The organism is Kitasatospora sp. NPDC059599, from assembly GCF_042735125.1.
Lineage (GTDB): Bacteria > Actinomycetota > Actinomycetes > Streptomycetales > Streptomycetaceae > Kitasatospora.
In genome coordinates, this window is sequence record NZ_JBHWCL010000061.1 from 1 (window position 1) to 49709 (window position 49709).

A 49709-nucleotide genomic window follows, 5' to 3' on the forward strand; every position below is an offset into this window, starting at 1 on the left:
GGCCCCCTGCGGCCGCCGGTGCCCCCGGCGCTCGCCCCCCGCCCCCACCTCCCCAGGGTCTGGCGTGCCTACGGGGCAGGGGGGGCCGGGCCGCGCCCGCGCGGCCGCGCGGCCGCCGCACTGTTCCGGCCGCCTCCGCGGTCCGCCCCGTCTGCCGGGGCCCGTCACCCCGGGTCGCCCTCACGGCGTCGGGCGGCCTGGGGTGAATGGGCGGCGCGGGGTCACTGGACGATGACCGCCATGTCCTGGTACGTCGCGTAGCCGGCGTCGAAGGTGGCCTCGCTGATCCAGGACTCCCCGCGGTTCGGGTCGTCGATCAGGAGCTGGCCGTCACGGACCGCGGAGACGACCACGGTGTGCTCCGCCGGCCCCGCGTAGAGCACCTGGCGGCCGTCGTAGGCGGTGTACGAGCCTGCCGCGACATCGCGCCAGCCGTAGTTGACCCAGACGATCGCCGGATGGCCCGCGGCCACCTGCGCGCGCACCTGGGACGGGCTGACGCCCTGCCCCGCCTGCACGACCGAGAGGCCGTAGGACCGCGCGGCCTGGGCGACCGGCGGGTAGTAGACGCCGTAGCCGGTACCGGCCGCCTCCGAGCCGTTGGGATCGCCGACGAAGGCACGGTACGGATCTCCGGAGAGCGGACCCGAGACGCCCACCTGGTAGTGCACCCGGTCGACGCCGATCCGAGCGAGCACGGCCTGGTCCCCGACCTGGACGCCGCGGGCCGCCAGCACCATGCGCAGCGATGCCGCCTCGCAGTCGTTGGCCAGCTGCTGGGAGTAGAACGGGACCCCGGTGGCGGCGGCGCTCGACGGTGTGGCACAGAGCAGTGTGGCCGCACCGGCCAGGGCGGCGGCCAGCGCCGTCAACCGCCCGCCGCGCGGTAACCGCCTGGCCCGGCGATGCGTGGGCTGCGGGTTGCGCGCGCGGTCGCGGACGTGGTCGCGGACGTGCTCGCTCCTCGTCATGGCGCTTCTCCTTCGCTGGATTCCCCCTTCCATGGCACCTCGTCCTCGCCCGTCCCGCAGCTGGGGAGACGGGGCGTGCCGGTGGGGGCCACGGTGCGCGACCTTCCGGAGTCGTTCCTGGCGGCACGGCGCCGGGGGGAGAACACGGCGGGAGGGGACCGGCGACAGCGCCTCCGCTGCCGCCGGCCGGGCGTGGTGCGGCAGGCTCCGAACCGACGCCCGGGAGCGTGCCGGTGCACCGGCCGCCGTGCCACCGTGCACCCCGGCCGGCCCGGGGTTCGCGCCGCCGGGGGGCCTGTGGGTCAGCCGACCCGGGTGAGGCGGGCGGGACGGGAGGTGGGTCCGTCGACCGGCGCGGGCGGCTGGTCCTGGTCGGGCCGTTCGGGGTTGGCGAGCAGGATGGAGCGCTGGAGGCGGCGCAGCGCGGAGGACGGCTCCATGCCCAACTCCCGTACCAGGGTGTTCCGCAGGCGCTGGTAGGCCTCCAACGCCTCGCCGCGCCGCCCGGAGCGGTGCAGGGCGACCATGTACTGCCCGTGCAGGCTCTCGTGGGTGCGGTAGCGGTCGACCAGGACGGTGAGTTCGGCGAGCAGGACGCGATGGCGGCCGAGCCTCAGGTCGGCCTCGATCCGCTGGTCCAGTGCGCAGAGCCTGGTCTCCTCCAACCGCTTGGCCTCGACGGCGAGTTGGCCCCCGACCGGGATGTCCGCGAAGGCCGGGCCGCGCCACAGGGCGAGCGCCTCGCCCAACTGGCGGGCGGCGAGCGGGAAGTCGCCGGCGTCCATGGCGCGGTAGCCGTGCCCGGCGAGGCGGTCGAACTCCTGGAGGTCTACCAGGCCGCCCCCGCTGTTCAGCATGTAACCGCCCGCCGAGGTGACCAGGACGTCCTTGGCGCAGGAGGCTCCGGGACCGTCCTCGCCCTGGGCGAGCGCGCGGTCGATGAGGTCGCGCAGTTGCAGGACGTAGGTCTGCACCGTGGTGCGCGCGCTGCGCGGCGGGCGGCCGCACCAGAGTTCCTCGGCGAGGACACCGGCCGGGACGACCTGGTCGGCCCGTAAGGCCAGCAGGGCGAGCACCTGCCGCGGTTTCGGGGCGGTCGGTACCACCGACGCCCCGCACAGTCGGACCCCCAAGGCCCCCAGCACCCGGATTTCCATGACGACCACCCCAAATCCAGACGGATCGGCGACCCCGACGGCCGCCGACCGGGCGGGTGCTCCGCTGCTCGGCGCTCCCGCGAGACAGTGCGGAGAGACCGGTTGAGCACCCGACGCCTATCCAAAAACAGGACGGACGGTTTGTCAATACAAAACCGAACGCGCTGTTTGTTTTTGGGCGGAGCAATCGCCCCTGGAGCGGGTCGACGGCTTCAACCGATCCGCGCCGGCCGCCCGCCCGACCCACCGGGACGAGACGAAACCGACCCCCGCACCCCCGCCGAGCGGAGCGCACGGAGCGGACAGAAACACATGGAACGGACAGAGCAGACGGAACAGACGGAGCGGAGCGAAACCGGGAGCGACCGGTACTGCCGGCCGAGCGGATCGGGGGCGGAGCGCCGACGGAGGAAACGGAGGAAGCGGAACCCGGCGTGTCAGACGGAGCCGATCCCGCCGGCGCCCGCCTCCGCCTCGACCTCGGCCTCCGCCTCGGCCTCGCCTCCGCCGGTCTCCACGGCCCGGGCCGCCTCCAGTTCGGCCACCACGCGGCCGCCGCGGTCCATCCCGAGGTCGAGGGTGGCGAGTACCCCGGGCACCGCGATGCTCGGCATCAGGTGCTGGTACAGCGCCGCGATGCGACGCTCCAGGTCGGCCCGGCCGGACAGCTTCTGGGACTGGATCTGCACGCCCGTCCAGGCCCCGGTCACCAGCCACGCCGTCTCGGCGGGAATCACCTGGGGCAGCAGTTCGCCCCGCTCGCCGGCCGACACCAGCACGCCCTCGGCCCGCTGGATCCACCCGGGCGCGGCGCCGCCGCTGAAGTCACCGAACACGTCCTGGCCGAGCGAGAGCCGCGCACCGGCGCTCAACAGCGGGTCGCGCGGCATGAGGTGGGCGACCACCATCCCGAGGTCCACGAACTCCTGGAGTTTGCAGTGCCGTTCGGGGAGGTCGTCCCGGCCGAACTGCTCCTCGACGACCCCCTGGGCGAGTTCCCGCTTCGACGCGAAGTGGAAGTACACCGCACCGCGGGTCACGCCCGCGCGGGCGACGACCTCGCCGATCGTGGCCCCCTCGTAGCCGTACTCGTCGAAGACCGACGCCGCCGCCTCCAGGATCAGTCGACGCGTCCGGACCGCCCGCTCCTGCCGCACCACCGCAACCACCCCGCCCGAAACGCTCGGCAAACAAAACCAAACACCCCGTATCTTACCCGTCGGGCCCGTGGACGATCCCTGCGTCCCAGGTCACATAGGGCCGTCCTTGAGCGATGAAAAACCGCGTGGACGGTATGGGTCGCCCAGGTGGCCGGGACCTCCACTGGAGGCCGCCGAACCGGAACAGCAGCTCCTACTTGTGGCCGCCACTCCCGCGCGGAGCCCCCTCGTGATAATGAACTCGTCAAGTCCGCGTCATGAAGTCGCCGCAGGTCAACCGGCCTTCACCAATCCGACACAGCCCATGGAAGGGGTCGAAGCCCCTACCCGGACGCTCGAACACCCATGCTCGGCCGCCGACGAACCTTCGTTCTGGCTCCTTGAAAAGCAAACCGGTAGGTACGTATCTTACGAGCCCTGAGCAGCCCACCCCGCCCGTCACGGCCTTTCGGAGCGCTCCCCATGACTCTGCTTGCCTTCCGCACGCCTGCCGCCGCCCTCACCACCGTCGAGGCCCCCGGGACCGTCCCCGGCCCGGGCCCGACCACCGGCCCGGCACCTCGCCTGACCAGCACCGTCGCCAAGGAGTACGTCCACCGGGCCTGCCACGCCGAGGTCTTCCTGACCGGCAGCCGGCAGCTGAACGAGACCACCTTCGCGGTCTCCGCGCAATGGCCCCGGGCGCACACCTTCTTCAGCACTCCGGACGGCACCCGGCACGACCCGATCCAGGCCGCTGAAACGATCCGCCAAGCCGGGCTCTACCTCGCCCACACCCAGTTCGGCGTCCCGCTCGACCACAAGTTCATGATGTGGAACCTCGACTACACCACCCGGCCGCGCCATCTGCTGATCGGAGCGGAGCCCACCGACCTCACCATCGAGGCGAAACTCCTCGCCCAGCCGCGCCGCAACCGCACCTCGGTCGACTTCACCCTGAGCACCGTCGTCCGGCGCGGCCCGCACCTGGCCGCCACCGGCTACGCCCGCTTCACCACCGTCCCGGGCTCGACCTACCAGCGGCTCCGCCGGGGACGCCACGACGTCGACGCCCTGCCCGTGCCCGGCACGACCGCCGAGCCGCTGGCGCCGGCCCGGGTCGGCCGGCTCCGCCCGTGCGACGTCGTCCTCGCCCCCGCCGACGCACCCGGCACCTGGCACCTCACCCCCGACTTCTGGCACCCCATCCTCTTCGACCACGCCAACGACCACATCCCCGGCATGGTCCTGCTGGAGGCGGCCCGCCAGGCCACCAACGCGCTCGCCAATCCGGCGACCGTCACGCCGACCGCCGCCGCCACCACGTTCCACCGCTACGCCGAACACGACGCACCGACCATCATCACCGCCCGGCACACCCCCGGCGGGGACCCGGACGCCCTCACCACCACCGTGACCGGCCACCAGCACGGCGAGCCCATCTTCACCACCGTCCTCACCGGACACCCGGACCACCGCTGACCCGACGCCCGCCGCCGCACCGCGCGGGCAGCCGGTACGGCCGGGACCGCCGCAGCGACCCGCACCACCCCGAACGGCCCACCCGACCTCCTCGACGCTCTCCCGTGGTCATCGCACCGCGTGGTCGGCTCGACCAGGCCGCCATGAGTTCAGGCAGACGCCCGACCGGGTTTCCCGGCCGGGCGTCCTGCGTGGTCGGCCGTCGAGCGCGGCGACCACGGCCGAAGTCCTCCGGAGACCGGGCGGTCAGGTCGGCGCCGTGGGGACAGCACTGCTGCAGCCGGTCGTTGGCGATCTCGTTCGAGGAGCGCTGCCGGGGCCGGCAGACGGCAGACGGCAGACGGCAGACGCGGACCGGAAGGTCGGCGGCGGGGGTGCACCACGCCGCGCGCCACCGTCTCGGCTCCCCGGCCGCGCACCGGTCCCGAGTCAGCGACCGCACCCGGTGGGCGGACAGGGTCGGGGCGTTGCGGCATCCTTCGGGACCCGAGCCTCGGCCCGGTGGGCAGTCCTCGTCCGGGCACCGAGGTCCGCAGGTCCTCAGGCCGACGGTGCTCGCACACCGGCGGTGCTCGGACACCGGTGGTGCTCGGACACCAGCGGAGCCGCACGGGGGTCGGAAGCGGACACGGACGGGAAAGGTCACCGCCGGCCCGGCGCCGAGCGCCCCGGACGGCGAGTGCCGACCGGAACGAACGTCACCGCGGCGGATCCCGGGCGAGAACGCACCACCCCCTCGGTCTGGCACCGGAACGAACACCTGCGCGAGGATGTCAGCCCTTGAATCCGCTGCCAACGGGAGCACGCCGTGAGTGAAGTCGCTTCGCACCAGCACGAGTTGATCAGACTGACGGACCGCCCCGGCACCGACGACGCCCCCGGCCGGGACGGGCGGACCGGTGGCCGCGCGGTCCGCGTACGGGTGCTCGGACGGCACGCGCCGGGCTCCCCGCTCGGGCACGACTGGCTGGACTGCGAGATCACCGTCACCGCCGACTCGGTGCGCGGACAGTTCGTCACCCTGGTGACCGATCGCCATCTGCAGCGCTGGGAGACCGCGTTGGACCGGCTGCGCCAGGGCTTCGCGGTCCGCTGGCTCGACGAGGAACACGGCCCGGAGCTGAGGATCGAACCCGGGCGGCCAGGCGGGCTCTGGGTGACCGTCTCGGACACCGAGGACTCGGGCGTCACCCTCCGGGTCGTCCTCTCCCCCGCTGCGGGCTGGCTGGACGAGCAGCACGCGCTGCTCGCGCTCGTCCGGGACGCCTACCCGCCCGGGGAGATCGCCCCCGGTGTCCCGGCCTGGCGCGGGACGCCCGCGGACGACGACTGACCACGATGACTGATCGATCGTCAATGTCCCTGTACAGCTCGCCCTGACATCCGTTCCGGCGAGCGGTCGGTAAGCGCGAGAAGGAACAGCAGGGTCGCGCCGCCGAGCATGAACAGCGTGAGGTGGTGCAACCCGTCCCTGGCGGCTCCGCGGGGAAGGAAGGCGGCGTTCACGGCGGAGGCGGCCAGCGCGCCGAGGCAGGTGAACGTGCGCAGCAGCCCGGCCGCGGAGGCCATGGCGGCCGGGTCGGCCTAGTGGTGGAGAGCGGTCCGGGTGCCGGGCCCGATCAGCCCCCGCGGGATGCCCGCCACCGCGCCCACCGCGCCCAGCACAGCGCCGCCGGACCGTCCGCGCGCGCCGCCAACAGTGCGGCGCAGCTGGGAAGCCGGCACACGGCGCCGACCAGGAGCTTGCCGCGGACTGCGGCCGGTGAGACCGGACACCGCGAGAGCGGTGGACGAGAGCGGCAGCAGGACCAGTCCGGCACCGCCGGCGGACAGGCCGCGCCCCTCCTCCAGCCGCTGGGTGCGGCCGTAGCGGCAGGCGAAGGCGACCGTGTAGCCGTGGAGTTGGCGTACGCAGGTGGCGAGTGGCGGCCGGTTGGGGCGAGCGCCCGCAGGTCGATGAAGGGGCTGCGGGCCCGTGCTTCTCGGACGGCGAAACCGACGGCGGCCGGGAGGGCCGACAACGGCAGGTACCAGCGGTCCGGACTCGGCTCCATCAGGAACAGCATCAGCGGGAGCAGCAGGGCGGCGAACAGCGAGATCCCGGCGAGGTCCAGGCGGTCGGGCCGGTCCGGCCGATCCGGCGGTCGACGGTCTGACGGCCTGACGGGCTCCGGAGATCGCGCCGGCCATCCGGGCCATGGGGCCGGCCCGGTCGCGGCGTTCGGCGGGCACGGGCAGGCGGGCCGGCCCGAGCGCCAGGCAGGCCGGGGACAGCGGGATGTTGACGGCGAGGACGGTCCGCCGGCCACCCGCGCCGATCAGCAGACCGCCGAGGGCCGGCCCGGCCACGGCGACGGCCCGGCCACGGCGACGGTCTGGACACGGCGACGGTCCGGTTCGCGACGGCGAGCACGGACGGCACCCCCGTGGGGCTGGACCGTCCGATGCGCTCGGCCTCGCCGCGGGTGAGGTGCATCGCGGCGGGATACGCCGGCGAGGTGCCCAGCCCGAGCAGCACCCGGGCGACGACCAGCAGTCCGAGCGAAGGGGCGAGTGCGCCGGCGGAGGCCGGGCCGTCGGTGACCAGTCGGCTGAGCACGGCGGTCCGGAAGGGGTGAGGTCGCCGGTGTCGCCGGCCTCCCGGAGCCTACGGCGCAGCCGGCTGAAGACGATGCGCAGCTCGCGGGCAGCCAGGGCGACGGGGGCGACGGGTTCTGCGACGGGAGCAGAGCCGGAAGCGACAGCGGGAGCCGCGGGAGCAGTCGCAGCAACGACGGCAGCGGGACGGGCGCTTCGCTTCTCGGCCTTCGCTTCTCGGTCATCGTTCCACGGCAATGTCACCGGTCTGGTGTCTCGTCTGGACTGAAGACCTCACCGGACTGCGGGGACGGCCCGCCTCGGTCGCCCGGAATAATGGCGGCATGACCGACAAGCAGCTCCGCATCGTCCTCGCCGAGGACTCGGTGATCCTCCGGGACGGGATGGTCGAACTCCTCACCGCGCGCGGCTGTGCCGTGGTCGCCACCGCCGGCACGGCGCCCGAGTTGGTCGCCGCCGTCACCGAACACCGGCCCGACGTGGCCGTGGTGGACATCCGGATGCCACCGACCCACACCGACGAGGGGATCCGGGCGGCCGTCGAGATCCGTGCCACGATGCCCCGGGTCGGGATCCTGGTCTTCTCCCAGCACGTCGAAACCGCCTGGGCCGCCCGGCTGCTGGCCGACGGCGCCGCCGGCGTCGGCTACCTGCTCAAGGAGCGGGTGGCCCGCACCTCCCAGTTCGTGGATGCCCTCCACCGGGTCGCCACCGGCGGCACGGCCCTCGACCCGGAGATCGTCAACGGGCTGATCCGGGGCCCGCGGCGCAACCGGGTGGACACGCTCACCCCGCGCGAACGGGAGGTGCTGGAGCTGATGGCACAGGGCCACTCCAACCGCTCGATCGCCGCGCAGCTCGTGGTGTCGGAACGGGCTGTGGAGAAGCACGTGGCCGCCGTGTTCACCAAGTTCGACCTGCCCGCGACCGATGCCGACAACCGACGGGTCAAGGCCGTGCTCACCTACCTCGCGGAGAACGGCGCGTCCTGAGGCAGGCCCGCAGATCATTCATGAGCACCGCGCATGGGTCGGCTCGTGACCTGAGGGGTGCTCACGGGCTCGGCACATGAGCGTTACTCATGGAGCAGTCATCAGCGTGACTCATGACCGGCTCATGAGCTTCACTCATGGGCCTGGCCCATGAAGGGGGCTCATGGACCGGTCCATGAGCCCCCTTCATGGCATGCCCCGCCCCGATCGGCCCCCGCCGACTGTCCGTCACAGCCCGACGGGGAGCTCGGCGCTGACCACCGTCGGTCCGCCGGGCGGGCTGTCCACCCGCAGTACCCCGTCGACTGCCGCGAGCCGCTCGGCCAGGCCCGCCAGTCCGCTGCCACTGCCACTGCCTGTACCGCTACCGCTACCGGTACCGCTACCGGTGCCGCTACCGGTGCCGATCGAGGCACCTCCACACCCGTCGTCGCGAACGGTCAGCCGGACCCTCCCGTCGACCGCGCTCGCGGTCAGCTCCGCCGACCGGGCTCCGCTGTGCTTGGCCACGTTGGTCAGCAGTTCGGCCGCACAGAAGTAGACGGCCTGCTCGATCGCCTCGTCCGGCCGCTCCCGCAGGTCCAGCCGGACCGTGACCGGCACCGGCGCGGTGGCGGTGAGGCCGGGCAGCGCCTCGGCCAGCCCGCCGTCCAGCGCCACCGGGTGGATGCCGCGGGTCAGCCGGCGCAGGCCCGTGATGGTGTCGTCGGTCTGCCCGCGGGCACGGTCGAGCAGGGTGCGCAGGCGCCCGAGGTCGGGTGCGGCCTGGTCGGTGAGGGCGTCGTCGGCCAGCGACAGGGTGATGGCGAGCGCGACCAGTTGCGCCTGGGTGCCGTCGTGCAGGTCGCGTTCGAGCCGCCGCAGCCGGCCGCTGTTCTCGGCCAGCAGGGTGACCCGGGCGCTCTCCAGCTCGCGCAGCCGCTGCTGCGAGCGCACCGGCCCGAGCAGGGTGCGGGCGAGCGCCCGGTTGGCGCGGCTCAGTGCCCGCAGCACGGCGGGGACCGCGGCCAGCAGCGCGAGGCCGACCGGTACCGCGAGCACGTCCGACCAGCCGATCGGTCGTGGGCCGGGTTCCAGCAGCCGCACCCAGGCGGGGAAGCCCACCAGCCACAGGGATCCGAGCGGCAGCCCGACCGCGGCCAGGAAGCCGAGCACTCCGACCGGCAGCCGCAGGAAGAGGTAGAGCAGCACCCGCCAGGCCACCGGATCGGTCAGCACCACCCGGCCCCGGGCGAGCACCCCGGACGGGCGCGGCAGCGGCGGCGGTTCGGGCACCGTCTCGTCGAGCAGCCACTCGACCAGCCGGCGGTGGAACCGACCGATCCACCGTGCCCCGATCAACGCGGCCACCACGAACGGCAACCCCAGCACGGTGAGCGAGAGCAACACCCCCGCGTAGAGGACGGCAACGGCGTAGACACCGCCGAGCACCCCGAGCGGCAGCCCGAGGACGGCGAACGCGACCTCGTCACCCCGCACCGCCGGCAACCGCCGCCGCTCAGCCGCCGTCCGCGTCACCACCGTCCACCGCACCGCCGTCCGCCGCACCATCCGCCTCCACACGTCCGTCCGTCGCACCGCCGTCTGCCTCACTGCTCACCCGCGGACCGGCCCCAGCATCCACCAGGCACCGTCGGAACCACCACATCCGCCCCGCTCTGCCGCCGTACCAGGCCCTGCCGCCGTACCGCGCCGTTCCACTGCCCGGGGCGGGGGCGCGAGGAGCCGCCTCGCCGTCCACGTCCGCCCCTGCCCGCACCCCCGCCCCCGCCCCCGCGCCCCACACCCGAACCTCACATCCGCGCCCCGCCCACCGACTCGACCGCCGATCCGCCGGTCGCCCACACTCCGGTGCCCACGATCCCCGGCACCGTCAGGACCACCGCCCCCAGCACCACCCACGCACACCCCGTGCCCGGCACCACCGGTACCGCCGACCCGCGCACCGCCCAGCTGAACGCCCCGGAGGCCGCGGCCGCCACCGCCGAGCCCAGCAGCACGCCGACCGCCGTGGTCAGCAGCGCCTCCACGGAGAGCATCCGCAGCAGTTGCCGCCGGGTGGCCCCGATCAGGCGCAGGAGCGCGAACTCGCGGCGCCGGTCGGCGGTCAGCGCGACCAGGGTGTTGACGGTGGAGACCGCCGCGAAGCAGACCAGCAGGCCGAGCTCCGCCTGGCGAAGCCAGATGTCGCTCGCCTTGGTGACGCTGGTCTCGGCGCCGGTCGCCCGGGCCACCCGCTCGGCGGTGCTGGTCATGATCAACATGGTGCCGGAGAGTCCGACCAGCAGCGCCACCGGGACCACCGCCGAGGAGAGCCGGGCCGCGTAGCCGCGCAGGTTGGCGTCGGCCAGCCAGCCCGCCCGCGGGACCAGCGCGCGCACCGGGAGGCCGAGCAGGGCGGCCGGCACCCGGGCCGCGAGCGGCCCGAGCAGGGCGACCGCGACCGACAGCACCAGCGAACCGAGCAGGGACGCCTGCCCCGCCTTGTCCAGTTCCCCGGCCGGCCTGGTCGCAGCCAGCCTCAGCAGCAGCACCCCACCCGCCAGCACCACCACCCCGGCCGACAGCCGCAGAACGCCCGTCCCCCGAGGCCCGCCGGTCCCCTCGGTCAGGGCGACGGCCGGCGCGGGCCGGGTGATCCGGCGGGTCACGGCGGCGGCGGCCGCCAGGGCGACCAGCAGCGCCACCACGAGCGCGATCAGCATCGGCACCGGCGTCCCGGGTACGTGCAGACCCGGCGCGGCCATCCCGCGCCGCTGCAGGGCGGCGAGGAAGGCACGGGCGGCGAGGGAGCCCGCTGCGCAGCCGGGGACGGCCGCCAGCAGGACGGTCGCGAGGACCTGGGCGCGGACCACCCGCCGCACCTGCCGGGGCGTCGCCGCGACCGTTCGCAGCAGGGCCAGGTCACGGTGCTGCTGGCGGAGGGTGAAGCCGAGCGCGTTGACCACGACGAACAGCGCCACCAGCACGGCGATCTCGCCGAACGCCGCGGCGATCACCAGCACGCCCGGCCCGGCCACCGGTGCCCGTGCCACTCCCCCGGGGGCCGTCACCTGTGCGGCAACCAGGGAGCCGAACAGCGTCACCGCCGCCATGGCCAGGAACAGCGCCGCCGCCAGCCCGGCGAAGGCCGCGGGCCGCCGCCGGATCTGTCCGACCGACAGGGCCGTCACGGGACCGCTCATCGCGTTCACCCGCCCAACCGGCTCAGCCGCTCGCCGACCTGCGCGGCGGTGGGCCCGACCAGTTCGTCGACCAGCAGGCCGTCCGCGAGCAGCAGCACCCGGTCCGCGTACCCGGCGGCCACCGGATCGTGGGTGACCATGACGCAGGTCTGTCCGTCGACGTCGACGCCCTCGCGCAGCAGGTCGAGGATGTCGTGCCCGGTCGCCCGGTCGAGCGCGCCCGTCGGCTCGTCGGCGAACAGCACCTCCGGTCGGGCGACCAGTGCCCGGGCGATCGCCACCCGCTGCTGCTGGCCACCCGACAGCTGCCCCGGGCGGTGCCGCTCGCGCCCGGCCAGCCCGACCCGGTCCAGTGCCTCCCGCACCCGGCCCCGCTCCGGTGGCCGCCCGGCCAGCCGGCCCGGCAGCTCGACGTTCTGGGCGACGGTCATCGCCGGCATCAGGTTGAAGGCCTGGAACACGAAACCCATCCGGGTGCGGCGCAGCTCCGCCAGCCGGCGCTCGGGGAGCCCGGACACCTCCGTCCCGCCCCACCGGACGGTGCCCCGCGTCGGCCGGTCCATCCCGGCCAGGCAGTGCAGCAGAGTGGTCTTGCCCGAGCCCGAGGGCCCCATCACCGCCGTGAACGTCCCCGGCGCGAAGGCCACGGACACCCCGCGCAGCGCGCGGACGCCCGCCGAGCCCCGCCCGTACTCCCGGTGCAGTCCCTCCCCGCTGAGGGCCGCGCCCGATACCCCGTCATGTGCCGCCGAGGCTGCGGCTGTCGTCATCCCGTTCATGCCTTCCATCGTGGGCGTCCGGGGCCGGGGGATCGATCGGGCTGGCCCCCGAATCCGGGGTTCGGAAAACCGAACCCCGCAGGTGGTGCCGCGTACCCGAGTCGGAGGTTCGACGTTGGTCGGGTGGAGCTCGCCGTGGTCCCGAACATCCCGCCACCGTCGGTCTCCGGTGTCCGCCGGGAGGCGCCGCAGCCCGTGGAGGGCCGGGCGCCGGGCGCCTGGCGCGTCGGCCACCGCCGGTGCCAAACGATCACCGCGTGGTGTGACGGCTGGGTGTCGGACGCGGCGGATGTCGCGGGGGTCGGCTGACGGTCGTGCCGTGCGCCGTCGGTTGCCTTTCACTAGGGTCACCCGCATGGCTGAGCCCTCCTTCCTGACCGCTGTGCGCGAGTCGTACGACACGGTCGCCGCCGACTACGTCGAACGCGTCCCGCCGCCATCCGAGATGGACCCGCTGTCACGCGCGATGCTGGCGGGCTTCGCCGAACTCGTTCGGACGGCCGATCCGGGGCCGGTCGCGGACCTGGGGTGCGGGCCCGGCCGCGTGACGGCGCACCTGGCCGGGCTGGGGGTGTCCGTCTTCGGCGTGGATCTGTCGCCGAAGATGGTCGCACTGGCCCGGCACGCCCATCCGAACCTGCGGTTCACTGAGGGCTCGATGACCGCGCTGGAGCTGACGGACGACGAGCTCGGCGGCATCCTGGCCTGGTACTCCACCCATCACACGCCCCCGCAGTGGCTGCCGGACGTCTTCGCCGAGTTCCACCGCACGCTCGCGCCCGGAGGCTACCTGCTCTGGGGAGACTACGTCGGCGATGAGCGGCTCCAGCCGACCCACGGCTACGGCCGTCCGGTGTCCTACGAGTCGTACCTCCTGCCCCTGGACCGCGTGGCCGACCTGCTGGACCAGGCCGGACTCGTCGTCACCGCGAGGCTGGAACAGCAGCCCGGCGGACGCGTGACCAGACCGCACGCCTGCCTCCTGGCCCGCAAGCCCGAGACGCCCTGAGGGCTCGTCCCCGGGTGAGGCCGCTCGACGGGGCCGCCGACGATCACGGGACGGGCGGTCGGACCGCCGGTCGAGAGGGCGGCCGCCCCGGCGGATGCGTTTCTCGCTGCAGACACGGGCACGTTCCCGGCACGGCGGGAGCCGGACGGACCCGCCGGTTTCCGCCCCGGGCTCCCCTCCGCCCGGCTCACGGGGGATCATGACCGGGTGACCATCGACCTGCTGCCCGGCTGCGGAGTCCGGCTGCCCGCACCGCTGCCCGTGGTGCGCTTCGGCCTCAACGAGGCCGCGGTGCGCGCGCTGCTGGCCCCGCACGGCGACCTGCTGCCCGGCGGCGTGCGGAACACCTTCGTCTGCGGCTGCCGGTGGGCGCTGGTCTTCGAGCTGCCCGGGGTCGGCGTCACCCTCTGCTCGGACGACCGCGACCGCCTCCGCAGCGTGACGGTCGGCCGCAACCCGGGCGACGACCGCCCGGCCTGCCCGGTCGGCTACCACGGGATCGACCTCCTCGGCTGGCCGGCCCACGAGCTGGTCGAGGCGCTGCGCGCCGAGGGCCTGCCGGTGCCCGATCCCGTCCGCGGCACGCTCCGCCACGGTCCGCTGTACCTCTCCCGCCACCCGGCGCCGCGCCGCCCGGCCACCCCCGACCGGAAGCCGCGCCACGAGGCGCCGTTCACCTTCGACTGCGTCTCCTACGACGACGGGCACGAGCACCACGACGGGCGCCACGACGCGCACGACGGCCTCACCGGACGCCACCCGCGCCCCGAGGCCGCCGTATGACCCCGCCGGCCCCGCACCCGACCGGCACCGCGACCGGCCCGCACGACGCCGCCTTCCTCCCGCGTCTGCAGTTCACCCTGCGGCCGGCCGAGCGGCCGATCACCTCGCCCGTCCCCAAGCTCGGCGGCGAGCCCTGCTGGCTCGCCGAACCCTCGTGGCCACTCTCCCCGACCACCGGTGAACCGCTGCTGTTCATAGGCCAGTTCGCCGTCCCCGGGGAGGAGGGCGCACGGGACTCGGTACGGCTGGCCTACCTCTTCCTGGAGGAGGGCGAGATCACGGGCGGGCTCGACCCGGAGGCGGGTGACGCCGTGCTGCTGGTGCAGCCGGGCGGGCGGATCCCGTCCTTCGCGGTCATCGGGCCGCCCGGTACCCGCGGTCGGACGCTGTGGCGCCGCGACCCCGACGGAGGCGGCACACCGGTCGAATTCCACCTCGACCTGCTGCCGCTGCCGGCCGACCTCGACCGGTCGATGGACGAACGGGCGGCCTTCCAGCGGTACTTGCGCGGCGAGGGCCCCGAGGTCCGGTTCCCGGACGGCGGCCACGTGCACGACCACGTCGGCGGTCTCCCGTCCTTCCCGAGCGGCCGGGCCGAGGTCCCCGCGCCGTGGCGGTACTTCTTCGCCCTCACGGACGCCTCGGACGAAGGCGAGCCGTACGTCCTCGACTTCGGCTACGGCGACGGTTTCGGCTTCCTCAGCCCGGACGGCTCGGAGGGCCGCTTCTACTGGGACATCCCGTAGCCGCCCGTCCCGTCCCGCCCCCTACTCACCCACGGGAGTCAGCATGACCACCAACCCCCTGACCGTCGCGGTCCTCGGACCGGGGGGCGTCGGCGGACTGCTCGGCGGTCTGCTCGCCCGCGACGGGCACCGCGTCGTCTGCCTGGCGGGCGAGGACACCGCCGCCGTCCTCGCCCGCGACGGACTGCACGTCCGCAGCGGGCAGTTCGGCGAGTTCACCGCCCGGGTCGAGGCCGCCACCGAGCTGCGCACGCCGGTCGACGCCGTCCTCGTGACCGTCAAGGCGACGGCGCTGTCGGCCGCGCTCGACCGGCTGCCGCCGCGGGCGCTCGGCTCCGCGCTCGTGGTCCCGCTGCTCAACGGCCTGGACCACATGGCGGTGCTGCGCCGGCGCTACCCGGCCGCGCGGGTGGTGGCCGGCACGATCCGGGTCGAGGCGACCCGTACGGCGCCCGGGCGGATCGAGCACACCAGTCCGTTCGCCGCCGTCGAACTCGCCGCGACCGGCGAACCTCTGTCGCCCGTCCCGGAGTTCGCCGAGCAGCTGCGGCGCTCCGGCCTGCCCGTGGCACTGTGCGAGGACGAGACCGCGATGCTGTGGAGCAAGCTCTCCTTCCTCGCCCCGTTCGCCCTGCTCACCACCCGCCACCCGGGCGGGATCCGCGCCGTACGCTCCGAGCACCGACCCGAACTCCTCACCGTCCTGGACGAGATCACCACCGTCACCCGCGCGGTCGGCGCTCCGGCCGACGCACAGGCACTGCTCACGATGTTCGACCGCATCCCCGGCACGATGAAGTCCTCGATGCAGCGCGACGTGGAGGCCGGCCGCCCGACCGAACTCGACGCGATCGGCGGTGCCGTCCTGCGCGCCGCCGAGGCGCACGGGGTGGCCGTCCCGGCCCTCACCCGGCTGGTGGACGAGCTGTCGGCGCCCACCGAGGGGTGACGGGGTGACCGGGCGTCCACGCCCCACCGGCGGGAGGGCGAAGGGAACGCGCACGAACAGGAGGAGAGGCGGGAAGCGGGGAGAAGCCGGCAGAAACGGGTAGGACCGGCGGGGTGACGCCTTCCGAGTCTCCGAGCGGCCCCGCCCGGCACCGCATCGAAGCCTTCCTCCGCGCCCACGAAGCCGATCGGATCCCCCATCCGGGCGGCACGCTGCTGGCCCATCTCCAGCGGGTGGCAGGCCTGTTGGCGGACTGGGGCTGCGACCCCGCCGTCCGGGCCGCCGGACTCTGCCACGCCGTGTACGGGACCGACGGCTTCGACCGTGCCCTGCTGGCGCCCGACCGGCGCGGCACCCTGGTCGACCTCGTCGGCGCCCGCGCCGAATCGCTGGTCCACCTCTACGCGAGCTGCGACCGGGCCGCCGTGTACCCACGCCTGGGCATCGACGAACCGGTGGTGTTCCGTGACCGGTTCACGGGGACCGACCGCACTCCGCCGGAGGAGGACCTGCGCGCCTTCCTCGCCATCACGGTCGCCAACGAACTCGACGTGCTCGCCCACGACACCGACCTGGCCGCCCGCTACGGACCGGGCCTGTACCAGCTCTTCGCCCGCACCCGCGACCGACTGCCGCCCGCCGCCTGGCGGGCCTGCACGGACCTCCTCCGGCCGGACTCCGGCGCCCCGGAGGAAGCGCACGGGCCACAGGAGAACAACAGCACGAAAGCCACCGGGCAGGGAATCTGACGGAACGTCATGTTCCGTAGTGAAATGAGACTTTGCCTACCGTTCACCCGCTCCGCCGGAACCACCGCACGGCAGGACGGCGTTGTCCACGGCGGGAGGGATACTGACATGACAAAGAAGCCGTACCGTCTGGCCGCCACCGCACTCGCGGTGCTCATCGCGGCCCCGCTGTTCACCGCGTGCAAGAACGCCGACCAGGCCATCGACTGCGGGAAACGCGCGATCAGCCTCACCGGCGACGTCCAGGACCTCGCGGACTCGGCGGTCAACGTCGGCCAGATCACCGACGACGAACGCCGCAAACGCACCGTCAACGCGTTGAAGAAGATCGTCGACGATGCCAAGAAGATCCGCCAGGACGGTGGGGACAAGCTCGACACCGCCGCCGACAAGCTCTCCAAGGCGGTCAACGACGCCATCGACAAGGTCTCCGACAACAAGCAGCCCGACCTCGGGGCGATCACCAGCGCCGCCGGCGACGTCACGAAGGCCTGCGCCGGAGCCTGACCGGAACGCACCGCGCGCCTCGCACCGCGACGGCCACCACCGCGATCCACCGCTCCCGGCCCCGCCCGGGCCGGGAGCACCACCACCGAACGGAGTGCCGCGACCGCTGGTCCCGTCCCGCCTCCGTCTGCGCGTTCGGACGACCGTGGTCATCATGGAACTGCGACCGGACCGGCAGGAGGGACACGCGATGGAGCTGTTCCCGGCGATACCGCTCGCCGAGTGGCGGGACACGAAGGAGACCGTGCACCGCTTCACGCAGGTGGTGGGCAAGATCCGCCTTGCGGCGAGCGTGCGGCGCAACCACTGGTGGAACGTCCCCTTCCACCTCACCGGGCGTGGGATCACCACGCGGCCCATGGGACAGGTCGACGGCAACCCGATCTTCACCATCGACTTCGACTTCGTCGACCACCGGCTGGTCGTCACTGCGGCGGACGGCGGGCGGGAGTCCTTCCCGCTCGTCGGCCAGTCCGTGGCCTCGTTCTACCGGCAGACCCTGGAGGCGCTGGCGGCGATGGGCGTCCGGGTGGAGCTCCAGCTCCCCCGGCCCTACCGGCTGGCCGACTCCGACCGGCCGTTCGCCGAGGACGTCGAGCACGCGACCTACGATCCCGCGTGGGCGAATCGCTACTGGCAGGTGCTCAGCCAGGTCGGGCTGGTGCTGGAGGAGTTCGCGGCGCGCTTCTCGGGCAAGGTCAGCCCGGTCCACCTGTTCTGGCACTCGTTCGACGTCGCCCACAGCCGGTTCTCCGGACGCGCCGTGGACCAGCCGGCGCAGGTGGACCCGGTGACCCGCGAGGCGTACTCCAGGGAGCTGATCAGCTTCGGGTTCTGGTTCGGGGACGACAACCTGGGCGAACCGGCCTTCTACTCGTACACGGCTCCCGAGCCGGCACACCTGGCCGAAGACCCGCTCGCACCCGCTTCCGCGAAGTGGACCGAGCTGGGCGGCAGCCACCTTGCGGTCCTGCCCTACGCGGCGGCGCGGAACGAGGCCGATCCGCGAGCGGCCGTGCTCGCCTTCTACGAGAGCGCGTACCGGGCCGGTGCCGTCCGGGCCGGCTGGGATGTCGGCGGCCTCGCCTGCCCCGGTGGAGTCACGGACCCGCGCCTGCCGGCCGCACCGCTCCGGGAGGACGGTCTGTGACGTCGGGCCGCATCCGGCAGGCGGCTGCCCCGGAGTGCCGGTGACAGGCCCTGATGGCGATCCTCCGGGCCTTCGTCGGCGCGGACCAGCAGGAAGAGGCCGGTGACGGCGTCCGTGCCGCACCGGAGCGTCACGGTGACGGTCGCGACACTGCCGTGGACGACGGAAGCCGAGCCTTCCCATCGACAGGTCCCACCTTGTGGCTCGCATGCTCAAGCAATGAGGACGATGGGCGTGCGCACCGTGAGCACCTTCGACATCGCCCACGACCGCCGTCGACCGGACGGTCGGGATGGTCGGGATGGTCCGAAGTCGAGCGGCACCGCTCGGATCCGCGGTTCAGGCTGTGCTCGGGGGCGGCGATCCGCTCGGCAACCCGAACGGAGTAGGCCAAGCCCGGCGGACCCCGGGGCCCCGGCACCGATCGGGTGCGGGAACGCCGAACCCCGGCAGAATCGATGTGGGGGGAGGCTGCCGCTGCTCTGCAGACGCACACGTGAGAGGAAAACCGTCATGCCCGACTTCCACCCGAAGCACGACCACCTGATCGTCAAGCCGATCGGCGAGGCGGCCCCGCAGGACCCGGACCGGTGGAAGGGCGAGGTGGTGGCGGTGGGGCCCGGCCGGCCGCTGGGAAGCGGCAAGCCGCACCCGGTGGACGTCAAGGTCGGCGAGCGGATCCTCTTCAATCTGCGCGCCGGGGCGCAGTTCGAGGCGGGCGGGGAACAGTACGTCGAGCTTCCCGAGGACGAGGTCCTCGCACTCTCCGCAGAGTAGGAGCACCGGACGAGCAGGCAGCGGGCGCACCCTGCGTCCTCGAACCCCGCGGCCCTGGCCGCAAGCCCCCGAAAGCCCTGGAGGTTCCCGCCATGACCGAACAGTCGTCGGCCCGGGTCGGCGTCACCGGCCTGGCCGTGATGGGCCGCAACCTGGCCAGGAACTTCGCCCGCCACGGACACCGTGTGGCTGTGCACAACAGGACATGGGCACGGACCGCGGCGCTGCTGGAGGAGTTCGGGCACGAGGGCGACTTCGTGGCCGCCGAGACCGCGCCGGCGTTCGTCGCGGCTCTGGAGCGCCCCCGGCTGATCGTCATGATGGTCAAGGCCGGGGCACCGACCGACGCGGTCATCGACGAGCTGGTGCCACTGCTCGACGCGGGTGACGTGGTGGTGGACGGCGGGAACGCGCACTTTCCCGACACCAGGAGGCGTGAGGCCGCCCTGCGGGAACGCGGACTGCACTTCGTGGGCTGCGGGATCTCCGGCGGCGAGCAGGGTGCACTGGAGGGGCCGAGCATCATGCCCGGCGGCACGCCGGAGGCCTACCGGGTCCTGGGCCCGCTGCTGGAGGACATCGCGGCCGAGGTCGACGGCACGCCCTGCTGCACCCACGTCGGGCCGGACGGCGCCGGCCACTTCGTCAAAATGGTCCACAACGGGATCGAGTATGCCGACATGCAGCTCATCGCCGAGGCGTACGACCTGCTGCGCCACGGAGGCGGGCTGCAGCCCGCCGCGATCGCCGAGGTCTTCCGGACGTGGAACGGCGGGCGCCTGGAGTCCTATCTGATCGAGATCACTGCCGAGATCCTGGCCCACACCGACGCGGCGACCGGCAGGCCCTTCGTGGACGTCGTACTGGACCGGGCCGAGCAGAAAGGCACCGGCCGCTGGACGGTCCAGAGCGCGCTGGACCTCGGCGTGCCCGTGAGCGGGATCGCCGAGGCGGTCTTCTCCCGCGCGTTGTCCGGCAGCGTGCCGCTGCGGCGGGCCGGCCGGGACCTGCCCGGTCCCACCGAGACCTGGCTCGACAGCGCGGCGGCGGACCGTTTCGCAGACGACGTCGAACAGGCCCTGTACGCCTCCAAGATGGTGGCCTACGCCCAGGGCTTCAACCAGATCCAGGCCGGGAGCGCGGAGCACTCCTGGGACATCGACCCCGGCGCGATGGCCACGATCTGGCGCGGCGGATGCATCATCAGGGCCCGCTTCCTGGAACGGATCAGGGCCGCGTACGAGGCGGACCGGGAGCGCCCCACGCTGCTGACCGACGCGCACTTCCGGGAGGCTCTGAACTCCGCGCAGTCGGCCTGGCGGCGGGTCGTCTCGGCGGCGGTCCAACTGGGCGTTCCCGCCCCCGGCTTCGCCACCGCGCTCGCCTACTACGACGGCCTTCGGGCAGGACGCCTGCCGGCCGCGCTGGTGCAGGGCCAGCGGGACTTCTTCGGTGCGCACACCTACCACCGCGTCGACCGGGACGGGATCTTCCACACCCGCTGGGAAGTCCCGGGCCGCCCGGAGGAGCAGCGCTGACGGGCCCCTCGACCGCCGGCGAGGGTTCGGCGTCGGCTCACGCCTCATCGTCCCGGCCCTCGACCACACGGTGCTCACCGGCCCGCGTCGACCTGCCGGAAGACCGGCCGGAAGACCGGCCGGAGCGACTGCGCGGACGCGGAACTCCAGGGCCTCGCGGAGTCCGGCGCTGCCGGGAGCGCGGCGGAACGAGGCGCGCGTCCTGCGCCGCTCCTCGCAGGACGCGCTGCCGGCCGGGACTGCCGTGGTCCAGGCGCCGCTCGGGCGGGCCTGCTCAGCCGCTCGCGCCCCCGGCGTGCACCAGGCGGGTGTACGCCTCCGACAGGGACCTGACCGTTTCGCCGATGCGGTACTCGTGCGTGTCGATCGAGCGCACCGGCTGGACCTCGTACGCCGTGCCGGTGAGGAAGCACTCGTCGAACGTGCCCAGTTCCTCGGGCAGGATGTGGCGTTCGACGACCTTGATGCCGAGGTCGTCGGCCAGGTCCAGGACGGTTCGGCGGGTGATGCCCGACAGGAAGCAGTCGGGGGTGGGGGTGTGCAGGGTCCCGTCGGAGACCAGGAAGAGATTGGCGCCGGTGGCCTCGGCGACGTACCCCCGGTAGTCGAGCAGCAGGGCGTCGTCGTAGCCGTGCCGGTCCGCCTCGTCGCGGGCCAGCGTGCAGATGTTGTACAGCGAGGCCGCCTTGGCGCGGACCGGGGCGGTGTCCGGGGCGGGGCGGCGCCAGCGGGAGGTGCCCAGCCGGATGCCGCGTGACGCGGCGTCCGCCGAGAAGACGTGCGGCCACTCCCAGGTGGCGATGGCGACGTGTACGGAGGCGAGCGTTCCGGCCACGCTGATCTGCTCGCTACCGCGCCAGGCGACCGGGCGTACATAGCCGTCGCGGACCTTCTGGCGGTCGACGAGTTCGCGGGTCGCGCGGTCGAGTTCGTCGACGGAGTACGGGATCTCGAAGCCCAGTTCACGGGCCGAGGCGTGCAACCGCTCGGTGTGCTCGGTGAGTTTGAAGATCTGCCCTTCGTAGACGCGTTCGCCCTCGAACACGCCCCCGCCGTAGTGCAGTCCGTGGGAGAGCACGTGCAGCCGGGCGTCACGCCAGGGCACGAAGCGGCCGTCGTACCAGATGACGCCGTCACGATCGTCCAGGGCGGGGGTGTTCACTGGGTGTCGCCTTCCGGGGCGTAGTCGATGCGGATGCTGTCGGCGAGGAACCGGTGGAACTCCTCGGCGTCCTCCGTGCTCGGGTGGTGGGACAGCACGAACGCCGGATAGCCCGTGAAGTGCGGGTAGGGGCGTACCACGTCGCCCGGGTGGAGCATCTGCACGACGTGGTCGACCCGGGGGTCCTTCGCCACCTCGTCGAGGCCGTGGAGGGCGACGATCCGGCCCGAACCCCCGCACGGCACGATGTAGTTGGCGGCCGCCCCGACCGCCGGTGCGAGCTGCCCCGGCGTGGGCGGCAGGACCGGGGCGAGGCGGACCGCGATGCGCAGCGCCTGGGCGGCCAGGTCGACACCGGTGACGTGGTGCGCGATGTAGTGGGAGACGCCGGAGCCGCCGACGCGGGCGCCCAGCTCCAGGAGGTAGGGGCGTTCGCCGCCGCGCAGCCGCAGTTCGGTGTGCGTGGGGCCGTCGGTGACGCCGAGGGCCGCGTGCGCGGCGACGACCTCGCGGACGACGGCCTCCCGGACGTGCGGCGGCAGGAGCGCGGGGGCGCGGTAGACGCCCTCCTCGAAGTAGGGGCCGACCGGTTCGCCCTTGTAGCCGATCGACAGGACGTGGACCCGGCCCTCGTGGGCGAGGGACTCCACGGCCAGCTCGGGCCCGTCCAGGTACTCCTCGACGACCAGCCCCGTCACGCGGCCCAGCTTGCTCGCGCAGACCTGCCAGACCTCGTCGACGACGGCGCCCAGCTCCTCGGGCGTATCGGCCTTGGTCACGCCCAGGCTGGAGAATCCGTTGGCGGGCTTGACCACGACGGGGAAGTCGAGGCGGGCGGCTTCGGCCCGGTCCTCCGGGGCGTCCACGGTCGCGAAGCCGGGGACGTTCAGGCCCGCGTCGGCCAGCCTGCGGCGCATCAGCCGCTTGTCCTGGACGGTCCGGGCGACGTCGCCGCCGAGTCCGGGCAGGCCGAGGGCATCGGCCACGTCCGCGACGAACGGCACGGCCGGGTCGTACAGCGTGACGATCCCGTCGAACGGCACGGCACGGTGTCGTTCGGTGAGCGCGGCCAGTGCCTCGGCGGGCGTGCCTTCCACGTCGAGGCGCAGCACCTCGACAACGGCGGGAGGCAGCCGTTCGGGGTCGACGTCCTCGTCCGGGCGAGGGACGAGGACGAGGTCCACACCGGCGCGCAGCGCGCTGTCGAAGATCCAGGGCAGCGAGGTGCGTTGGTAGACCAGGACGACGGTGGGGCGGTCGGTGGGTGCGTGGTTCACAGGGTGCTTCTTTCGGACGGGTCGGGGCTCGGGGACGGGACGCCCGTCGCCGAGGCGCCGGCGGCCTGTTCGGACGGGTCGGGGTCCCGCTGCTGTTCGTCCGCCGTGGCTGCGGCGGCCGGTTGCGCGGCCACCGTCATCCAGACGCCCGCCGCGCACAGCGCGAGGAACAGCAGGGCGAGCGGGCCGGGCGCGTCCGCCTCTCCGGTCGCCCACTCGCCGAGCCGGATGAGGAACGGCACGGTGAGGGCGACGGCGGAGGTGAACAGCGGCCCCTTGCGCAGGATCAGCTCGTGCGAGATGAGGAAGACGGGCGCGGTCAGCACCGCGCCGAGCAGCGCCACCCCGGCCCACTGGGCGGCGGAGACGCCGCCCAGTGGGCAGTAGAGGGCGGTGGCGACGCCGAGCATCACGGTGCCCGCGCCGGTGACCGCGGGCAGTGCGGCCATCGGCGGCACGTCCGCCATGTGGCGGCGGTAGACGTATCCGTACAGCGCGTACGTGAACGTCCCGGCCAGGGCGAGCAGGACGCCCGTCGTCAGTGACCCGGTGGCGTCGCCGCTCGCCGGGCCGTCACCGAGCGCGTAGCCCAGGGCTGCGCCCACGGCGAGGACGGCGCCCGCGGCCTTGCGCACGGTGGCGTGCTCGCGGAAGGCGACGGCGCCGATGGCGAAGGTGATGCACGGCAGCAGGGACACGACGAGGCCGACCCGGGACGCGCCGATCTGCTCGACCCCGAGGAGGGTCCCCGTGTAGTACGCGAAGAAGCCCAGGAACGCCAGGAGGACGACGGCGCCGTAACGGCGGGAGCTCGCGCGGATGGCGCTCCAGGTGCGGGGGCGCAGCACGGCGACGGCCGTGATGGTCACGAAGCTCGCCGCGGTGCGGCCCGCGGCGACTGCCAACGGCGGTGTGCCACTGACCAGTTTCCCGGACGCGACCCACCCCGCCGCCAGCAGGAGCACCATCAGGCAGGACAGTGCGGGGACGACCAGCCGTCCGTCTCCGCGCACCGTCGTCCGCGGACCGTCCTCCGTCACCATTCCGCTTCCGCGAAGCGCAGTGGCGGCAGGCCGGCCAGCGGGAGCTTCGCCCTCAGCAGGACGCTCTGGTCGTCGGTGAACCGGTAGCGCTGCTTGGGCTCCCCCTCGGGCAGGTAGGTGCGGACGAGGGCCTTGGCGGCCGCCCGGTACTCGTCGTCCGTCCGTACCTGCTCCTCCAACTCCTCGACGGTCGAGACGAACACGCGCAGTGCGTCCAGCGCCTTGTCGCGGTCGAGGTGCAGCAGGGCGCCGTTCTCGGGCGAGCCGGTGAGCGCGCCGTGCTCGCGCAGCCAGGAGTAGAGGAAGACGCCCGTGCCCGAGTCGAAGTTGCGGGTGGCGTCGTCGGCCTGCGGGTAGCGGAAGATGCGTTCGAGCAGGATCATGTCGATCTGCTCGCGGGCGAACGGCACGTCGCCGTCCGCGCAGGCCAGGACGGTCTTCGCGTCGACCTTGATTTCTTCGAGAAGCCCGACGAACCAGTTCATCTTCAGGGAGATGTGCTGGTCGAACGGCCAGCGCCCCTGGTAGTGCATCGAGTCGTGCAGGTAGCCCCAGATCGCGCGGGCCTCGAAGCACACCTCGGGTGCGAGCCCGGACGAGGCGCGGGGCACCGAGTCCGCGGTGAGCACGGCTTCGGCGCCGGGCAGGGCGTACGTCTCGTGGATCTTCCGCATCTTGTTGTAGAAGAACATCGCGTAAGCCTGGTCGACGACCTTGTCCCGCGCGGCGACGTTCTCGGGGAAGAAGACGATGCAGTTGCCGTGCGTGAAGCCGTCGCTGCCCGCGATCAGCACCAGCGACTGGCAGTTGTTCTTCGGGTGGGGGTACGTCTCGGCGAGGCTCCTCAGTGCGTCGGGCTCCTTGCGCACCGCGAAGAAGCAGTCGAGCCGCTTGCCCACCGGGGGAACCGAGTTGGTGCTCTGGGCGGGGGCGAGGAAGAAGACCGGGGCGCCGTCCTCGGGGGCGTGCAGCGCGTCCCTGGAGCGTGCGAAGTGCGGCGCGCTGTCGAGGCCTTCGGCGATCCAGTCGTCCACGTCGGCGGCGAGCGCGTCGGCCTGGTGGCCGAGGCCGCCGCGCGCGTACCAGGCGGTGGCCTCGTCGCGGATCGCGGTGAGCAGGTCGCGGTCCTCGACCGTCGGTGCGGCGACGGTGCCGTCGTCGGCCTGGCGGGCCCGGAAGCGGTTGACGCGTGGGATGAGCGAACCGGTGAGCTCGGCGGCCCGGGCGCGCAGTTCCTCGCTGAGGGGTGCGTTCGTCGTCACAGCAGGACCCCCGCGTCCTCGGTGCGGTCGGCCGGCTCGTCCACGGCCAGGACCTGGTGGATGGTGAACACCATGGGCACCGGGCCGAAGTCCCGCAGTACGCGCAGGCCGTGGCGCTCGGCGGCCACGATGGTGGTGATGCAGCCCTCGGTCACCCCGGCGGCGCAGTCGATGGCGGCCTGGGAGTTGCTCAGGACGATGCGCGTCTCGGCTGTCGGCGCGATCAGGCCGGCGGGCGCGGGGTGTGAGGACACGGTCCTCGGGGTGTCCGGGCCGGCCGTGGCCAGGACCATGTTGTGGGTCGGCATGATGAAGCTGTCGACCATGTGCAGGCGGTGCAGGTTCCCGAAGGTCAGGGTGTGCAGCGCCGGGTAGACGGCGCAGGCGGCCAGGGCGTGCCGCCCGTCGGCGGGAACGGATTCGAGGGCGCTTTCCAGTGAGGCGTGGAGTTCGACGCTTCCGTCGATGCCCCTGCGCCGGAGCCACTCGTGGGCTGCCGTCTCCAGGTTGGTCCCGTGCGGGCCCAGGGTGTGCAGATATCGGATGCTGTCCACGCCGATGCCCGTACGGGGACGGGTTCCGGTGGCGATGCTCAAGACTCCCCCATGCGTACGCGGTCCCGGTCGGTCTCGGAACCGGGTTCTTCGGTGGGGCCGGTGGGGTGCACCGACCCGCGCGCACCGGCGTCGTGGCACGGCTGCGCGTCTTCCCGTTGCGGCGGTGTCGCCGCGTCCAACTGCTGTGGCCTGTCTGCGGTCTCCCCCCGGCGACCTTCTGTCTCGGACCCTCTCACGTGCCATTGGGCAGGTCCTTGAACGAGTGTAAGACTTATTGATCAAACACGGCGCCGTCGGCCCAGGCAAGGGCGGTTCCGTGAAGTCTCGAATCCCAAGATCGCGACGGATCCGCGTCGTACGCCGACGCGCGCTCGACGAACGGGTGCCGGTCCTCCGGCCCCGTCCGCGCCGCGGGTGCCCTGGGTCAGTCGGCGTGCCGGGCGGCGGCCGGCAGGGGTTCGACCCCCACGACGCGGCGGATCCGGGTGGGCTCGACGAAGACCGTGACCCGCCGCTCGCCGGGGATGCGCCAGCCGTACTCCTCGACGCCGAGGTACGTGCGGGCGAGGCGGTCCATCTGCCGGTCGGCCCGCTCCCCGGTCACGAACTCGACGGCCCGGCCGTGGATCTGGATCCGGTCGTAGGGATCGGCCGCGTCGGAGCTGGAGAGGCAGACCCGGGGGTCGTGACGCAGGTTGCGCTCCTTGATCCGGCCGATGGAGGTGTTGAAGTACACCCGGTCGCCGTCGATGCCCAGCCACATCGGGGTGACGTGCGGGGCGCCGTCCTCCCCGGTGGTCGCCACGAACCAGATCCGCGGCTCCGCCACCCTGACCCGGATGTCCTCTGTCCAGATGCCCACCGGCCGGCCCTCCGTCTCGCCGTCGCGGCGGCCCTCGCCGCGACTGGTCACTGATGGTGCCTCAGTCCGGCGTCATGGGTGGGGAGGCGCGGTGGCCGGCGGCGGACCGGCTCCGACCACCGAACGGGAACACACCACCGGGCCGGGAGCACCACCGGACCGCGACCGCTCAGCGCCACCCCGCCGCCCTTCGGCCTGTCGGCGCCGCCCGGATGCCACCAGCCGATAGGAATGAGCACCGGACCGAACCGCACCCCGGAGGCACCGGTGAACCACCCGATCCTCGACCAGATCCAGCAGCTGCGCGCCGAGTCGGCGCCCGGCGACGCCCCGCCCTTCGTGGTCACGGCGCTCGCCGACGGCACCGCCCCGCGCCGGCTGCTGGCCGAACTCGCCGCCCAGCAGCACCGGATCATCCGCTCCGACCGCCGCAGTCTGCTCGCGCTCGCCACCCGTTGCGCGGACCGCCCGGTCGGTGCCTGGTTCGCCACTCTGGCCGAGGGCGAGAGCGCCGCGCTGCGCACCCTGCCCGCGCTCGCCGCCGCCTGCGGTCCGGGCGGCACCGCGCCGCAGGCCCGGCCCCCGCTGCCCGGCTGCCAGGCCTACCCCGGCTACCTGGCCTGGCTCGCCCTGAACGGCCGGCCCGATGCCACGGCCGCCGCCCTGGTCGCCAACTTCGCGGCCTGGGGGAGCTACTGCGCCGCCATCGCGCAGGCGCTGCGCCGGCACTACGGCTTCGCCGACGAGGCGTGCGCCTTCTTCGACTTCTTCGCCCGGCCGGCGACGGAACTGGAGCAGCAGGCCGCCGACGCGCTCGGGCCGGACCGGCTCGACGAGTCGGCCCTGGCCGCCGCCCGGGAGTACGGGTCGATGCTCCAGTCCTACGAGCACCTGTTCTGGGACACCCTGGGCGTGCTCGACGTCTGAGCGGCGACGGCCCCGCTCGGCCCATCGTCGGCAGGCGGCCTCCGCCTCGCCCCACAGGCTGCGCGGCCCGGACCGGTACTCCGCCGAGCGGGCGAGGGCGTGACGCGAAGGCCGCACCGCGGGATCGCGCCCTTCTCGTTCCCGGCGGCGTCGTAGTCGGCCACGATCCACGGTGCGGACTCGGGAGCCGAACCTGCGGTGCTCCGGCCTCGGGGCCGGGCCGGACCCGGGCGGCTCGGTCACTGGTCATGGGGGTGGAACTGCCCCTCGTGTCCTTGCGGGCCGCCCCGGCCGGCGGGACGGTCCCGCCCGGGGCCGTCCCGCGGGGGCCGGTGGGTCCGGGGCCGGGGCCCGGTCGCCCGACGATCACCGACTCCGCCGCTGCCACGAACGACACCGGGGTGACGGGTCCAAACATGCGGAACAGCGGCGCCCCGATTCTGGCTCGTTTCCCGCACTCGGCCGCCCCGTGGCCCCGGGTCGTGCTTGTGGCGGGAGGGATGCGCACCTAGATTCACGACGTGTCGATCCAGTAACTGAGAGTGGCAACGGCGTCCCGCCGTGAACTCGGTGCCCGACGGTCCGATCGTGGTGGCCAACGCCCTCTTCCCCGGTCGGGTGGAGATCCCGCCGCCGGCGATGACCGACGGCGTCACCCCGGCCTGGAAGAAGCCCCGATCCGTTCCCCGTCCTCTCGACTCCCTCGTGGAAAGGCTCACGCATGACCGCCCTCACCGGACAGCACGAGAACGGCCGGCACGTGAACAGCCCGTCGGACCACGACTCGGACCCGCACGAGACCGACCTGCGCCGGATCCGCGCCCTGATCCTGGCGGCGGACGGGCCCGAGGAGCAGCTTGCGGCGGTGATCAGGTCGGCGGGCGCCGAGCAGACGGCCGCCGACCTCGTGGACGAACTGGTCAGCCGGGCCGACCTGAGCGAGCAACTCGCCGCCGCGGCGGTGGTGGTGCAGTTCGAGCTCGCCTTCGACGGCCAGGTGCTCCGGCACCACCTGCTGGCCGGCCCCAAGGCCGAGCACCGCACCGGGCCGGCCGACGAGCCCAGCGCCACCGTCCAGCTGGACCTGCTCGACCTGGCCCGCGCCGTCTTCGGCGCCCGGCACACCGCAGGCCACCGCACGCCCGGGATCACCTGGCACGGCATCGAGGACCCGGCTCGGCTGATGCCCGTACTGGCGGCCTTCCCGGTCGTCCAGCAGCTGCTCCGCGGCTTGGTGGAACAGCCGCTCGACCTGGGCGAGTTGTCGCTGCGCCACGGTTCGGACAAGTGGGGGCTGCACTACTACACCGAGCACTACGCCCGGCACTTCGCCCCGCTGCGGGACCGGCCACTCACCGTCCTGGAGCTGGGGATCGGCGGCTACGCCGACCCGGCGGCGGGCGGTGGCTCGCTGCGGATGTGGAAGCGCTTCTTCCGGCGGGGCCTCGTCTACGGGGTCGACGTCTACGACAAGACGGCGCTGCGCGAGCAGCGGATCCACACCGTCCAGGGCGACCAGGCGGACCCGGCCTTCCTCACCGCGCTGGCCGAGCGGATCGGGCCGATCGACATCGTCATCGACGACGGCAGCCACTACTGCCCGGACGTCATCGCCGCCTTCGGCGCGCTCTTCCCGCACGTGGTCCCGGGCGGGCTCTATGTGATCGAGGACCTGCAGACCTCCTACTGGCCGGGCTACGGCGGCAGTTCGGAGCGGCTCGGCGACCCGACCACCAGCATGGGCTTCCTCAAGCAGCTGCTCGACGGCCTCAACCACGAGGAGCACGAGCCGCCGACCGCGCACCGCCCGAGCGGGACCGACCGGACGCTGGCCGGCGCGCACTTCTACCACAACCTGGCGATCCTCGACAAAGGCCGCAACGAGGAAGGCACCGTCCCCGCCTGGATCCCGCGCCGGCAGCTGAGCGCCGAGGAGATCGCGAGCGCCCGGTGGGCCGCCGAGCAGCAGTCCGAGCCGCAGCCCGAGGCCGGCCCGGACCAGGACCCCAGCTGAGCCGCGCGGTCTGCCGCGCCCCTTCTCCCGTCCCGAATCGCGCTTCCCGCTTCCCGCTTCCCTCGTTCCTCTTCCCGATACCGACGGAGTAGCAGTGAGCCACATCCTGATGGTCAACATCCCGGCCCACGGCCATGTCTTCCCCACTCTGGCGGTCGCCGGTGAACTGGTACGCCGCGGGCACCGGGTCACCTACGCGGCCGTCGACGACTTCGCCCAGGCCCTGGCCGAGGTCGGCGCCGAGCACCTGCGCTACGACTCCACCCAACCGCTGGACAGCGTGGGCGGTCCCGAGAACGGGCGCACCCCGCTGATATTCCTGGACGAGAACATCGCCATCCTGCGCGCGGTCCAGGAGTGGTTCGGCGACGCCAGGCCCGACGCGGTGGTCTACGACGCCGTGGCCTTCCAGGCCGGCCGGATACTGGCCCACACCTGGGGGCTCCCGGCCGTCCAGTCGACGCCGTTCTTCGCCTCCAACGACACCTACTCCTTCGTGCAGCAGATGATGGAGGCGGACGGCGCGGTCCCGCTCACCGAGGAGGTGGTGGTCGAATTCGGCGTCCGGATGGCCGAGTTGCTGGCCTCGCACGGCATCGACGAGCCGGCGCACGAGTTCATGATGCGCACCGAGGGCCTCAACATCGTCCACGTGCCGCGGTTCTTCCAGCCGCACGGCGAGAGCTTCGACGAGCGCTTCGCCTTCGTCGGGCCGTGCCTCGCGGACCGCTCCTTCCTGGGGGAGTGGCAGCCCCCGGCGAGCGGCCTGCCGGTGGCGCTGGTCTCGATGGGGACCGTACACAACAAGCATCCGGAGTTCTTCCGGCTGTGCGTGGACGCCTTCGCCGAACTGCCCTGGCACGCCGTCATCTCGGTCGGCGGGGGGATGGACCCGGCCGACCTCGGTCCGCTGCCGGACAACGTCGAGGTCCACCACTGGGTCTCGCACCTGGCGGTGCTCCGGCACGCCCGGCTGGTGATCACCCACGGCGGCATGGGCGGCGTGCTGGAGTCCCTGGACGCCGGCTGCCCGATACTCGGAGTGCCGTCCTGGCCGGACGTCGCGGCCAACACCGCGCGGGTGGCCGAGCTGGGCCTCGGCCGGGTACTGCTGCCGGCGGAGGCCGACGTGAGCCTGCTGCGGGCCGCGATCACCGAGGTGGCCGCCGACGCGGCCGTGCAGGAGCGGGGCACCGAGGCGCAGCGGCTCACCCGGGAAGCGGGCGGTGCCACCCGCGCCGCCGACGAGATCGAGGCCTACCTGAAGCGCACGACCTGATCCCACCACAGGGCCCGGCGTCCCCGACGAGAAGCGGAACGATCAACGGACGCCAAGGCGGCCCACCATGGGGGCGGTGCGCGCCACTGTGGTGGGCCGATGTCAACGATCAAGCAATTCCCGGTCACCTTCGACGGTGCGGAACCCGAGCGCCTCGCGCGTTTCCGGTGCAACGTTTCCGGTGCAACGTTTCCGGTGCGAGGTGTCGGGGTACGTCGTGCCGCCGCCACCGGAGGGGTTCGCCACGTGGGAGGACGACAAGAGCGCGCAGCCGGCCGAGCGGCGGGACGCGTGGCTCGCCTGCGTCGATCCGTCAGGCGTGGGGCCGCGGTTGTTGTACTCCCAGCACGTTCCCGAGGGCAAGGCCGCCAAGAACCGTTGAACGAGACGAGTACGTCGTGCACGCCGATCGCGAGGGCGGCTTCGCGGACTGTGCCGACACTCTGGCGCTCCTCCTGGGCGGTCGGGAGGTCTTCCTCCAGGATCTCTCCGACCGTCAGCCCGGTGCCCCGGAGCCCTGCTCGTACCGGCCCTGCCCGACCTCGTAGGTCCGGTAGGGCTCCAGGCCGTGCGGCTCGGTCCCGACGCCGCCGAACAGGCACCCCGGACTCATGACAGCTCCTGTGAATCGGTGCGACAGGAGGGGTGCCAGTGCCGCCCGAGCATAGTGCAGCAGAAGTGGGCCTGACAGCAGAATGCCGCAGAATCCGACGTTCGACCGGACACCGGGGAACCCGTCTCGTGGCGCGCTATCGATGCGATATCCGGGTCTGGGAAAATATCCGACAGCATGCCGGCGGAGTGAATTTTCCGCTTTCGGAAAGGATTTTCTCGACCCGCCCTCCGGCAGGAAGCTCACGGGGGGAGATCAGGGAGCGGTGCGCCCCGCCCTTCTAGGGCTCAAGGAATTCCGGGAGAACGCGAGGTGGCCATGTCCCGACGCTCAACACGCCGAGGGAGTGCGCCCGGGAGACCAGAGCGGGCCGGTTCGCGGCCTGGAAATGGCGCATCATCAGCCCGATGCGGTACTCGATGCCCTGCGGGCTCAGATAGAGCGATGCCGCCAGCCGGACGGTCGGGGTGCCGACCGCGACGCCTTCCAGGATGCGGGCGTCCACGGCGGTCAGCCGACGGACGCCCGCGCCGCCGGCAGGGCCCCCGGCTGCCGGACGGGCGTCGCCGGCGGGCCCGGACCGCGGCGGCCGCGGCGCGGGCTTGATCTCCTCAGAGGTCGCTGACGGTGTCACTCCTCGGTCCCCCTTCCCTGTCGTCCGCGGTCTCAGGCGCGCAGCGTGCCGGCGAGGTGGTCGCGGAGCATGCCGGTCACCTCGTCCGCCCGGGTGCTGAGGTAGAAGTGCCCGCCGGGGAAGACCTTGAGGTCGAACGCGGCCGTCGTGCGGTCGCGCCAGTGCCCGGCCTCGGGGACCGGTGTCCAGGCGTCCTGGTCCCCCACCACGGCGGTGACCGGGCAGGTGACCGCGGCGTCACGGTCGGTCCGGTAGGCCCCCAGGGCCCGGTAGTCGCCGCGCAGCACGGGCATCACCATCCCCAGCAGTTCCTCGTCCTCCAGGAGCCGGGCGTCGGTGCCGCTCATGGCCCTGACCTCGGCCACGATGCCCGCGTCGTCGAGTGGGTGGGAGGGCCCGGGCCGGTCTGCGGACGGCCCCTTGCGGCCGGAGACGAAGAGGTGGTCGATCCGACCGCCCGCGCGCTCGATCCGCCGGGCCACCTCGAAGGCGACGAGCGCGCCCATGCTGTGCCCGAAGAAGGTCAGGGGGAGGTCGTCCCAGCGGCGCAGCGCTTCGGACACGTCGTCGGCCAACCGGTGCAGGTCATGGACGCCGGGTTCCTCCCGGCGGTCCTGCCTGCCGGGGTACTGCACGGCCAGGAGGTCGACCGGACCGCACAGTGCGGCGGATACCGGGAAGTAGAAACTCGCCGAGCCGCCTGCGTGCGGAAAGCAGACCAGTCGGCGCGTGGCCGTCGGCGAGGGATGGAAGCGACGGCACCACAGGTCGCTGTCCAAGGAGAGGGAGGTCATGTCGGCCTTTCATTCCTTTCGCGAAATCCGCGCGGTGCCGGCGGACGGGGTGTGGTGATCACGTCGGACACCCGCCGCACCGGTGGGCCGGCTGGTACGAACTAATACGGGGATCCCCGATCGGCGACGATCGGCGGGTCACGGGCACCGCATATGACAGCCTGCCATGCCTCCGGGAATGTCAGCAAGTACGCATCGGAGCGCATCCGGAACTCGTGTTCGGGTTCAAAACCGGCCGTTTCTTCGGCGAATGGCAAGAGCGTTGCCGTGCGGAGCAATCCTGTGGGATTTACTTGGCTCCGACTCGGCATGAACGGTCCGGCCGGACCGCGCACCGCGGATCCGGGCGAGGAGGCGAGGGCACCTCATGGCAAGGTTGTACGCCGTCAGCGACCTCCATGTCGCCCACCCGGAGAACAGGGCGATCGTCGAGGGGCTGTTCCCGGTGGACGAGGAGGACTGGCTGCTGCTGGCCGGGGACGTGGGCGAGCTGGCCGCGGACGTGGAGTGGGTGCTGCGGCTGCTGGCCGACCGGTTCTCGACCGTGGTGTGGGTGCCGGGCAACCACGAGCTGTGGACCCATCCGTCCGACCCGGTGCGGCTGCGCGGCGAGTACCGGTACCGGTATCTGGTGGAGCTGTGCCGACGCCTGGGCGTCATCACGCCCGAGGACCCGTATCCGGTCTGGACGGGGCCGGGCGGACCCGTGACGGTGGCTCCGCTGTTCCTCCTGTACGACTACAGTTTCCGGCCGCCCGGGGTGGCGGACGCGGGGACCGCGCTGGCCCTGGCGGAGGCCGCCGGCGTGGTGTGCAGCGACGAGTTCCTGCTGCACCCGGACCCGTATCCGACGCGGGCCGACTGGTGCCGCGCGCGGGTCGCCCGTACCCGGGCGCGCCTGGCTGCCTGCGATCCGGCGTTGCCGACGCTGCTGGTGAACCACTTCCCCTTGATCAAGGAGCCGACGGAGGTGCTGCGTCATCCGGAGTTCGCGCTGTGGTGCGGGACCACGGCGAGCGCGGACTGGCCGGTGCGCTACCGGGCGTCCGCCGTGGTCTACGGGCACCTGCACATTCCGCGGACCATCCACGCGGACGGGGTGCGGCATCAGGAGGTGTCCCTCGGGTATCCGCGCGAGTGGCAGCGGTGGGGCAAGCCGGATCCGCTGCTGCGTGAGGTCTTCCCGTCCGGTGCGGAGCGGTGACGGGCTCCGGCCGGTGGGCCGTGGTGGGCAGGCCTGGTCCTGACCACCGTGACGGTGCCGCGCAGCGTAAACCCGGCATGCGCGCAAGGCCTGTGCTCTAGGAATACCTCTAGACAGGACAGGACCGCGTTGACCCGCACAAGGTCACCCAAGACGCTGGAGGCAGTCTTGCCCACCGGTCGTGCGATGAAGAGGACTCCCCCTTGAACTTCCTGTTGCTGGGCCCGCTTTCCGTCCGGTTGAACGCGCGTGAGGTGCACGTGTCGGCGCCGAGGCAACGCGTGGTCATGGCAGCCCTCCTCCTCAACGCCAACCGGGTGATCTCGGTCGACCGGATCGCCGAGTACGTCTGGGACGGCGCCCCGCCGCCGAGTGCCGCCGCGACCGTCCGCACCTATGTGATGCGCCTGCGGCAGTCGCTGGGCGAGCACGCCTCCGCCCGGATCCTCACCCGGGCGCCCGGCTACCTCCTCGAACTCGGCGAGCACGAGAGCGATCTCGGGCAGTTCACGGCCCACCGCCGGCGCGCGGCGGAGCTGGCCGAGCGCGGAGACCTGGAGGGTTCCTCCGCCGAGCTGGCCGAGGCGCTCGCCCTGTGGCGCGAGGAGCCGCTGGCGGACATCCCGTCGCAGACGCTGCGGGATGTGGAGGGCCGCTACCTCCAGGAGCTTCGCCTGCAGACCATGGAGATGCGGTTCGACGCGGAGCTGGCGCTGCTGCGGCACGCCGAGGTCGTGCCGGAGCTGGTACGGCTGGTGCGGAAGCACCCCTTACGGGAGGCCCTGGTGGGCAAGCTGATGCTGGCACTGGGCCGCTCGGGACGGCAGTCGGAGGCCCTGGACCTCTACCAGCGCACCCGGGCGCTGCTCGTCGAGCAGCTCGGCGCCGAGCCGAGCACCGATCTGCGCGAGGTCCACCGGCACATCCTCTCGGCCCACGACCGGCCCCGCGCGCCCGACCCGCTGGGGCAGCCCGCAAAGGCCCCGGAGGCGGCCGTCGCGCCGGCGTCGGCCACCGCCTGGGAAAGGTCCTGCTGGCCGAGCCCGGCGCAGCTGCCCTCGGTGCCGCTGCCACTGTCGGCCCGCTCCGGTGCACTGGCGCGGCTGCAGCACTTCCTCACGACCGGCACGATGCCCGCGGGCATGGTGGCGACGGCGGTGGTGACCGGCCGGGGCGGTGTCGGCAAGAGCGCGCTGGCCCTGCAAGCGGCGCACGCCGTGCGCGGTTCCTCGGTGCACGGCCAGCTCTACGCGGATCTCGGCGGAGCCGCGCGGCCGCTGACCGCCCGGGCGGTGCTGCCGCGGTTCCTGGCGGACCTCGGTGTGCCCCGGGACGAGATACCCGAGGAGGAGTCGGAACGGGAGAGCCTCTACCGCTCGCTCACCGCGGGCCGCCGTCTGCTGGTGGTCCTCGACAACGCCTCCAGCACCGCGCAGGTGCGGCCGCTGATACCGGGTAGCGGGGGCAGCAGGCTGCTGGTGACCAGCCGACGGCGGCTCGCCGATCTGGAGGGGGCGTCCCCCCTCGTACTCGGCCCGCTGGACGAGGCCGGGTCGCTGGAGCTGCTGGGCAGCATCGTCGGCCCGGCCAGGGTCGGTGCCGAACCGCGGTCGGCCCGTTCGGTGCTGACGGTCTGCGCGGGCCTGCCGCTGGCGATCCGGATCGCGGGGACCCGGCTGCTGGAGCGCCCGCACTGGACCATCGGGCACTTCGCCCGGCGGCTCACGGACGCCCCGCAGCTGCTGGACGAACTGTGCGCGGGCGACCTCGGTGTCCGGCCCTGCCTCGACGCCGAGCACGCCGGGCTCCGGCGGACGGCTCCGGCCGGGGTCGACCCGGCCGAGGTGTTCACCGCGCTGGGGGCCGCCGGATCGCGTTCGGTCTCCAGCAGTAGGGTCGCGGTGATGTTCGGCTGCTCCGAGGCGCAGGCCGAGGAGGCCTTGGACGCCCTGGTCGAGGCAAATCTGCTGGGTGAGCCGGCGGGGGGCCGCTACCGGCTGGACGCGCTGCTGCGGGCGTACGCCCGCGAGCGGGCGCAGGCGGTCGCCGTACGGCAGCACGGTCACCCGTACATGCGCGCCGGGTGACCGTCCCGGCGGCCCGGCGACGGGCACCCGGCGGCCCGGTTCCCCTTCCCCCGATGCTTTTCGACTCGATCTCCTTCGACCCGATCTCCTTCGAGAGGACCCCCGCGCCATGGCCCACCAGACAGAAGCCACCCACGACCTGCTCGCCTACGTCCGGGAGGTCTCCCTCCGTGACGACGATCTGCTCAGGGAGCTGCGGGAGGCCACCGCGGACCTGCCGGGCGGGACCGCCCTGCAGGTGATGGCGGAGGAGGGCCAACTGCTCTCCCTGCTGGTCGGGTTGACGGGGGCGCGGGCGGTGCTGGAGATCGGCACCTTCACCGGCTACAGCACCCTGTGCATGGCCCGCGCGCTCCCGGCCGACGGGGTGCTGGTGTCCTGCGACATCGACGACCGGTGGCCGGCCATCGGCGCCGACTTCTGGAAGCGGGACGGGGTCGACTCGCGGATCGACCTGCGGATCGGCGATGCCACCGCGACCCTGGACGCGCTGCTGGCGGAGCGCGGGCCGGAGAGCTTCGACCTGGTGTTCATCGACGCGGACAAGAGCAACTACGTCCGCTACTACGAGACTTCGCTGGCGCTGCTGCGCGCCGGCGGTCTGATCGTGGTCGACAACACCCTCTTCTTCGGCCGGGTCGCCGATCCGGCCGCCGCGGACCCGGAGACCGCCGGGGTCCGGGCTTTGAACCGGCTGCTGCACGAGGACCCCCGGGTGGAGCTGTCGCTGCTGGTGATGGCCGACGGGATCACACTGGTCCGCAAGCGCTGAGGGCGGGGGGCCGGAGCCCGGGAGCGCCGGCCCGCCGCCGCGGTCACGACGTTCCCGGGCCCCCTTCCGGCACGTTCAGGTCGGGTGCGTCCACGCTGATGACCGTGGACACCACGCGCGGGCCGGGGACCAGGTGGAGGCGCTGGAGTCCGGTGTCCTCCGGAACCGGCGCGAGGACGGCGGCGCACGGGCACGGGGCTTCGTCCAGGCCCTCGAAGCCCGCGAACCGGTAGGCGATCTCCATCATCCGGTTGCGTTCGGTCGCCCGGAAGTCCGCGACCAGGTGGACTCCGGACCGGGCGGCGGCGTCGGCCAGCCAGTTCAGCAGGGTCGCGCCGGCGCCGTAGGCGACGACCCGGCAGGAGGTGGCGAGCAGCTTGAGGTGCCACAGGCCCGGGTGCCGTTCGAGCAGCAGGACGCCGACCGCGCCGTGCGGGCCGAACCGGTCGGTGAGGGTGACCACCAGGACCTCGTGCCGGGGGTCGGTGATCAGGCCGCGCAGCACCGCGTCCGGGTAGTGGACCCCGGTCGCGTTCATCTGGCTGGTGCGCAGGGTGAGTTCCTCGACCCGGGACAGCTCCTCGCCGGTGGCCCGGCCGATGCGCATCCGCAGGTCCAGGGAGCGCAGGAACTCCTCGTCGGAGCCGGGGGCGGCCGCCCGCTCGGCCTCGCGGCGGAAGCCCGCCTGGTACATCTGGCGGCGGCGCCGGGAGTCGACGGTGTCGGCCGCGGGGGTGAACTCGGCGAGTTCGGGGAGTGCGAGGACCTGCTCGGCCGGGTAGCACCGTACGTCGGGCAGGTGGAAGGCCACTTCGGCGCGTTCGGCGGGCCGGTCGTCGACGAAGGCGATGGTCGTGAGCGCGAAGTTCAGCCGGTCGGCGATCCGGCGCACCGACTCGGACTTGGCGCCCCACCCGATCTCCGGCAGGACGAAGTACTCGGCCACGCCGAACGCCTCCAGCCGGGCCCAGGCGTGCTCGTGGTCGTTACGGCTGGCGACGGACTGGAGGATGCCGCGGGAGTCGAGCTCGATCACCACCTTGCGCACCTCGTCCGGCAGGTGCACCTCGCCGTCCTCCAGCAGGGTGCCCTGCCAGAGGGTGTCGTCCAGGTCCCAGACCAGGCACTTGACGATCTCGGCCATGCCGTCCTTCCTCGTCCCGTCGGCCGTGGGCCCGCTCACCGTGCCCCCGGAGCGGAGAGGGCGTGCTGTGCCAGCATCAGCCGGCACAGCTCGTTGCTGCCCTCGATGATCTCCATCAACTTGGCGTCCCGGTACGCCCGGGCCACCGCGTGCCCGTCCCGGGACCCGGCCGAGGCCAGTACCTGGACGGCCGTCGCCGCTCCCCGGGCGGCCTGCGTCGCGCTGACGTGCTTGGCCAGTACGGTCGCCACCACCTGGTCCGGCGACCCTTCGTCCCAGCAGCGGCCGGCGTGCTCGCAGACCCGCGCGGCCACCTGCTCGGCCGTGTAGAGGTCGGCGAGGTGCCCGGCGACGAGCTGGTGCTCTGCGAGCGGCCTGCCGAACTGCTCCCGCCCGGCGGCGTGTGCGGTGGCCGCCGCCAGACAGGCCCGCAGGATGCCCACGCACCCCCAGGCGACGGACATCCGCCCGTAGGCCAGCGCGGTCGTCACCAGCAGGGCGGGCGGCAGTCCGTGACCGCCCAGGACGCTGTCGGCCGGCAGCCGCACCCCGTCGAGGTGTACGTCCGCGTGTCCGGCCGCGCGGCAGCCGAGCGGGTCGGCGATCCGCTCGATCCGGACGCCGGGCGTGTCGGCGGGCACCACGACGGCCACCGCGCCGTCCTCGTAGCGGCCGACGACGACCAGCAGGTCGGCGTAGTGGGCGGCGGTCACCCACTTCTTGTGTCCGTCGACGACGACCGCGTCGCCGTCGCGGCGGACGGTCGTCGTCATCGCCGCGAGGTCACTGCCGGCGCCGGGCTCGCTGAAGCCGACCGCCGCCAGTCCACCGCCGGTCAGCCGGGGGAGGTGGGCGGCCGACTGCTCGGCGGTGCCGAAGCGCTGGATGGTCCATGCCGCCATGCCCTGGGAGGTCATCACGCTGCGCAGCGAGCTGCAGAGGCCGCCCACGTGGGCGGTGTACGCGCCGCTGCGCATGCTGCTGAGCCCCCAGCCGCCGTACTGCTCCGGGACTTCGGCGCACAGTCGGCCCTCGGCGCCCAGTTCGCGGAGCAGGTCCAGCGGGATGAGGCCGGTCCGGTCCCACTCCCCCGCCTGGTCGCCGACCCGCAGGGTGACGGAGGTCATGGCGCTGTTCAGGTCCTCACTCATGCCGGCCCCCGGCGGCGGGCACCCGGAGCCGGTCCACCAGCTCCGCCATCCGCCGTACGGTGCGGAAGTTGTCCAGCCGCAGGTTCGCGCCGCGGACGGCGATGGCATAGGTCTTCTCCAGGTGCACCACCACCTGCATGGCGAACAGGGACGACAGGCCGCCGGCGTCGAACAGGTCGGTGTCTGCGTCCCAGGCGGTTCCGGTGTGTCCCTCCAGGAATCCCAGCAGTTCCTTCTCCAGGTCGTGGGTGTCGGGCGTGTTCGCTGTGGTCATGGCCGTCTCCTTGTCGGGGTGATCAGGTGTAGTCGTAGAAGCCGCGCCCGGACTTGCGGCCCAGCCGGCCCTCGCGGACCAGCCGGAGCAGCAGTTCGGCGGGGCGGCAGCCGTCGTCGCCGGTGCGTTCGTGGAGCACGGTGAGGGAGTCGACGAGGTTGTCGATGCCGATCAGGTCCGCGGTGCGCAGCGGGCCGGTGGGGTGTCCCAGGCAGCCCTGCATCAGGGCGTCGACGTCCTCCGCGGTCGCCGTGCCCTCCTCCACGACCCGGGCCGCGTCGTTGATCATCGGGTGCAGGATGCGGCTGGTCACGAAGCCGGGTGCGTCCCGGACGACCACCGCCCGCCGCCGCAGCGCCGTGAGCAGGGCCGCCACGGCGGCCATCGCCGGGTCCCCGGTCTTGGCGCCTCGGACCACTTCGGCGGTGCCGATCAGGTAGGGCGGGTTCATGAAGTGGGTGCCGACCAGATCCTCCGGCCGCTCCACGGCCCCGGCCAGTTCGTCGACGGGGATCGAGGAGGTGTTGGTGATCAGCAGGGTTCCGGGCCGGACCAGCCCGGAGACCTCGGACAGGACGGCGGCCTTGGTCGCGGCGTTCTCGGTGACCGCCTCGACGACGGCGGTGGCTCCGGCGGCGGCCTTGAGCGAGGTGCCGGTGGCCAGGGCGCCGAGGGGCGTCCCGGCGGGCAGGGCGCCCATCAGCTCGGCCAGCCGGAGGTCGCCGTCGATCAGGTCCGTGGCCCGGTCGAGCCGTTCCCGGTCGATGTCGACCAAGTGGACCGGCAGGCCGTGTCCGAGGGCGAGGACGGTGATGCCGACGCCCATCACCCCGGCTCCCAGCACGGTGAGGGCGTGTCGCGGAGGGGAATCGTCGTACGGGGCCGTGGTCAACGGGCTCTCCTTCGGTTTCACAGGTCTTCGGGGGTGCGGAGGGTGGTGCCGAGCCAGTCGGCGACGGCGTCGCCGGTGGTCGCGACATGCTGTTCCATGATCGAGAAGTGGTCTCCGGGAACGTCGACGACGGTGTCGGCACCGGCCCAGGACGAGCGCCAGTCACCGGCTTCGGCGGACGGGCGGCCGAGCGGGGTGGAGGCGCGGACCAGCAGCAGCGGGGCGCGGACCGCCGGGGGTTTCCAGTCGTCGAGCAGACGGAAGTAGCCGCCCATCGCGGTCAGCCTGGTCCCGTCCATCGGGGCCGCCCGGTCCTCGCGGTCGAACATGCCGCCCAGCAGGACGTCGTTGAACTGGGTGATGCCCTCGTTGTCGGAGAGGTAGGTGTCCAGCAGCACCACGGCCGCCGGGCCCTCGCCGCGCTGCTCCAGCGCGGCGGCCACTCCGTGGGCGAGCGTGCCGCCGGAGGAGGAGCCGGCCAGGACGAGCGTCCGTCCGGGCAGTTCCCGGAGCAGTGTCGTCGCCTGGAAGTCCAGCAGGGCCGACATGTCGGCGGGCAGTTCCTCCTCGGGGGTGAATCCGGGGGCGTCCAGGGCGGCGACGGCGTAGCGGTCCCGGAAGCGGGCGGCGAAGCGGGCGTACTGGTGGGCACCGCCGAGGGCGACGATGGAGCCGAAGCAGACGAGTACGGGGGCGTCGGCGCGCTCGTTCAGGCGCAGCAGCCGCGGGCCGGTGCCGGCGGCCGCGAGGTCGCTGCCGCTGGGGAAGGCCGGGCGCAGGGCGGAGGCGTGCTTGAGCAGGGCGATGCCCTCGTCGATCCGGCCGAGTGCGCAGGCCCGGCGGAACAGCACGCTCACCGGGTCGGTGTCGGCGGTGTCGGTTCCGGTCGTGGCGGTTCCGGTTGCGGCGGTTCCGGCTGCGGGTGCCGTTTCGGGCCGGGGGGTGTCGTCCGTCCGGGCCTCGGCGGCGAGACGCGCCGCGAGCGCGGCGGGGGTGCCGCTGTCGAAGACGGCGGAGGGCCGTAGCCGCAGTCCGGTGGCAGCGGCCAGCCGGTTGCGGAGCTCGACCGCGGTCAACGAGTCGAATCCGACGGAGAGGAAGGGCACCGTCGCGGACAGCGCCCCGGAGTCGCTGTGGCCGAGGACGTCGGCGGCCTCGGCGAGGACGATGTCAAGCAGGACCAGCTCGCGTCCCTGTTCGTCGGCGGCGGCGTCGAGCCGGTGCCGCAGCGCTGCGGCGGCGGTCGGCGTCCCCTTCGCTCCGGTCGTCGCGGTCGGGCTGCGCCGGACCAGGGAGCGCAGCATCGGGTGCACCGGGCCGTCGCCGCGCACGGTGAGGTCGAGGTGGGCCAGGACGACGGGGCTCCCGTCTCCCGGCGGGGCGGCGTCCGCGGCGCACACCGTGTCCAGCAGGGCCATGGCCTCCTCGTCGGAGAGGCCGCGGGCGCCGCGCCGGTCGATGCGCCGCCGGTCGGCCCCGCCGAGCTCCGCCGTCATCCCGCTCACCCGCTCCCAGGGCCCCCAGGCCAGGGACAGGCCGGGGAGCCCGAGCCGTCGGCGTTCCGCGATGAGGGCGTCGAGCGCGGCGTTGGCGGCCGAGTAGGACGCCTGGCCGGGGCTGCCCAGCACGCCCGCGGCGGAGGAGAAGACGACGAACGCGGACAGGTCCGCTCCGCGCGTCAGCTGGTCGAGGTACCGGGCGGCGTCGAACTTGGGCCGCAGGACGGCGGTCATCCGCTCACCCGTCAGCCCGTCCAGCAGACCGTCGTCGAGCACTCCGGCGGTGTGGACCACGGCGCACAGCGGATGGCGTTCGGGGATGGCCGCCAGGGCGGCGGCCAGTGCCTGACGGTCGGACACATCACAGCTGACGGCGGCCAGTTCGGCTCCGGCCTCGGCCAGCTCCGCCGTCAGCTCCGGCATGCCGGGGGCGTCGGCGCCGCGGCGGCTCAGCACGAGGAGGTGGCGTACCCCGTGCGCGACGACCAGATGGCGCGCCAGGACGGCCGCGAGAGCGCCGCCCCCGCTCACCAGTACCGTCCCTTCGGACGGCCCGAACGGGCCGGCCGGCCGGGTCGCGGTGGCCGTGGCGGTGGTGACCGTGGCGGTGGCCGTGGCGGTGGTGACCGGGGGCCGTATCAGTCGGGGCGCGTACAGGACGCCACCGCGCAGGGCCGCCTGTGGTTCGCCCGTGGCGAGGAGTTCGGCGAGCGCGTCGCCGAGACCGTCCGGGTCCGGCCCTTCGGTGTCCAGCAGCACGAACCGGTCGGGGTGTTCGAGCTGAGCGGCTCGGAGCATGCCCCAGACGGCCGCCGCACCGAGGTCCGCCGGCTGCGGCTGCGCGCCGAGCGGGCCGGTCGCGCCCCGGGTGAGCACCACCAGGGGCGTACGGGCGGTGGTGTCGTCGGCCAGGTGGGCCCGGAGGCGGTCCAGGACCCCGGACGCGACCGCGTGCACCGCCGCGGGGTCCGCGTCCCGGGCGGGGGCGTCCGCGGTCACGGTGTCGGCGGACGGGGGGCAGGTCAGCAGCATCGCGTCGGGTGTCGCGGACGGGGGTTCGGTGGGGAAGGCGGCCGGCAGCAGCCGCTCGTCCTGCGGGCCGAGGAGGCCCCAGCGGGTGACCGGGCGCGGGCCGGGCCCGGCAGTGACCGGCGTCCAGCCGACGTGGAAGACGGAGCCGGAGGACGCCCGCAGTGCGGCGGTGGACGCCGTGCGCAGGGTGAGCGAGCCGACCGTCGCCACCGTGCGCCCCGAGGGATCGGTGATCCGCGCGGTGACGGCGTCCGGGCCGTCGGGGCGCAGCCGGACGCGCAGGACCGGCGCGTCGGAGGTTTCGATCGCGACGCGCTGCCAGGAGAACGGCAGGGGGACGCCGTCGGCGGGCTCCGCGGTCGCGGCGCCTTCGCGCAGACCGGTCGTCTGGAGGGCCGCGTCCAGGAGGGCCGGGTGCACGCCGAAGCCGCCCGCTCCGCCGGCGGGGAGTCCGTCGGGCAGGGCCACTTCGGCGTGGATCGCGTCTGCGGTGCGCCATGCGGCGCGCAGGCCCCGGAACGCCGGGCCGTAGGCGACGCCCCGGGTTTCGAGCAGCCCGTACAGTTCGTCCACGTCGAGGGGGACCGCGTCGGGCGGGGGCCACGTGCCGGCCGGTTCGGTCGTGTCGTCCCGGTCGGCCGAGGGGTCCCGGGGGCCGACCGCGCCGGTCGCGTGCCGGGTCCAGGGCCGGTCGGCGGAGCCGGGGGCGGCCTCGGGCCGGGAGTGGAACTCCACCGGGCGCCGTCCTGTGCCGTCTTCGGCGCCCACCCGGACGCGCAGTTGCACGGCCTGATCGTCGGGCAGCAGCAGCGGGGCGGCGAGGGTCAGCTCCTCCACGAGGGCGCAGCCGAGGCGGCGGCCCACGTGCGCGGCCAGCTCCACGAGGGCCGCGCCGGGCAGGATCACGGCTCCGGCCACGGCGTGGTCGGCGAGCCAGGGGTGGGTGGCCGAGGAGAGCCGGCCGGTGAAGAGGGTGCCTGCGTCGTCGGGCAGTTCGACCGCGGCGCCGAGCAGCGGGTGGTCCGCGGCGGACTGGCCGGTGGCCGTCCGGTCCCGGTCGGCCGGCAGGGCGTCCAGCCAGTAGCGGCGTCGTTGGAAGGCGTAGGTGGGCAGGTCCACCCGCTGGGCACCGGTTCCCGCGAACAGTCGCTCCCAGTCGACGCGCAGGCCCCGGACGTGTGCCTCGGCGAGCGCGAGCTGGAGTCGGCGGAGCCCTCCGGCCCCGCGCCGCAGGGTGTCGAGCACCAGCGTCTCCGGGGCGCCCGCGTCGGCGGCCGTGTCCTCGATCGCGTACATCAGGGCGGGCTGGGGGCCGGCCTCGATGAAGACGCGGTGCCCGGCCGCGAGGAGCGAGCGGGTCGCCCGCTCGAACTCGACGGTCTGCCGGAGGTTGCGGTACCAGTACTCGGTACCCAGGGACTTCGTGTCCAGCAGGCCGCCGGTCACGCTGGAGTAGTACGGCACCGCACCCGCGAGGGGGGTGATCCCGTCCAGGTCGGAGAGCAGGCGCTCGCGGATCCGCTCCACGTGCGAGGAGTGCGACGCGAACTCGGCTTCGATCCGGGTCGCCCACACCCCTTCCTCCAGGAGTTCCTCCACCAGGGCCGTGACCGCGTCGGCGTCGCCCGACACCGCCACCGACGACGGGCCGTTCACCGCCGCCACCGAGAGCCGGCCCGCCCACGGGGCGATGCGCTCCCGTGCCACGTCCACCGGCAGCGGCACCGACGCCATCCCGCCACGGCCCGCCAACGCCCCCACCGCACGGGAACGCAGCGCGACCACCCGCGCCCCGTCGTCGATGCTCAGGCCACCCGCCACCACCGCGGCGGCGATCTCGCCCTGGGAGTGGCCCACCACCGCGTCCGGAACGACGCCGAACGAGCGCCACACCTCCGCCAGCGACACCATCACCGACCACAGCACCGGCTGCACCACGTCGACCCGGGCGAGCAACCGCTCCGAGCCCAGCGCCTCCGCCGACGACCAGTCCACATAAGGCGCCAGCGCACGCTCGCACTCCGCCATCCGCCCCGCGAACACAGCCGATTCGGCCAACAGCTCCGCAGCCATCCCCACCCACTGCGAACCCTGACCCGGGAACACCAACACCGAACGACCCGGGGGCAGCCCGCTGCCGACCGTCACGCCCGCCGCACGCACGCCCCGCGACAGGGCGGCGACACCGGCCAGCAGTTCGCCCCGGTCCGCCCCCACCACCACCGCGCGCTCCGCGAACCGCGAACGCCCCGCCGCCAGCGAATGGCCGACGTCCGTCACGCTCAGGCCCGGTTCCGCCACCACCCGCTCGTACAGCGCCGTCGCCTGGGCGCGCAGCGCATCCGGAGTACGCGCCGACAGGATCCAGGGGACGACGGCGGGCACCGGTTCCGGCGTGGCGGGCCCGTCGGAAGCTGCCGGGTCGGCCGGGGCCTGTTCGAGGATGACGTGGGCGTTGGTGCCGCTGGCGCCGAAGGAGGACACCCCGGCCCGGCGCGGACGTCCCGTCTCCGGCCAGGGTGCGGCCTCGGTGAGCAGGGAGACGGCTCCCTCGGTCCAGTCGATCCGGGCCGAGGGACGGTCGACGTGCAGGGTGCGCGGCATCACGCCGTGCCGCATCGCGAGCACCGACTTGATCACCCCGCCGACGCCCGCGGCGGCCTGGGTGTGGGACAGGTTGGACTTCAGTGAGCCCAGCCGCAACGGCCGCCCGGCGGGCCGGTCCTGCCCGTACGTGGCCATGAGCGCCTGCGCCTCGATGGGGTCGCCGAGGACGGTGCCGGTGCCGTGCGCCTCCACCATGTCGACCTCGGACGGGTCGAGACCGGCACGGGCGAGCGCCCCGTTGATGACGCGCTGCTGCGCGGGCCCGTTCGGGGCGGTCAGCCCGTTGCTGGCGCCGTCCTGGTTGACGGCCGAGCCGCGGATGACGGCCAGGACGGGGTGCTCCGCGCGCCGGGCGTCCGAGAGCCGTTCCAGCAGGAGCAGGCCCAGGCCCTCCCCGAACCCGGCTCCGTCCGCCGCGGACGAGAAGGACTTGCTGCGTCCGTCGGGTGCCAGGCCGCGCTGGCGGCTGAATCCGACGTACAGGCCGGGGGTGGACATCACGGTCACCCCACCGGCCAGGGCGAGGGTGGTGTCGCCGGAGCGCAGCCCCTGGCAGGCGAGGTGGACGGCGACCAGGGAGGACGAGCAGGCGGTGTCCAGGGTGACCGCCGGGCCTTCCAGGCCCAGGGTGTAGGCGATCCGGCCCGAGGCGACGCTGGGGATGGTGCCGGTGCCGAGGAAGCCTTCCACTTCGTCGGGCACCCGGCCGAGCCGGGACCCGTATTCGCTGTAGATCACTCCGGTGTAGACGCCGGTGCGGCTGCCGCGCAGGGTCGCCGGGTCGATGCCCGCGCGTTCCACCGCTTCCCAGGACGCTTCCAGCAGCAGCCGCTGCTGCGGGTCCATGGCCAGGGCCTCGCGCGGCGAGATGCCGAAGAAGCCGGGGTCGAAGCCGGTCGCGTCGTGGAGGAAGCCGCCTTCCCGGACGTAGAAGGTACCGGGGGCGTCGGGGTCGGCGTCGAAGCCGCCCTCGACGTCCCAGCCGCGGTCGGTGGGGAACGGCGAGACCGCGTCGCGTTCCTTGACCAGCAGCTCCCACAGGTCTTCCGGGGTGCGTACGCCGCCGGGGTAGCGGCAGCTCATCGCCACGATGGCGATGGGCTCGGCGGAGTCGTCGCGGAGCCGTCGGTTCTCCTGCCGCAGGCGCTGGTTGTCCACCAGCGAGGCGCGCAGGGCGGCGACCACCTGGTCCGTGTCGGTGGGCATGGGGTCGGGCTTCTCCTTCTGCGGCTGTCGGTCAGTCACGTGCGCCGCCCAGGGCCATCCGGACGAGTTCGTCGACGGCCATGGCGTCGATGTCGGCGGCGGGAACCGGCGTGTCCGGTGTCTCCGGCCGGTCGGCGAGGTGCGCCCCGGCGGCCTTCCCGGTGCCGGCGGGGTCGCCCGGCCCGTCGGGTACCAGGCGCCCGGTGAGGTGGGCGGCGACGGCGGCCGGGGTGGGGTGGTCGAAGACCAGGGTGGCGGGCAGCCGGCGGCCGGTGGCGGCGCCGAGCCGGTTGCGGAGTTCGACGGAGGTGAGCGAGTCGAAGCCGAGGTCCTTGAACGCCTGGTCCGGGTCGACGGCCTCGGGTCCGCCGTGGCCGAGGATGTCGGCGACCCGGCTCCGTACCAGGTCGAGCAGGGTGGCGACGCGTTCCTCCGGGGTGAGGCCGGTCAGCCGGCGGCGCAGCGAGTCCGCTTCCGCGGCGTCCGCCCCGGAGGCGGGGCGGCGTGCGGTACCGGGGACCAGGGCGGCGAGCAGGGCCGGGACGGGTCCGGTCCGGGCTGCCGTCCGGAGCCGGCCGAGGTCGATCTTGACCGGGACGAGCAGCGGTTCGTCCAGGGTGAGCGCCGCGTCGAACAGGGCCAGGCCCTCTTCGCTGCCGATGGCCGCGGTGCCTCCCCGGGACATCCGCCGCAGGTCGGCGGCGGTGAGCGTGCCGGTCATGGTGCTGCGGCGCGCCCACAGGCCCCAGGCGAGCGACTGGGCGGGCAGTTTCAGGGCACGGCGGTGCTGGGCGAGCGCGTCGAGGAAGGCGTTGGCGGCCGCGTAGTTGCCCTGCCCGGCGTTGCCGACCGTGGCGGACGCGGAAGAGAACAGGACGAAGGCCGACAGCGCGAGGTCACGGGTGAGGTCGTGCAGGTTGAGGGCTGCGTCGACCTTGGGCCGCAGGACGTGGCGCATCCGCCCGGGGGTCAGCGACTCGATCGCTCCGTCGTCCAGGACGCCGGCCGCGTGGACGACCGCGCTCAGCGGGCGGTCGGCGGGGATGCCGGCGAGCAGCGCGGCGAGCGCGTCCCGGTCGGCGACGTCGCAGGCCTCCACGTCCACCCGGGCGCCGAGGCCGCGCAGTTCGGCGGCGAGGTCGGCCAGGCCCGGGGCGTCCGTGCCGCGCCTGCCGACGAGCAGCAGGTTCCGTACGCCGTGCGCGGTGACGAGGTGCTGTGCCACCAGGCCGCCGAGCGCGCCGCCGGCCCCGGTGACGAGGACGGTTCCCCCGGCCGCGGCAATACCGGACGGTGTGTCCGGGGCCGGGTTCGGGTCCGTGGCGACGGTGGCCCTGGTGAGGCGGGCGGCGAGGAGCTCTCCGCCGCGTATCACCAGTTGGGGTTCCGTTCCGGCCAGTGCCCGGGGCAGCAGGCCGGCCACGGCGGCCGGGTCGTCGGTGTCGATCAGCAGGAAGCGGTCCGGGTGCTCGGACTGGGCGGAGCGGACGAGGCCGCGGACCGCGGCGCCGCTGAGGTCGGTGACCTCCTCGCCGGCTGCCGTGGAGACCGCACCCCGGGTGACGAGCACGAGCCGGGTGCCGTCGTCCCACCGCGGGTCGGCCAGCCAGTCCTGGACGAGCCGCAGGGCGTCGTCCAGTGCGGTGTGCACGGATGCGGCGTCGGGCGGGGACGGGAGGTCCGGGGTGTGGTCGCACCAGGCCAGCACGGCGGCGGGCGACGGCGCTCCCCCGTCCAGCGCGGCGCCGAGCGCGGCCAGGTCCGGATGGCTGTCCGGGAAGAGTTCCCGGCCGCCGAGGACGGCCCAGTGCCCGAGGGGGTCGGCGGGTGCGGTGGCGGGCACCGCCGACCACTGCACCCGGTAGAGGGATTCCGGGCCGCCGCCCGGGCGGAGGGTGTCGGGGTCGATCAGGCGGACGGCGAGCGCCTCGACCGACGCGACGGGGAGGCCGTTCGGGTCGGTCGCGTCGATCGACACCGATCCGTCCGGCCGGAAGCCGAGCCGTACCCTGAGCGCGGTGGCTCCGGAGGCGTGCAGCCTGACTCCGCTCCAGGAGAACGGCAGTCCGGCGGACGGCCGGTCCGGGCCCGATCCGGTGTCCGGCCGAGCCCGCAGGAACAGCCCCTGGAGGGCGGCGTCCAGGAGGGCGGGGTGCACGCCGAAGGCGGAGGCGGACCGGTGCTGGTCCTCGGGCAGACGTACCTCGGTGAAGATCTCGTCACCCCGGCGCCAGGCAGCGGTGAGCCCGCGGAAGGCGGGTCCGTAGCCGTAACCGGAGGCACGGAACCGCTCGTACAGGTCGTCGACGGGGATCGGGACGGCGCCGGGCGGGGGCCAGGAGCCGGCGTCGTCCGGTACGGCTGAGGACGACGGCTCGCGGGTCGTGGCGTCGGCGGTGAGCCTGCCGGTCGCGTGCGCGGTCCAGTGCGGGGTCGCCGCGTCCTCGCGGCAGGAGAACAGGTCCAGTGAGCGGCTGCCGTGCGCGTCCGTGGCGCCGACCCGAACCTGCAGGCGGACGGCGGTGTCGGCGGGTATCAACAGCGGTGACTGGAGCGTCAGTTCCTCCACCGTGTGGCAGCCGGCCTCGTCCGCGGCGCGTACCGCGAGTTCCGCGAAGGCCGCGCCGGGCAGCAGGACCGTACCGGCCACCGCGTGGTCGGCGAGCCAGGGGTGGGTACGCAGCGAGATCCGGCCCGTGAGCAGCAGTTCACCCGTGTCGGCCAGTTCGATGGCCGCTCCGAGGACGGGGTGGTCGGCCGGATCGAGCCCGGCCGCGCCCACATCGGCCGCCGCGGTGGGCGCCGGCTCGGGCCAGTAGCGGCTGCGCTGGAAGGCGTACGTCGGCAGGTCCACCCGCCGCGCCCCCGGGAACGCACCCGACCAGTCCACCCCCAACCCGCGCTCC

Annotated in this window: 39 protein-coding genes and 1 pseudogene; 19 read left to right on the top strand and 21 right to left on the bottom strand. The window is 73.6% G+C overall.

Features of this window, described 5'->3' with window-relative positions:
• Nucleotides 1-221: 221 nt before the first annotated feature.
• The 3 genes from ACFV04_RS21750 to ACFV04_RS21760 all read right to left on the bottom strand — a co-directional run bounded on the left by ACFV04_RS21750 (nucleotide 222) and on the right by ACFV04_RS21760 (nucleotide 3288).
• Nucleotides 222-971, bottom strand: a complete 750-nt coding sequence (locus ACFV04_RS21750; RefSeq protein ID WP_380341483.1) for a C39 family peptidase — start codon at nucleotides 969-971, stop codon at nucleotides 222-224.
• 302 nt (nucleotides 972-1273) lie between these two features.
• Nucleotides 1274-2128 carry a BTAD domain-containing putative transcriptional regulator gene (locus ACFV04_RS21755; protein ID WP_380531280.1) on the bottom strand — a complete coding sequence of 285 codons (855 nt, stop codon included), beginning with the start codon at nucleotides 2126-2128 and terminating at the stop codon, nucleotides 1274-1276.
• Nucleotides 2129-2565: 437 nt separating this feature from the next.
• On the bottom strand, nucleotides 2566-3288 hold the full coding sequence (locus ACFV04_RS21760) for a ScbR family autoregulator-binding transcription factor (RefSeq protein WP_380341487.1): 723 nt from the start codon (nucleotides 3286-3288) through the stop codon (nucleotides 2566-2568).
• 462 nt (nucleotides 3289-3750) lie between these two features.
• Here ACFV04_RS21760 and ACFV04_RS21765 point away from each other — a divergent pair, with 462 nt between their 5' ends.
• Nucleotides 3751-4749, top strand: coding sequence for a ScbA/BarX family gamma-butyrolactone biosynthesis protein (locus tag ACFV04_RS21765; RefSeq protein WP_380341490.1), 999 nt, complete (start codon nucleotides 3751-3753; stop codon nucleotides 4747-4749).
• A gap of 808 nt (nucleotides 4750-5557) precedes the next feature.
• On the top strand, nucleotides 5558-6082 hold the full coding sequence (locus tag ACFV04_RS21770; protein WP_380341493.1) for a DUF5959 family protein: 525 nt from the start codon (nucleotides 5558-5560) through the stop codon (nucleotides 6080-6082).
• 20 nt (nucleotides 6083-6102) lie between these two features.
• On the opposite strand, the gene ACFV04_RS21775 is transcribed toward ACFV04_RS21770, so the two are convergent.
• Nucleotides 6103-6318 carry a hypothetical protein gene (locus tag ACFV04_RS21775; RefSeq protein WP_380531284.1) on the bottom strand — a complete coding sequence of 72 codons (216 nt, stop codon included), beginning with the start codon at nucleotides 6316-6318 and terminating at the stop codon, nucleotides 6103-6105.
• A gap of 1352 nt (nucleotides 6319-7670) precedes the next feature.
• On the opposite strand from ACFV04_RS21775, the gene ACFV04_RS21780 reads away from it, so the two are divergent.
• A complete protein-coding gene (locus tag ACFV04_RS21780) occupies nucleotides 7671-8339 on the top strand; it encodes a response regulator transcription factor (protein ID WP_360264491.1) in 669 nt (222 codons plus the stop codon).
• A 228-nt stretch (nucleotides 8340-8567) separates the two neighbouring features.
• Here the strand turns inward: ACFV04_RS21780 and ACFV04_RS21785 are convergent, their stop codons facing one another.
• From ACFV04_RS21785 to ACFV04_RS21795, 3 genes are all read right to left on the bottom strand, one after another.
• Nucleotides 8568-9890 carry a sensor histidine kinase gene (locus ACFV04_RS21785; RefSeq protein ID WP_380531287.1) on the bottom strand — a complete coding sequence of 441 codons (1323 nt, stop codon included), beginning with the start codon at nucleotides 9888-9890 and terminating at the stop codon, nucleotides 8568-8570.
• Nucleotides 9891-10132: 242 nt separating this feature from the next.
• Nucleotides 10133-11524 carry an FtsX-like permease family protein gene (locus tag ACFV04_RS21790; RefSeq protein WP_380531290.1) on the bottom strand — a complete coding sequence of 464 codons (1392 nt, stop codon included), beginning with the start codon at nucleotides 11522-11524 and terminating at the stop codon, nucleotides 10133-10135.
• Nucleotides 11525-11529: 5 nt separating this feature from the next.
• Entirely contained in the window at nucleotides 11530-12303 is a 774-nt protein-coding gene (locus ACFV04_RS21795) for an ABC transporter ATP-binding protein (RefSeq protein WP_380341505.1), read from the bottom strand.
• 355 nt (nucleotides 12304-12658) lie between these two features.
• Between ACFV04_RS21795 and ACFV04_RS21800 the strand changes: the two genes are divergently transcribed.
• The 9 genes from ACFV04_RS21800 to gndA all read left to right on the top strand — a co-directional run bounded on the left by ACFV04_RS21800 (nucleotide 12659) and on the right by gndA (nucleotide 20511).
• Nucleotides 12659-13312, top strand: coding sequence for a class I SAM-dependent methyltransferase (locus tag ACFV04_RS21800; protein ID WP_380531293.1), 654 nt, complete (start codon nucleotides 12659-12661; stop codon nucleotides 13310-13312).
• Between the two features lie 207 nt (nucleotides 13313-13519).
• Nucleotides 13520-14095 (top strand): hypothetical protein, encoded by a 576-nt coding sequence (locus ACFV04_RS21805; protein WP_380531296.1) that lies wholly within the window; start codon nucleotides 13520-13522, stop codon nucleotides 14093-14095.
• The gene (locus tag ACFV04_RS21810) at nucleotides 14092-14841 is read left to right on the top strand and encodes a hypothetical protein (protein WP_380531299.1); all 750 of its coding nucleotides are present in this window, start codon (nucleotides 14092-14094) and stop codon (nucleotides 14839-14841) included. The genes ACFV04_RS21805 and ACFV04_RS21810 overlap by 4 nt, the downstream gene beginning before the upstream one ends.
• Nucleotides 14842-14884: 43 nt before the next feature.
• The gene (locus ACFV04_RS21815; protein WP_380531302.1) at nucleotides 14885-15790 is read left to right on the top strand and encodes a ketopantoate reductase family protein; all 906 of its coding nucleotides are present in this window, start codon (nucleotides 14885-14887) and stop codon (nucleotides 15788-15790) included.
• Between the two features lie 113 nt (nucleotides 15791-15903).
• Complete coding sequence (locus ACFV04_RS21820; protein ID WP_380531304.1) at nucleotides 15904-16539, top strand: DUF6817 domain-containing protein; 636 nt, start codon at nucleotides 15904-15906, stop codon at nucleotides 16537-16539.
• A 108-nt stretch (nucleotides 16540-16647) separates the two neighbouring features.
• The gene (locus ACFV04_RS21825) at nucleotides 16648-17046 is read left to right on the top strand and encodes a hypothetical protein (protein WP_380341522.1); all 399 of its coding nucleotides are present in this window, start codon (nucleotides 16648-16650) and stop codon (nucleotides 17044-17046) included.
• 190 nt (nucleotides 17047-17236) lie between these two features.
• A complete protein-coding gene (locus ACFV04_RS21830; protein WP_380341597.1) occupies nucleotides 17237-18196 on the top strand; it encodes a DUF5996 family protein in 960 nt (319 codons plus the stop codon).
• A gap of 513 nt (nucleotides 18197-18709) precedes the next feature.
• Nucleotides 18710-18973: a hypothetical protein gene (locus ACFV04_RS21835; RefSeq protein WP_360264513.1), complete on the top strand. Its 264-nt coding sequence runs from the start codon at nucleotides 18710-18712 to the stop codon at nucleotides 18971-18973.
• A gap of 92 nt (nucleotides 18974-19065) precedes the next feature.
• Nucleotides 19066-20511, top strand: a complete 1446-nt coding sequence (gene gndA / locus ACFV04_RS21840) for an NADP-dependent phosphogluconate dehydrogenase (RefSeq protein ID WP_380531307.1) — start codon at nucleotides 19066-19068, stop codon at nucleotides 20509-20511.
• Nucleotides 20512-20785: 274 nt separating this feature from the next.
• Here gndA and ACFV04_RS21845 read toward each other — a convergent pair whose 3' ends face one another.
• The 6 genes from ACFV04_RS21845 to ACFV04_RS21870 form a co-directional block, all read right to left on the bottom strand.
• Nucleotides 20786-21673, bottom strand: coding sequence for a branched-chain amino acid aminotransferase (locus tag ACFV04_RS21845; RefSeq protein ID WP_380341528.1), 888 nt, complete (start codon nucleotides 21671-21673; stop codon nucleotides 20786-20788).
• Nucleotides 21670-22950: an ATP-grasp domain-containing protein gene (locus tag ACFV04_RS21850; protein ID WP_380531310.1), complete on the bottom strand. Its 1281-nt coding sequence runs from the start codon at nucleotides 22948-22950 to the stop codon at nucleotides 21670-21672. Before ACFV04_RS21850 ends, ACFV04_RS21845 begins: the two co-directional genes overlap by 4 nt.
• Complete coding sequence (locus tag ACFV04_RS21855; protein ID WP_380531312.1) at nucleotides 22947-23993, bottom strand: DMT family transporter; 1047 nt, start codon at nucleotides 23991-23993, stop codon at nucleotides 22947-22949. Before ACFV04_RS21855 ends, ACFV04_RS21850 begins: the two co-directional genes overlap by 4 nt.
• Nucleotides 23987-25255, bottom strand: a complete 1269-nt coding sequence (locus tag ACFV04_RS21860; RefSeq protein WP_380531315.1) for a DUF6421 family protein — start codon at nucleotides 25253-25255, stop codon at nucleotides 23987-23989. Before ACFV04_RS21860 ends, ACFV04_RS21855 begins: the two co-directional genes overlap by 7 nt.
• Nucleotides 25252-25809: a bacilysin biosynthesis protein BacA gene (locus ACFV04_RS21865; RefSeq protein WP_380531318.1), complete on the bottom strand. Its 558-nt coding sequence runs from the start codon at nucleotides 25807-25809 to the stop codon at nucleotides 25252-25254. The genes ACFV04_RS21860 and ACFV04_RS21865 overlap by 4 nt, the downstream gene beginning before the upstream one ends.
• Nucleotides 25810-26236: 427 nt before the next feature.
• Nucleotides 26237-26674, bottom strand: a complete 438-nt coding sequence (locus ACFV04_RS21870; RefSeq protein ID WP_380341543.1) for a PPOX class F420-dependent oxidoreductase — start codon at nucleotides 26672-26674, stop codon at nucleotides 26237-26239.
• Nucleotides 26675-26905: 231 nt separating this feature from the next.
• On the opposite strand from ACFV04_RS21870, the gene ACFV04_RS21875 reads away from it, so the two are divergent.
• The 4 genes and pseudogenes from ACFV04_RS21875 to ACFV04_RS21890 form a co-directional block, all read left to right on the top strand.
• Nucleotides 26906-27601 carry a transcriptional regulator gene (locus ACFV04_RS21875; protein WP_380341546.1) on the top strand — a complete coding sequence of 232 codons (696 nt, stop codon included), beginning with the start codon at nucleotides 26906-26908 and terminating at the stop codon, nucleotides 27599-27601.
• Nucleotides 27602-28322: 721 nt separating this feature from the next.
• Nucleotides 28323-29615: a hypothetical protein gene (locus tag ACFV04_RS21880; protein WP_380531322.1), complete on the top strand. Its 1293-nt coding sequence runs from the start codon at nucleotides 28323-28325 to the stop codon at nucleotides 29613-29615.
• Nucleotides 29616-29709: 94 nt separating this feature from the next.
• The gene (locus ACFV04_RS21885) at nucleotides 29710-30894 is read left to right on the top strand and encodes a macrolide family glycosyltransferase (RefSeq protein ID WP_380531325.1); all 1185 of its coding nucleotides are present in this window, start codon (nucleotides 29710-29712) and stop codon (nucleotides 30892-30894) included.
• Nucleotides 30895-30993: 99 nt separating this feature from the next.
• A pseudogene (locus ACFV04_RS21890) lies at nucleotides 30994-31273 on the top strand (hypothetical protein); the annotation flags it as partial.
• A 514-nt stretch (nucleotides 31274-31787) separates the two neighbouring features.
• On the opposite strand, the gene ACFV04_RS21895 reads toward ACFV04_RS21890, so the two are convergent.
• On the bottom strand, nucleotides 31788-32012 hold the full coding sequence (locus tag ACFV04_RS21895) for a LuxR family transcriptional regulator (protein ID WP_380341553.1): 225 nt from the start codon (nucleotides 32010-32012) through the stop codon (nucleotides 31788-31790).
• A 161-nt stretch (nucleotides 32013-32173) separates the two neighbouring features.
• Nucleotides 32174-32935, bottom strand: a complete 762-nt coding sequence (locus ACFV04_RS21900; protein WP_380341556.1) for a thioesterase II family protein — start codon at nucleotides 32933-32935, stop codon at nucleotides 32174-32176.
• Nucleotides 32936-33302: 367 nt separating this feature from the next.
• Between ACFV04_RS21900 and ACFV04_RS21905 the strand changes: the two genes are divergently transcribed.
• The 3 genes from ACFV04_RS21905 (at nucleotide 33303) to ACFV04_RS21915 (ending at nucleotide 36998) form a co-directional block, all read left to right on the top strand.
• Nucleotides 33303-34139: a metallophosphoesterase family protein gene (locus ACFV04_RS21905; protein WP_380341559.1), complete on the top strand. Its 837-nt coding sequence runs from the start codon at nucleotides 33303-33305 to the stop codon at nucleotides 34137-34139.
• A gap of 260 nt (nucleotides 34140-34399) precedes the next feature.
• Entirely contained in the window at nucleotides 34400-36226 is a 1827-nt protein-coding gene (locus ACFV04_RS21910; protein WP_380341600.1) for a BTAD domain-containing putative transcriptional regulator, read from the top strand.
• Between the two features lie 109 nt (nucleotides 36227-36335).
• A complete protein-coding gene (locus tag ACFV04_RS21915) occupies nucleotides 36336-36998 on the top strand; it encodes a class I SAM-dependent methyltransferase (RefSeq protein ID WP_380531329.1) in 663 nt (220 codons plus the stop codon).
• 43 nt (nucleotides 36999-37041) lie between these two features.
• Here ACFV04_RS21915 and ACFV04_RS21920 read toward each other — a convergent pair whose 3' ends face one another.
• The 6 genes from ACFV04_RS21920 to ACFV04_RS21945 form a co-directional block, all read right to left on the bottom strand.
• The gene (locus ACFV04_RS21920) at nucleotides 37042-38142 is read right to left on the bottom strand and encodes an HAD-IIIC family phosphatase (RefSeq protein WP_380531332.1); all 1101 of its coding nucleotides are present in this window, start codon (nucleotides 38140-38142) and stop codon (nucleotides 37042-37044) included.
• A 35-nt stretch (nucleotides 38143-38177) separates the two neighbouring features.
• A complete protein-coding gene (locus tag ACFV04_RS21925) occupies nucleotides 38178-39293 on the bottom strand; it encodes an acyl-CoA dehydrogenase family protein (protein ID WP_380341567.1) in 1116 nt (371 codons plus the stop codon).
• Complete coding sequence (locus tag ACFV04_RS21930) at nucleotides 39286-39567, bottom strand: acyl carrier protein (RefSeq protein ID WP_380341570.1); 282 nt, start codon at nucleotides 39565-39567, stop codon at nucleotides 39286-39288. Before ACFV04_RS21930 ends, ACFV04_RS21925 begins: the two co-directional genes overlap by 8 nt.
• Nucleotides 39568-39589: 22 nt before the next feature.
• Entirely contained in the window at nucleotides 39590-40459 is an 870-nt protein-coding gene (locus ACFV04_RS21935) for a 3-hydroxyacyl-CoA dehydrogenase family protein (RefSeq protein WP_380341573.1), read from the bottom strand.
• 17 nt (nucleotides 40460-40476) lie between these two features.
• On the bottom strand, nucleotides 40477-46803 hold the full coding sequence (locus ACFV04_RS21940) for a type I polyketide synthase (RefSeq protein ID WP_380531337.1): 6327 nt from the start codon (nucleotides 46801-46803) through the stop codon (nucleotides 40477-40479).
• A 31-nt stretch (nucleotides 46804-46834) separates the two neighbouring features.
• The coding region (locus tag ACFV04_RS21945; RefSeq protein ID WP_380531340.1) for a type I polyketide synthase at nucleotides 46835-49709 on the bottom strand (2875 nt) is incomplete at its 5' end.

What these genes read in the sequence shown, in the direction of transcription:
- ACFV04_RS21900 (WP_380341556.1), bottom strand. Translation starts at nt 32,935, where the DNA reads ATGACCTCCCTCTCCTTGGACAGCGACCTGTGGTGCCGTCGCTTCCAT.
- ACFV04_RS21880 (WP_380531322.1), top strand. Translation starts at nt 28,323, where the DNA reads ATGACCGCCCTCACCGGACAGCACGAGAACGGCCGGCACGTGAACAGC.
- ACFV04_RS21780 (WP_360264491.1), top strand. Translation starts at nt 7,671, where the DNA reads ATGACCGACAAGCAGCTCCGCATCGTCCTCGCCGAGGACTCGGTGATC.
- ACFV04_RS21785 (WP_380531287.1), bottom strand. Translation starts at nt 9,890, where the DNA reads ATGGTGCGGCGGACGGCGGTGCGGTGGACGGTGGTGACGCGGACGGCG.
- ACFV04_RS21940 (WP_380531337.1), bottom strand. Translation starts at nt 46,803, where the DNA reads ATGCCCACCGACACGGACCAGGTGGTCGCCGCCCTGCGCGCCTCGCTG.
- ACFV04_RS21800 (WP_380531293.1), top strand. Translation starts at nt 12,659, where the DNA reads ATGGCTGAGCCCTCCTTCCTGACCGCTGTGCGCGAGTCGTACGACACG.
- ACFV04_RS21750 (WP_380341483.1), bottom strand. Translation starts at nt 971, where the DNA reads ATGACGAGGAGCGAGCACGTCCGCGACCACGTCCGCGACCGCGCGCGC.
- ACFV04_RS21925 (WP_380341567.1), bottom strand. Translation starts at nt 39,293, where the DNA reads ATGAGTGAGGACCTGAACAGCGCCATGACCTCCGTCACCCTGCGGGTC.
- ACFV04_RS21775 (WP_380531284.1), bottom strand. Translation starts at nt 6,318, where the DNA reads ATGGCCTCCGCGGCCGGGCTGCTGCGCACGTTCACCTGCCTCGGCGCG.
- ACFV04_RS21810 (WP_380531299.1), top strand. Translation starts at nt 14,092, where the DNA reads ATGACCCCGCCGGCCCCGCACCCGACCGGCACCGCGACCGGCCCGCAC.
- ACFV04_RS21855 (WP_380531312.1), bottom strand. Translation starts at nt 23,993, where the DNA reads ATGGTGACGGAGGACGGTCCGCGGACGACGGTGCGCGGAGACGGACGG.
- ACFV04_RS21905 (WP_380341559.1), top strand. Translation starts at nt 33,303, where the DNA reads ATGGCAAGGTTGTACGCCGTCAGCGACCTCCATGTCGCCCACCCGGAG.
- ACFV04_RS21835 (WP_360264513.1), top strand. Translation starts at nt 18,710, where the DNA reads ATGCCCGACTTCCACCCGAAGCACGACCACCTGATCGTCAAGCCGATC.
- ACFV04_RS21815 (WP_380531302.1), top strand. Translation starts at nt 14,885, where the DNA reads ATGACCACCAACCCCCTGACCGTCGCGGTCCTCGGACCGGGGGGCGTC.
- ACFV04_RS21765 (WP_380341490.1), top strand. Translation starts at nt 3,751, where the DNA reads ATGACTCTGCTTGCCTTCCGCACGCCTGCCGCCGCCCTCACCACCGTC.
- ACFV04_RS21915 (WP_380531329.1), top strand. Translation starts at nt 36,336, where the DNA reads ATGGCCCACCAGACAGAAGCCACCCACGACCTGCTCGCCTACGTCCGG.
- gndA (WP_380531307.1), top strand. Translation starts at nt 19,066, where the DNA reads ATGACCGAACAGTCGTCGGCCCGGGTCGGCGTCACCGGCCTGGCCGTG.
- ACFV04_RS21875 (WP_380341546.1), top strand. Translation starts at nt 26,906, where the DNA reads ATGAGCACCGGACCGAACCGCACCCCGGAGGCACCGGTGAACCACCCG.
- ACFV04_RS21830 (WP_380341597.1), top strand. Translation starts at nt 17,237, where the DNA reads ATGGAGCTGTTCCCGGCGATACCGCTCGCCGAGTGGCGGGACACGAAG.
- ACFV04_RS21755 (WP_380531280.1), bottom strand. Translation starts at nt 2,128, where the DNA reads ATGGAAATCCGGGTGCTGGGGGCCTTGGGGGTCCGACTGTGCGGGGCG.
- ACFV04_RS21920 (WP_380531332.1), bottom strand. Translation starts at nt 38,142, where the DNA reads ATGGCCGAGATCGTCAAGTGCCTGGTCTGGGACCTGGACGACACCCTC.
- ACFV04_RS21790 (WP_380531290.1), bottom strand. Translation starts at nt 11,524, where the DNA reads ATGAGCGGTCCCGTGACGGCCCTGTCGGTCGGACAGATCCGGCGGCGG.
- ACFV04_RS21795 (WP_380341505.1), bottom strand. Translation starts at nt 12,303, where the DNA reads ATGAACGGGATGACGACAGCCGCAGCCTCGGCGGCACATGACGGGGTA.
- ACFV04_RS21825 (WP_380341522.1), top strand. Translation starts at nt 16,648, where the DNA reads ATGACAAAGAAGCCGTACCGTCTGGCCGCCACCGCACTCGCGGTGCTC.
- ACFV04_RS21930 (WP_380341570.1), bottom strand. Translation starts at nt 39,567, where the DNA reads ATGACCACAGCGAACACGCCCGACACCCACGACCTGGAGAAGGAACTG.